The sequence below is a fragment of the Pantoea rwandensis genome (genome assembly GCF_000759475.1).
Taxonomy (GTDB): Bacteria; Pseudomonadota; Gammaproteobacteria; order Enterobacterales; family Enterobacteriaceae; genus Pantoea; species Pantoea rwandensis_B.
In genome coordinates, this window is sequence record NZ_CP009454.1 from 805,826 (window position 1) to 863,496 (window position 57,671).

Here is a 57,671-nt window from a genome sequence, read left to right on the forward strand (position 1 = left end):
CGAATGCCCGCCAGAATGATCACCAGCATCGCCATCTTGACCAGCATGTTCTGGCCAATTTTTTCCTGGGGCAGGTTGTTCATTTACTCTCCTGAGTCATCAATGGCTCAGGAGAGTGTAGTTGAACGAGATTAAGTGATTGTTTATTTAGGAATAAGCGAAACGCGTGAGTGCGTTTTTCGGCAAAGACGCGGTGTAACGCGCAATAAATTGCGCCGCTACTGGCATGTGCAGCTGAGTTGTAGCGGCGCGGTTCATCGCGCTATTTATTCCCCTGGCGCTGCATCAGCATGGTGGCGCCCAGCATCAGGGTGAGGCTGGCAAGCAGTGTCACGGTGGCCATCGCCATCCCTTGTCCCACGGAACCTTGCTCGAACTGACGCCAGATAAAAATCGCCACGGTTTGCGTCCCGGCGGGTGCCAGCAGTAGCGATGTCACCAGTTCGCGCGATGCCACGGCAAACACCATCATCATCGCAGCCAGCAGACTTGGAGCGACCAGCGGCAGGACGATCAGGCGCAGCGCCTGTAAGCGTGATGCGCCGTGCACGCGTGCCGCCGGTTCCAGCGTGGGGGCCAGCTGACGCAGCGCACTGCTGACATAGCGTACCGGCCACGGCAGCAGCAGGCAGCTGTAGGAAAGCAGCAGAATAAACATCGTGTTGTAAGGTGAAACCGGCCAGAAGCCGCGGTTCCACAGCAGAATCAACCCAACACCGACCACCACACCCGGCATGGCGGCAGGCAGCAGCGCCAGGCCATCCATCATCGCCAGCAGGCGCGTTTTCCCTTCTGACACGCGCCAGGCAATCAGGAAACCGAGCAGCCCAGTGAGCAGTGCCGCGCCCAGCGCCAGCCCAATGCTGGTGGAGAAGGCCGCTAATGCATCCCCTTGCTGACTGAACAGCGCGCCGAAATGACGCAGCGTCAGGTTATTCACATGCAGGCCGCCGGAAAGGGTATTCAGTAATCCACTCAGCGTCATTGCGCCCAGCGGCAGTACCACGGCGAGTAAAACGGTGAGGATAAACGGCAGCAACATCAGCGGCAGCCAGCGCCCGCCCTCGGCCAGTTCCTGCACCACCGGTTTGCCGTTAACTGCCGTGACATCGCTGCTGCCGGTCAATTTACGTTGCAGGAACCAGGCGGTGAGCGCCACCAGACTCAGCATCAACGAGAGAGATGCCGCGCCCGGTAAGTCGATTGGCCAGTCCGCCAGTTTGATTTCAATACCGACCGTCATCAACGTCAGATGCGCCTGAGTGCCGAGCGCCGCAGGCACGCCGTACTCTTCGATCGCCAGCGTGAATGCCAGCAGCACGCCACCGGCTAACGCAGGAAGCGTCAGCGGCAATGTGATCTGGGCAAAAGCGCGCCAGGCTGATGCGCCGTGCACGCGAGCCACCCATGCGAGGCGCTGACCGCTCGCCATCAGCGAACGCGACACCGCAAAATAGACCACCGGGAAAATATTCAGCGTCATCACCAGCGTCATGCCGGTACTGCTGAACAGCAGGCTATCAAAGTTGATGCCGATGAGTTGCTCAAAATAGCCGTTGCGTTGCAGCGCCAGCGTCCATGACAGCGCCACGATATAGGGCGGCGTGAGGAAGGGGATCAGGAATAACAAATCCCACATTGCCGCACCCGGCAGGCGGAATAGGCCGCGCAGCGCGCCGAGCGGTAAGCCCAGCAGCAAACTGCACAGCGCCACGCCGCCGCCGATCTTCAGCGTGCCCAGCCACATCGGAACCAGTTGGGGATCTTCAAACAGCGCCGGTAACGCGCTGAAAGCCCCACTCCAGTTCCCCTCGCCAGGCTGTGAAAACAGTGCCTGTAGCACGATAAACAGCAGCGGCAGTGCCACCAGCAGCGTCAGCGCCAGTAGAATCAATCCATTCAGGGCACGCGACATCATTTACTGCCCGAACAGGGCGCCAAAGCGCTTCAGCACCGCCGAACGCTCGCTGCTGCCATCGCTATTAGCGGGCAGTAATTTGATCTCGGTGAACAGCGGACGCTGTGCTTTGATATCGGTACGTGCAGGCATCAACCAGGCCTTCGCGACCTGCTCCTGGCCTTCATCCGACAGCACATAATCGACGAACTTCTTCGCATCATCGGCATGTTGGCTGCTTTTCAGAATCATCATCGGACGCGGTGCTACCACGGTGCCGTTCTCCGGGAAGATCACTTTGACGCTTTCACCCTGCGCGATGTTGTTATAGGTGACGTAATCCACCGCACCAAACACCGCCGCTTTCGCCCCTTGCAGCACGGGTGTGACGGCCTGGGCATTCGGGCCGCTCATCACCATGCCATTGGCTTTTAACTGATCAAACAACTGCCAGGCTTTCTCGCCTTCGCTGTTTTGCAGGCCAATCAACAGATCGAGTGAAGCGCCGGACAGAGCGGGATCCGGCGTGGTGACTTTATCTTTAAACGCGGGCGCCGTCAGATCCTGCCAGGTTTTTGGCTCTGGCGTGCCGCTTTTGGTGTTCCACACAATGCCGAGTGCAGAAATACCCTGCGCGACATAGTTTGCCGTTTTGAACTGCTCTGGTACTTTCGCCGCATTGGCGCTTTCATACGGCAGCAGCCAGCCACGATGTTGCAGATCTTCGGCGGTATCCCATGAGGCAGAGATCAGCACATCGGCTTGCGGATTAGCCTGTTCAGCTTCCAGGCGCGCCATGACTTTGCCGGTCGTGGCCTGGAAGATATTCACTTTAATACCGGTTTGCTTTTCGAATCCGGTGGCAAGACTTTTTGATAGCGAACCCGGACCGGCGGTATAAACCGTCAGCGCCTGGGCATCGTTGATCATCATAGCGGAAGTCAAAATCATCGCGCTGATGGCTCCTGTTTTAACTGACTTGAGAGATGGCATTGCGGTCCCCTGAGAGGTGAGTAACGGAAACAATCTGGCCCTGTGCCAGGTGAATAATGCGGTCGGCGAGTGTGTTGGCTTCCTCGCGGTCATGCGTGACATAAACAGCGGTAATGCCCGCACTGCGCAGCAGATCGGCCATGGTATGCACCAGGGTTTCGCGCAGATCGCGGTCAAGATTGGAGAGCGGTTCGTCGAACAACAAAATCGCGGGTTTGGCAACCAAAGCACGGGCGAGGGCGACACGCTGCTGCTGCCCGCCAGAGAGCAACGCCGGTTTGCGATCGCCAAAATCAGCCAGGCCAACCTGCGCCAGCGCTGCATCGGCTTGTTCACGCGCCGTCGCTTTTTTCACACCGCGCATGCGCAACGGGAAAGCGACGTTTTGCGCCACCGTCATGTGCGGCCACAAGGCGTAATCCTGGAAAACCATGCCGAGGTTGCGCATTTCCGGCGCATCACAATGACGTGCAGAGGCAGCGCAGCGATCGCCAATCCATAGCTCACCCGCCGTGGGTTGCAGCAAACCCGCCAGCAGTTTTAGCAGCGTGCTTTTGCCACAGCCGCTCGGGCCGAGCAGCGCAAGGATTTCGCCTGCGGGAATCGTCAGGGAGAGATCGTGCAGAATCGTCAGATTGTTCACCGACCATCTGAGATTTTTCAGTTCGATAGGCACGGCATGCGTCACTGGCTACCTCCCGTGAAGGAGTAGCACTGCGGCACGCGCGCCTGACAGCAAATCAGGAGCAGCATCAGATTGTTTATCCTCTTTGGGATTTGTTGGGCGCGAGTGTAAGTGGGCGATATGACGAAATGATGACCATAAATTAGGGCGATCACCGGATGCAGTCGGCAGGAAAAGGCGTATAGTTAGCCTTCTATACAAATATTTAGTCACCCACGAGCGCAATCACTCATGCCTGACCAGCCTGCCGCAGCCCCTGAACACGGCCGACTTCGCCTGAATCTTCTGATCCTCTCCATTGTGAAGTTCAATTTCGCCAGCTATCTCACGATTGGCCTGCCGTTGGCGGTGCTGCCGGGCTTTGTCCATGACGGATTGGGCTACAGCGCCTTTTGGGCGGGATTGGTGATCAGCCTGCAGTACATCGCCACGCTGCTGAGCCGTCCACATGCCGGGCGCTATGCTGATATGTGGGGGCCGAAGAAGGTCGTGGTGCTGGGGCTGGTGGGTTGTCTGATTAGCGGCATCTGTATCCTGCTTTCAGCACTGACGGAAGGGCAGGGCGTCGTCAGCCTGATTTTGCTGTGTCTGGGGCGCGTAATATTGGGCGTGGGGCAAAGCTTCTCTGGCACCGGCACTTCACTGTGGGGCGTGGCGCGCGTTGGGTCGCTGCATATTGGTCGGGTGATTTCCTGGAACGGTATCGTCACCTACGGCGCGATGGCGATTGGTGCACCGCTGGGTGTGGTGATTTTCCGCAGCGGCGGTTTACTGCTGCTTTCCAGCATCATCATAGCCATCTGCGTGCTGGCGATTGCGCTGGCACTGCCGCGTGCGCCGGTGAAAGGCAGCAAAGCCAAACCGCTGCCGTTTCGTGATGTGCTGGGCAAAATCTACGGTTTTGGCCTGATCCTGGCGATGGGGTCAGCAGGGTTTGGCGTCATCGCCACCTTTATCACCCTGTTCTATCAGGATAAAGGCTGGGATGGTGCCGCCTTTGCCCTAACGATGTTCAGTGCCGCCTTTGTCGGCACGCGCCTGCTGTTCCCCAACGCTATCAATAAACTCGGTGGCCTGCGCGTCGCCAGCATCTGTTTTGCCGTCGAAGCGGTTGGACTGTTTCTGGTGGCGGGTTCATTCGATCCCTGGATGGCCAAAATGGGGGCGTTTCTAACCGGTGCAGGTTTCTCGCTGGTGTTCCCGGCTATTGGCGTGGTGGCGGTGAAGGTGGTACCGCAGCAGAATCAGGGCAGCGCGCTAGCGACCTACACGGCGTTTATGGATCTGTCATTGGGCATCACTGGCCCGATTGCGGGGTTTATCATGAGTTACGCCGGAGTCTCGCTGGTGTATCTGCTGACTGCGCTGCTGGTATGTCTGGCGCTGTTCTGCACGTTACGCATGATGAAGCGCATGCCCGCAGAGGCGAACGTAGAAATCAAAGAAAATGCCTGACTCTCAATTAATACGGCATCCTCAAATTATTCATGTCAATCACTCAGGCGCCCTCGAAACAGGATGTTAAATCGCTCAGGCATCTTTTAAATCGTTAATGTCAGAGCAAGGCGGCAAGTTTGTAAGTCCCCAGGAGCTTACGTCCGTCAGTAATTAGGGTGAGAGCAAACGTTGTTAAATCGCTCAGGCATCCTCTAAATAGTTTACGTCAGAGCAAGGCGGCAAGTTTGTAAGTCCTCAGGAGCTTACGTCCGTAAGTGACTGGGGCGCACAAACGCGGCCAACGCAGCTATGACGTAAAATATGACGAGGATGGAAAAAAGGGCCTCCGACCGAGGCCTAACACTAACAAAGTGTGTCTTGTTATGGACACAGATAAGGGTAGGGGAAACGGCGACCACACACCCTCGGCCGCCGTTATAAATCAGGCTTGCAGTAACTCAATACTCTGGCGAATTTCGCGTTCAATCTCTTTCGCGCCCCACTTCTCCAGCTCCGGGGAGAATGGCTCAAATGCGTAAATGCCCTTATAACCAAGCATCTCCAGACGCTTCACCTGCGCCACGCTGTTCAGCACATCGCGGTCGCTCAGCATAATGCGCTCTTCATCCGTCAGTGCCACCGTTGGGCGGGTATCTTCCACGCCTGAGAGATGCACTAAACCAATCTGGTTCACCTCAATCTCCTGCGGGAACTCCTGCTCGGCGTTCTCGTACAGGTGATGATGGAAGGTATCCAGCAACAATTTAAACGGCACGCCCGCCTGCTTAATCAGCTTTTGCGTCTGCACCGCAGAGCGCAGTGAACTCACCGGGAAGCCCAGCGGCTCAACCAGCCCCTGAATACCGTATTCAGCGAAGCGCGGTGCCAGGATCTGCAACGCCTCCAGCGTTTTCTCTGGTGCGATGGCAATACCCTCGTTCAATGGGCACATCACCAGCGCTTTGGCTCCAATGGCTTTTGCTTCTTGCAACATCGCTTCGGCTTTGCTCAACAGCGCGTCATCAGGGCGGTTAAACGGATAGAGCGCGTTAATGGTCTCGATCTCGATGTGATACTTATCCGCCAGCGATCGCAGCTGCGACGCGCTCAGACCATCGGTGACCTTGCCGCCCGGCATATCGTTACGCAGTTCCACTTTGCTCAAACCCAGTCGCTGAACTAACTGGAAAAAAGCTTCTAGTGAGAGCGCAGGCGCAATTTTACGGTTGATACAGAAACGGGTTGGATCGATGGCCATGTGTGGCTCCTGTAATAGGATACGGATCAGATGCTGCAAAGAAAACATTTATTTCATTGTTAGTGAATTATGAAATATCAGATATTGGATCTTCCTCGCAAAAATTTCATATTTCGTTTCGCGTAACAGCATAGCGACGTGACTTAAGTAGAAAATGTTTGCTCACAGTGGGTTAGGATTGCGCCGGGGCAACAGGGTAAGAACGCCCGTAGTGAGGGCTTTGCGCCTGCCTGACAGACAGAGCGGGAAAAATGCGATCCATGCCGCTAAAAGGAAATTTTCCAAAAAGAAGTATTTGAAAAATTTATTTCATTGTAATAGCTTCATAGCACGCTTTTCGTATTGCCTGGTCAGGTGGTGTAGCAGTGATAACCGACTGCCTGCAGGGAACTTCACATCAAAGAGGCAACGACATGACTATCGTAGGAAACTTTATCGGCGGCAAAATTACCCACAGCGCCAGCAATGAAACCATCCCGGTATACGATCCAGCCACCGGCAAAGTCGCGCGTGAACTGACGCAGAGCACCGCTGCTGAAGTGGAAAAAGCGATCGAAATCGCCCATGCCGCGTTCCCTGAATGGTCGAAAACTGCGCCGCTGCGTCGTGCCCGTGTGATGTTCAACTTCAAAGCACTGATGGAAAAACACCGTGACGAGCTGGCTGCGCTGATTGTGTCTGAGCACGGCAAAGTGTGGTCGGATGCGTTAGGTGAGCTGACGCGCGGTATCGAAGTGATCGAGTTTGCCTGCGGAATCCCGCATCTGATCAAAGGTGAAAACTCACCAAGCGTCGGCACCGGCGTGGACAGCTACTCGCTGATGCAGCCGGTTGGCGTGGTCGCGGGTATTACGCCTTTCAACTTCCCGGCGATGGTGCCACTGTGGATGTTCCCTATCGCACTGGCGTGCGGTAACACCTTTATCCTGAAGCCACCGGCGCTGGATCCATCAGCCTCTGTGCGTATGGCTGAACTGCTGAAAGAAGCGGGACTGCCGGATGGCGTGTTCAACGTGGTGCACTCGTCTAACGAAGATGCTGAGCAGCTGTACAAAGATCCGCGTATTGCGGCAGTGAGCTTCGTCGGCTCTTCCGGCGTGGCCGAGCATATCTACAAAACCGCCAGCGCCCACGGTAAACGTGTGCAGGCGTTTGGTGCGGCGAAAAACCACGCTATCGTGATGCCAGATGCCGATCTGGATGCCACTGTGAATGCTATCATGGGCGGCGCCTTTGGTTCTGCCGGTGAGCGTTGCATGGCGCTGCCTGTGGTTGTCGCAGTGGGCAATGATACTGCTGACAAACTGATTGCGCGTCTGACTCCACTGATCAAAGCGCTGCGCATCGGCCCCGGTATCCAGAAAGGTGCTGAAGAGAACGAAATGGGCCCGGTGGTTTCTGCCGCGCATCAGAAGAAAGTACTGGGCTACATCGACAAAGGTGAAGCCGAGGGCGCAAAACTGGTGGTAGATGGTCGTGGCGTGAAAGTCGCAGGCCATGAAGAGGGTTATTACGTGGGCGGCACCCTGTTTGATAACGTTACCCCGGACATGGTGATCTGGCGCGAAGAGATCTTCGGACCGGTATTAAGCATCATGCGTTCTACCGATTTCGACAGCGCGCTGAAGCTGGTAAACAGCCATGAATTCGGCAACGGCAGCGCCATCTTCACCAGCAACGGCCACACCGCGCGTGAGTTCGTGCAGAACGTGGAAGCGGGCATGGTAGGCGTTAACGTTCCCGTGCCGGTGCCAATGGCGTTCCACAGCTTCGGCGGCTGGAAGCGCTCAGTGTTCGGTGCCCTGAACGTGCACGGTCCAGACGGCGTGCGTTTCTACACCCGCATGAAAACCGCCACCGTGCGTTGGCCGAGCGGTCAGCAGACTGTTTCAGAGTTCAGCATGCCGACGCTGGGCTAATCTCGCTCTAACAAGGAGATCGATGATGTCTTTGATTTCGAAAGCACAGCAGCCAGACAGCAACGGCCGTATTCAGCACGTCACGCCGGAAAGTGCGGGCTGGGAGTATGTCGGTTTTGATGCTTATCTGTTGAAGAAGGGCCAAAGCCTAAAACTCAGCAGCGGCGATAAAGAGCTGTGCCTGGTGCTGGTGGCGGGTTTTGCCTCAGTGAAAACCCGCAACGCGGAGTTTCCCAATCTCGGCAAACGCCTGTCACCGTTCGAGCGTATTCCACCGTACTCGGTGTATGTGCCGCACGATGATGAAGTAGAAGTCTACGCCGACAGCGATCTGGAACTGGCGGTGTGTAATGCGCCGAGCAAAGGCAACCTGCCTGCGCGCCTGATTGCCCCGGAAGATGTGGGTGTGGAGCAGCGTGGTAAAGGGCGCAATCAGCGTCTGGTGCACAACATTTTGCCGGACAACAAAGAGGCCGACAGCCTGCTGGTGGTTGAAGTGTATACCGACGAGGGCGCGACCAGTTCGTACCCGAGCCATAAACATGACCAGAAAACCAGCCCGGATGAGACCTATCTGGAAGAGACCTATTATCACCGTTTCGATCCAGAGCCTGGTTTCGCGATGCAGCGCGTGTATACCGACGACCGTTCACTCGACGAGTGCATGGCGCCGTATAACCGCGATGTGGTGACCGTCCCGCGTGGCTACCATCCGGTGGCCACCATTGCGGGTTACGATAACTACTATCTGAACGTGATGGCCGGTCCGGTGCGTTTGTGGAAGTTTACCTGGGAAAAAGATCACGCCTGGGTGAACAGCGATAAGTACCCGCGCAGCAAATAAAGTCGCAGGTCGCCCTAATGGCGACCCTACCGACTCGCGATACGCTTGTCGTTGGGTGTGCAGTGATGCGCACCTGCCAGAACATCGCAAGATATGAATGACACATGTAAAAAGGGCAGCCAAATGGCTGCCCTTTTTGATGTGCAACGCCCGGCGAAGTTATTCGCCGGTGCCGGTATTATTTAACGCTAATGAAACCGCCAGCGTCTGAGCCAGACAGAGTGAGGCGACCTGCGAACGGAAGCCATCAACCTGCGCTTCGCGCACCACAAAACATACATCGCTGAAGGCGGCCAGCGGACTCACCTGGCTGTCGGTGATGGCAATCAGATGTGCGCCGCGTTTGGCACCCAACTCAACCAGCTCAACCGCTTCACGCGCATATGGCGAGTAGCTGATGGCAATCACCACATCTTTGGGATTCACCATGCTCAACTGCTCGGTAAACATGCCGCCGAGACCGTCGATCAGAAACGCACGACGCTCCAGATGGCGCAGTGCATACACCAGATAGGACGCAACGCTGAATGAGCGACGCAGGCCAATGATGTAGATATTCTCGGCTTCATCCAGCATTTTCACCGCTTTGTTCAGCTGGTCCGGATTGACCTGCATGGCTAGCTGCTGCAATGCCTGGCTGTTCACCATGGTGAATACGTTGAGAATCTCAACCGGGCTCTCAGGAGAACTGGCGCTGTCATCCGTTGCGGTCTGGCGGAACAGACGGGCGCGCTCGGTGTAGTTCACCGTTTCTTCCATCAGATGTTGACGGAAAACCTGTTTCATTTCGTTGAAACCGCTGAAGCCAAATGCGTTGGCAAAGCGAATCAGCGTGGAGGGCGGCACATCGGCCTGTTGCGCGATGGAAGCGACGGTATCGAAAGCAATGCTGTTGCTGTTATCAAGAATATAACGAGCCACCTGCTTCAGGCGTTTACTCAGCGTCTCATAGCGGCGACGGATATCGTCCTGTAACAAGGTTAATTGGGTTGGATTATTGGTCATGACTTCGGCCCGTCAAAAAAGAAAATATGGCTGGATAATGAGCGCTATAGTACCAGATGGATGGAAAATTTCATTTGTTTGACGCTATCGTGACGCTTATTTCATCGGTTTATGAAATGCCTCACAAAAAGAAGTGATTAGTGAGAAGGCAAAAGCCAATAAAAAAAGCGGCTCTTGCGAGCCGCTTTTAACTGTGATTAAACCCTGTCAGCCACGCGCCGCGCGCCAGTAGCCAATCAGTCGCAGATAGTTGCCTTTCACCGTTTCGATCAGCGCTTTATCATCCAGTTCACCGTTGAGCCATTGGCGTGACGGTTGGCCGAAGATGGTGCGTCCGACGGCAAAGCCTTTCACCCACGGCGCTTGCGCCGCCGCAGCGAAACCGGCTTTCAGCGTCTCTTCCGGCGCATCGAGGCCGAGCAGCAGAATGCCGCGGCAGTGGGGATCGTTCTGTTCGATCAACCCGCTGATGGCCTGCCAGCTCTCCGCCGACAGCGGTGGCAGTTTCCACCAGTCCGGCTGAATGCCCAGGCTGTAGAAGTGGCTCAGCATGTCGTAATAGTACGCTTCATTACGGTCCGGATTGCTCTCCGGCAGAATCAGTTCCAGCAGCAGCTCATGCCCGCTCTTGTTACAACCGTTCCACACATCGAGTACCAGTTCATCCTGCTCTTTACGCAGCTCGGCGCTGTCATGCGGATGGTAGAACACCAGGCATTTCACCACGTGCTCTGCCGGCCAGTCGACCAGCTGCGAACCGATGTTTCCGTGCTCCAGACGCAGGGGACGCGAGCTTGGCAGTTCGATAGGTCGGCCAATCCACCAGTTTTTGCCGGTAATGGCGTTCAGCGCTTTCTGGCCGTAGGTGGTATCCGCCAGAATCCCACTCTTCTCATTTAAGCCTGCTTCGTTGGCCGCTTCCTGTGCCGCCTGCAGCAGCAGCAGTTTCAACTGCGGGATCTTATCTTCACTGACGCCCGCTTCACGTGCCATATCGGCCAACTGCTTACGGTGGTCAAAGGCGAACACGTTGAGTTCTGGCCACTGCTGTTTACGCGTGGTGACGCGGTGCAGATGGTTGAGGCGCGCATCCAGATCCGGACGTTTCACATCTTTATCGCGACCAAGGAAATCGTCCAGCTCTTCTTTGGTTGGCATCGCTGGCGCGCAACCGTGGCGTGAGACCACCAGCGCACCACAGGCGTTGGCGTAGCGGCAAGCCTGTTCCCAGCTTTCATCGTTGAGCCAGCCGCGTAGCAGGCCAGACATAAAGGCATCGCCTGCACCCAGCACGTTCAGGACTTCAACGCGTACACCGGTCTGCAATTTGGTCTGTTCCCAGCTGTCCGGGATATCACCTTCAAACACCACGCAACCCAACGGCCCACGTTTACACACCAGTGTGGCTTTGCTTGCCTGGCGCACATTTTTCAGTGCTGTCAGCGTATCCGTGCTGCCGCCGGCAATATGGAACTCTTCTTCCGTTCCTACCACCAAATCGAAATAGTGCAGCACTTCCTGCAGTTGTTTCGTAACTTCACCGGATTCAACGAAACGCGTTTCGCCATCGCCCAGTGACGTCAGGCCCCACAGCACCGGACGATAATCGATATCCAGTGCGGTGCGCAGACCATTTCGCCTGGCGATATCCAACGCTTTCAGTACCGCAGCGCGGGTTTGCGGATGTGAAAGATGCGTACCGGTGACCGCGACAGCGCGAGAAGAGGTGATGAATTCCTCCTTAATGTCATCCGGCACCAGGCCCATATCGGCACAGTTGTCGCGGTAGAAGATCAGCGGGAAGGTATCTTCATCTTTAATACCGAGGATCACCAGGCCGGTCAGGCGGTTTTTATCGGTGATCAGCCCATCGGTGTTACAACCTACGCGCTGCAATTCTTCTCGCAGAAAGCGACCGTTATGTTCATCCCCTACGCGTGCCAGCATGGCTGATTTTAAGCCCTGAATGGCTGTTCCATAAGCCACGTTACCGGAAGAACCGCCCAGATATTTATTAAAGCTGGTCATATCTTCCAGACGTGATCCGATTTGCTGACCGTAGAGGTCGACGGCGATGCGTCCGATACAAATCACATCAAGCCGCTTCTGTTGTGTACTCATACCTGTGGTTTCCTTCTGTGATAAGCAGACACTGGGGCGAAAACGCCCAACATCAAGCGCTATGCTTCCGGGTTCTCAAGGTGCCTGATTGGCTATGGTCGCAGTATGAGGAATAAAAATTCCAAATACAATATGAAATGAAACATCCATCGCGATTTTGTGACCGAGGTAAAACTCTGCACAATGCGCTATCACGGCACGCTGTTTAGCATCAGTTTCACTGATGCTCTGGCTTGTGAGCCAGGTCGCAGGAAAATGGCTGTGAATAAAGGAAGCTACTGAAGTGAAATGAAATTTCGCTATCTTGTTAAAATGCTATTTTGTCATTCCACTTTTACCCCTGCAACGGCCTCCGCTGGCAACGTTTCATCGCTGAATTTGATCTCCATCGCAAAATGAAATGTTTCTTCTGTAATTACGTTTAATGAAAAAAATATTTGTTTATAATCGCCACACGTTTCACTTATCCGCGGGTGCCGTAACGGCAGCGAAAACCCGAACCGCGTTGTACCTCACGTCAGGTACCAGCATGTAAAGGAAGAAGCATATGGGCACAATCAGACTTACCACGGCACAGGCGCTGGTGAAATTTCTTGATAACCAGTATCTGAACGTTGACGGCGTTGAAACCAAATTTGTGAAAGGCATTTTTGCCATTTTCGGCCACGGTAACGTGCTGGGACTGGGGCAAGCGCTGGAGCAGGACAGCGGCGATCTGGTGGTGCATCAGGGTCGTAATGAACAGGGCATGGCGCATGCGGCGATTGGTTTCGCCAAGCAGTCACTGCGTCGTCAGATTATTGCCTGTACCTCTTCAGTGGGACCGGGCGCGGCGAACATGATCACCGCCGCTGCCACGGCGACCGCGAACCGCATTCCTTTATTGCTGCTGCCGGGTGATGTGTTCGCCACGCGTCAGCCCGATCCCGTTTTGCAGCAGATCGAGCAGAGCCACGATCTCAGCATCAGTACCAACGACGCCTTCCGCGCGGTGAGCAAATACTGGGACCGCGTTAGCCGTCCTGAACAGCTGATGACTGCCTGTATTAATGCCTTGCGTGTGCTGACCGATCCGGCGGAGACCGGTGCCGTGACCATCGCGCTGCCGCAAGACGTGCAGGGTGAGGCCTGGGACTTCCCGGAATATTTCTTCCAGAAACGTGTGCACCGTCTGGATCGCCGTCTGCCGACCGCTGCCCAGTTGGAAGATGCTCTGTCGCTGATTGCGCGTAAACACAAGCCGCTGATTATCGTGGGTGGCGGTCTGAAATATTCTGATGCCGGTGCCGCGCTGCTGAAATTCGCGGAGCGCTTTAACATCCCGTTTGCGGAAACACAGGCCGGTAAAGGCACCATTGTTTCTGATCATCCACTGAATGTGGGTGGCGTCGGCGAAACCGGTTGTCTGGCGGCTAACCTGTTGGCGAAAGAAGCCGATCTGGTAATCGGGATCGGCACGCGCTACACCGATTTCACCACCGCTTCGAAATGGATTTTCCAGAATCCTGAAGTGAGCTACCTCAACATCAACGTCAGCAATTTCGACAGCTACAAGCTCGATGCAGTGCAGCTGTTAGCGGATGCGCGTGAAGGGTTGACTGCATTGGAAAGCGGACTGAAAGGCTTTGAGAACCACTGGGGCGGTCAGGTTGAGCAGGCACAAAGCAAGCTGCTGAAAGAGACGCAGCGTGTGTATGCCGCCACTTATAACACTGACGATTTTATTCCCGAAATCGCCGATCACATTGACCGTGAAGCGCTGTTTACTGAGTTTGAGCGCCTGACGCAGTCAGTGCTGACGCAGAGCAGTGTGCTGGGCACCTTAAACGAGCAGCTCCCAAAGGATGCAGTGATTGTCGCGGCAGCGGGCAGTCTGCCGGGCGACCTGCAACGCATGTGGCGCACCAAAGATTACAACTCGTACCACGTTGAATATGGCTATTCCTGCATGGGCTACGAAGTCAACGCCGCGTTGGGCGTGAAGCTGGCGCAGCCGCAGCGTGAAGTCTACGTGATGGTTGGCGATGGCTCGTTCATGATGCTGCACTCCGAGCTGGTCACCTCGATTCAGGAAGGCGCGAAAATCAACGTGGTGCTGCTGGATAACATGACCAACGGCTGTATTAACAACCTGCAGATGGAACATGGCATGGACAGCTTCACCACCGAGTTCCGTTTCCGCAACCCGGAAGGCGGCAAGCTGGATGGCGGCTTTATTCCGGTCGATTTCGCGGCGATTGCGGGCGGTTACGGCTGTAAAACTTATCGCATCACCACGCTGGAACAGTTGGAAGCTGCACTGATTGACGCGCAGAAACAGACCGTTTCAGTGCTGTTCGACATCAAAGTGCTGCCAAAAACCATGATTCACAAATATTTTAGCTGGTGGCACGTTGGTGTGGCTCAGACTTCAACGTCTGAACGCACGCAGGAAGTCGCTGACAAGCTTAACGTGCATATCGAACAAGCACGTAAGTACTAACACCCTTTTTAGGCCGGCGTTCGCCGGCCTTGTTTAACCCTATGTACCCCAAATAATTCGAGAGTCAGGAAGGCGGCCAACGAGAGCAGCCAACGCACCTGCATCTTGAAATATGAAGGGCATACTTATCCGACTCTACAGGTGTAATTATGACGCTCAAACTCGGTGTAATTGGTACCGGTGCAATTGGTCAGGATCACATTCGTCGCTGCAACAATGTGTTGCAGGGCGCGAAAGTGGTGGCGGTTTCAGATATCAACGTGGAAGGGGCCCGTGCGGCGCTGCAGCGTCTGAATATCGAAGCTGAGGTGTATCAGGATGGTCATCAGGTGATTAACTCGCCGGAGGTGGATGCCATTCTGGTGACATCATGGGATCCGACCCACGAAGAATTCACCCTCGCCGCCATTGCTGCTGGCAAGCCGGTGTTCTGCGAGAAGCCGCTGGCGATGAGCGCCGAAGGCTGCCGCCGCATCGTTGATGCCGAAATTAAACACGGTAAACGCCTGGTGCAGGTGGGCTTTATGCGTCCGTACGATTCAGGCTATCGCGCGTTGAAGAAAGTGATCACTGACGGTGAAATCGGCGAGCCGCTGATGCTGCACTGTGCGCACCGCAACCAGAGCGTGGGCGAAAATTACACCACCGATATGGCGATCACCAACACCCTGATTCACGAGCTGGACGTGCTGCGCTGGTTGACCGAAGACGATTATAAATCGGTGCAGGTGGTGTTCCCGCGTTCCACCTCGAAGAGCCACGCCAAATTGAAAGATCCGCAAATCGTGCTGTTCGAAACCCAGAAGGGCATTCGTATTGATGTCGAGATCTTCGTGAACTGCGCATACGGCTACGACATTCAGTGTGAAGTGGTGGGCGAAGAGGGCATTGCCAAACTGCCTGAGCCTTCCTCTATTCAGATGCGTAAAAACGCGCGTCTCGGCAATGCGCTGCTTACTGACTGGAAAGACCGTTTCATTGAAGCCTATGACGTTGAACTGCAGGCCTTCATCAATGACGCCACGGCGGGCAAGTTGACCGGTCCTTCCGCCTGGGATGGGTTTGCCGCTTCCGTTGCGGCGGATGCGTGCCATAAAGCCCAGAACAGCGGCGCTATTGAGCCGGTGACCATGCCAGCGCGTCCAGACTTTTACGCCAAATAACTGAATCCGTGCGCTAACACTTCTCTCTCAGAATCAGGGAATTGAAATGAACAAAGACAATGTAAAACTGGCGATTGCGCCAATCGGCTGGACCAACGATGACATGCCAGAGCTGGGCAGCGAAAATACCTTCCAGCAGACCGTCAGTGAAATGGCGTTGGCAGGTTTCACCGGCAGTGAAGTCGGCAGTAAATACCCGAAAGATCCCGCAGTGTTGAAACCGATGTTGGATATTCGTGGTATCCAAATCTGCAATGCCTGGTTCAGCACTTTCTTCGCCAACGGTGACAAGGCGAAAACCATTGACGAGTTCACCCATCACATGAACTTCCTGCACGCCATGGGCGCGCGCGTGATTGGCTGCTCTGAACAAAGCAAAAGTATTCAGGGCACCACGCTAGCAGTGCTGGAGCAGAAGCCGATCTTCAGTGATGAAGAGTGGCGTCTGACGGCTGAAGGCTACAACGAGTTGGCTGAAATCGCGGCGAAGAAGGGCATGCGCGTGACGCTGCACCATCACATGGGGACCGGCATTCAGACGCCAGCGGAAATCGATCGCTTTATGGAATCGACCAATCAGAATGTCGGCCTGCTGTATGACACTGGCCACATCTACTATTCCGAAGGTTCGCAGCAGGCGATGCTGGATGTGCTGACCCAATACCTGCCGCGCATTTTCCATGTGCATCTCAAAGATGTGCGTGACAGCGTGGTGGCCGAAGTGCGCGAGAAATCCCTGTCGTTCCTCGATGGCGTGAAGAAAGGCACCTTCACCGTACCGGGCGATGGCGTGATTGATTTCAAACCGGTGTTCAAAATCCTCGACGATTACGGCTACAAAGGCTGGATGGTGGTAGAAGCGGAGCAGGATCCGGCACTGGCCAACCCGTTCGAATATGCGGTGAAAGCGCGCAAATATATTCGCGAGAATACCGGGTTATAAGTTCAATGATACGCAATGAATTGCGCCGCTGCGGATTGTGCACTTCCGTTGTAGCGATTTGATTCATCGGTATGTGCACTTCATTGTAGCGGCGCGATTTATCGCGCTCTTTTGACCGTCAGATACAATAAAAAAGGCCGTTATCCCTTTCAGGATAACGGCCTTTTATTTGGCCAGGATTAAGATGCCAGCGACAGCGCCGGTTTCTGACCGTGTTCTGCCAGCCACTCACTAATGCGCGCCTGCTCAGCTTCTGTCAGCCACATACCTTGTTTGGTACGACGCCAGATCGCATCATCCAGTTCGCGCACCCACTCATTTTTCACCAGGTAGCGCAATTCAGCTTCATAAAACTCGTGGCCGAAGTTCTCGCCCAGATCCGCCAGACTGCTTGCGCCAGCCAGCAGTTCTTCGGTGCGGCTGCCGTAGGTACGGGCAAAGTGGCGCGCCATGCCTTCGCTGATAAACGGATAGCGACGACGTAAGCCCGCGGCGTAATCTTCACGGGTGCCAGAGAAATCACCGCCTGGCAGTACTGCTGATTTAGTCCAGGCTGGGCCGGCGTTGGGATAGTACTTCGCCAGTTTCTCCATTGCGTGCTCTGCCAGCTTACGATAGGTGGTCAGCTTACCGCCAAACACCGACAGCAGCGGCGCCTGGCCGTTGTCATCGTGCACATCCAGCGTGTAATCACGGGTGATGGCCTGCGGAGAATCCGATTCGTCATCACACAGCGGACGCACACCAGAATAGGTCCAGACGATGTCATCTTTGCTCAGCTGCTGTTTGAAGTGTCCGTTAAACACTTTCAGCAAATAGCTAATTTCGTTGTCATCGATCTTCACGTCTTTCGGATCGCCTTTGTACTCCACATCCGTCGTACCGATGATAGAGAACTCGTCCATCCACGGAATCACAAACACGATACGGTTATCTTCGTTCTGCAGGATATAAGCCTGCTTTTCACAGTGTACGCGCGGCACCACAATATGGCTGCCTTTGATCAGGCGAATGCCATAAGGTGATTTTAGTTTCAGACCATCGTCGAACAGTTGCTTCACCCATGGGCCAGCGGCGTTGACCAGGCCTTTAGCGCGCCAGGTGAAAATTTTGCCGGTATCGATATCTTCCGCTTCCACCATCCAGAGACCGCCTTCGCGCCATGCACGGTTAACGCGGGTGCGGGTGCGCACTTCGCCACCCTGTTTCACAACTTCCTGCGCGTTAAGTACTACCATGCGAGCATCGTCCACCCAGCAGTCGGAATATTCGAATCCGCGCGTGATCTCAGGCTTAAGGGCCGATTCCGCGCCAAAACGCAGGCCTTTACTGCCCGGTAAGGTGGTGCGTTTACCCAGGCGGTCGTACATAAACAGGCCAAGGCGAATCATCCACGCCGGACGCAGATGCGGGCGATGTGGCAAGCGGAAGCGCATTGGGAAGGCAATGTGCGGTGCCATTTTCAGCAGCACTTCACGTTCGGCCAGCGCTTCGCCCACCAGGCGGAATTCGTAATGTTCCAGGTAGCGCAGGCCACCGTGGATTAATTTAGAGCTGTTGGAGGAGGTTGCACAGGCCAAATCCCGCGCCTCCAGCATCAGCACTGACAGTCCGCGTCCTGCAGCGTCCACTGCAATGCCGGCTCCGTTAATGCCGCCGCCGATCACGATCAGGTCTTTGGTTTCCACGTCATCTCCTCCGATGTTCGGAATAGTTCTAAAATGTTCGTTTTCGAGCGTAATAATAATCGGAAACCAACATTGATGCCAGCGCTTAACTCAATAAAAACATTTTTGCGTGATATAGCTAACATTCCTGCAGGAAAAAAAATCCATAGCCATAACTTTTGTCAGGTTATCGCGACGGATTCTCAGGTTAAACTAGGCGCTAATTGTGACGACCTTATGAGAGACACCATGGAAAACTTCGAATGTATTTCGGTTCAGCAGGCTAACGAGCACCTGGCACAAGGCGCACAGCTGGTGGACATTCGCGACCCACAAAGCTTTGCCATGGGCCATGCGACAGGCTCGTTGCATCTGTCGAATGACAATCTGGCGGACTTTATCGCGCAGGCGAATCATGCGTTGCCGGTGCTGGTGATGTGCTATCACGGCAACAGCAGCAAAGGGGCGGCGCAGTTTTTGTTAGGGCAGGGATTCAGTGCAGCGTATAGCATCGATGGCGGTTTTGACGCCTGGCGTGCCGTGTTCCCCGAGCAGGTGGCCACTGGCGGCGTCTGAGACGATCACATAAAGGAAGGAGAACCCGCACGATGCGCATTACTCAGTTCAACAACCCGCGTATGGCGCAGGCGTTTGTGGATTACATGGCAACGCGCGGCGTCACGCTGCGTATTGAGCGCGAAAGCCACTATGTCATTATGCTGGATGATGAAGCCAGGCTGGAGATGGTTGAAAACGAACTTGCCCAGTTCGTACGCGACCCTAATCATCCACGCTATCAGGCCGCCAGCTGGCATACAGGCAGTACCGAAAGTGGCTTGCGCTATGAACGCAGCAACATCTGGGCGAATATTCGTGAACGCGCAGGCCCGCTCACCATGACGATCATGATTGCCTGCGTGGCGGTGTTCATCATGATGCAGATTGTCGGTGATGATGTGGCGCTGGATTGGCTGGCGTGGCCTGCTGACTCCTCGCAGTATTTCCAGGTGTGGCGCTGGTTTAGCCATGCGTTGTTGCACTTCTCACTGCTGCACATCCTGTTCAATCTGATGTGGTGGTGGTATCTCGGTGGCGCAGTGGAGAAACGTATTGGCAGCGGCAAGCTGTTTGTGATTATGCTCATTTCCGCGCTGTTGAGCGGCTGGATGCAGGCTAAATTCAGCGGTGTGCTGTTCGGCGGACTATCGGGCGTGGTGTATGCGCTGATGGGGTATTGCTGGCTGCGTGGCGAGCGCGATCCCGAAAGTGGCATTTATCTGGAGCGCGGTCTGATGGGCTTCGCTATTGTATGGCTGATTATTGGCTGGTACGGCGCTTTTGGGCTGTCGATTGCTAACGCTGCACATGTCACCGGCTTGCTGGTCGGCCTGGCAATGGCGTTTGTCGATACGCGCAATGTGGCACGTCGGTAGCAGGTATAAAAAGAAAACGGCTCTGAGCCGAGGAGAGAGATGTGAAGCAGACGCAACGTCATGATGCCATTATCGATTTGGTGCGACGCCAGGGATATGTCAGTACGGAAGAGCTGGTGGATCACTTTGAGGTGAGCCCGCAAACCATTCGGCGTGACCTGAACGATCTGGCCGATCAGAATAAAATCCAGCGTCATCACGGTGGCGCGGCGCTGCCTTCCAGCTCTGAAAACACCGCATGGCAGGATCGTAAAATGATGTGGTCGGCGGAGAAAGCGCGCATTGCCGAGCGTGTGGCGAGCCAGATCCCCGATGGTGCCACGCTGTTTATCGATATCGGCACCACGCCTGAAGCGGTGGCGCATGCGTTGCTTAACCATAACAATCTGCGCGTGGTGACCAACAACCTCAACGTGGCCATTTTGCTGATGGCGAAACCGGACTTCCGCGTGATCATCGCCGGCGGTGAAGTGCGTACACGGGATGGTGGCATCATGGGCGAAGCGACGCTGGATTTCATCTCCCAGTTCCGCCTCGACTACGGCATTCTCGGCATCAGCGGTATTGATATGGATGGCTCACTGCTGGAGTTCGATTACCACGAAGTACGCACCAAACGCGCGATAATCGAAAACTCACGCTGCGTGATGTTGGTGGTGGACCATTCTAAGTTTGGCCGTAATGCGATGGTGAACCTGGGGAATATGAGCCTGATTGACTACATGTATACCGATCAGACGCCGCCCGCCAGCGTGCTGAAGGTGATTGAGCAACACGAAGTCCATCTCGAACTCTGCTAATCCATCCTGCCGGGGCGGTCACAGTGCCGCCCGCAGGGTCGCATCAGGTTGAGCGCCACGCTTAAATACACTTTTTTTCCCTTCATCCGCATTTCTCTGTCGCTTTTTTCTTCGCCCCCGGCTTTACTTATCCTTTCTGGTTATGCGCTCGCCCATCTTTACCGTTAACGGACTCGAAGGGATTGATATGTCGCAGCAAAAATTTAATAAGACACGTTTCGACGCCGCACTTACCCGCCAATGGCAGCACCTTGGACTCACCTCCGCCCAGCAAATGACACCGCATCAGTGGTGGCAGGCATTAAGCCGTGTGCTAACGGAGATGCTCGCCACACAGCCGCCCGCCACACCGCGCGCAGGCCAACGCCATGTGAACTATCTGTCGATGGAGTTTCTCATCGGCCGCCTGACCGGCAACAACTTGCTGAATCTGGGTTGGTACGACGAGGTGAAGGAAGCGCTGGCGGCGCATCAGGTAGAACTCAGTGAATTGCTGGAGGAAGAGGTGGATCCGGCGCTTGGCAACGGTGGATTGGGGCGCCTGGCCGCGTGCTACATGGACTCCATGGCCACTGTCGGGCAGGCCGCGATGGGACATGGCCTTAATTATCAGTACGGTTTGTTCCGCCAGACCTTTGACGATGGCCAGCAAAAAGAGGCGCCGGACGACTGGCAGCGCAACAGTTATCCGTGGTTTCGCCATAACGCCGCGCAGGATGTGCAGGTTGGCATCGGCGGCAAAGTGAAGAAAAACAGCGATGGCTCGCTGCAGTGGCGACCTAAATTTCATCTTAAAGGTGAAGCCTGGGATTTGCCGGTGGTCGGCTACCGCAATGGCGTGACGCTGCCGTTACGTTTGTGGCAAGCCACCAGCGTGCATCCGTTCGATCTCACCCTGTTCAATGATGGCAAGTTTCTGCAGGCCGAACAGCCCGGCATTGATGCTGACAAACTCACCAAGGTGCTGTATCCCAACGATAATCACGCTGAAGGCAAGCGCCTGCGCCTGATGCAGCAATATTTCCAGTGTGCCTGCGCGGTGGGCGATATTTTGCGTCGTCATCATCTCGCTGGGCGCTCGATTCACAGCTTGCCCGATTTTGAAGTCATCCAGCTCAACGATACCCATCCCACCATCGCCATCCCGGAAATGCTGCGTATTCTGCTGGATGAGCATCAATTGAGCTGGGATGAAGCCTGGCACATCACCAGTCGTGTATTCGCCTACACCAATCACACGCTGATGCCAGAAGCACTGGAGCGTTGGGATGAACAGCTGGTGCGCGATCTGCTGCCGCGCCATATGCTGATCATCCGCGAAATTAACCAGCAGCTGAAAAAAATCGTCAAAAAGCAGTGGCCTGGCGACAGCGCGACCTGGCAGAAGCTGGCGGTGGTGGCCGACGGGCAGGTGCGTATGGCGAACCTGTGTGTGGTGAGCTGTTTCGCCGTGAATGGCGTGGCTGCGCTGCACTCTGAGCTGGTGGTGAAGGATCTGTTTCCGGAGTATCACCAACTGTGGCCGACCAAATTCCATAATGTCACCAACGGCATCACGCCGCGCCGCTGGTTGAAGCAGTGCAATCCGCTGCTGTCGAACCTGATTGATGAGACGTTGCAGGTGGAGTGGGCCAACGATCTGGATGCGCTGGAGTGGCTGGCGCCCTATGCGCGTAAGAAAGCTTTCCGTCAGCAGTTCCGTATCATCAAGCAGCAGAACAAGCTGCGGCTGACCGTGTATATCAAACGCGTGACCGGCATTGATGTGAACCCTGATGCGCTGTTCGATGTGCAGATTAAGCGGCTACACGAGTACAAACGTCAGCACCTCAGCCTGCTGCATATGCTGCACTGCTATCGTCAGCTGCGGGACAATCCTGATAACCCCGACTTTGTGCCACGTGTGTTTCTGTTTGGTGCGAAAGCCGCGCCAGGCTACTACCTGGCCAAGAACATCATCTACGCCATCAACAAAGTGGCTGAAGTGATTAACAACGATCCCAAAGTTGGCGATCGGTTGAAGGTGGTATTTATTCCGGACTATCGCATTACCGCCGCAGAGCTGATGATTCCGGCAGCCGATCTCTCGGAGCAAATCTCGACCGCCGGTTATGAAGCGTCCGGCACCGGGAATATGAAGCTGGCGCTGAACGGCGCGCTGACCATTGGCACGCTGGATGGCGCAAACGTTGAGATCGCCGAAGCGGTGGGCGAGAAGAACATCTTTATCTTCGGCAATACGGTGGATGAGGTGAAGGCGCTCAAAGCCAACGGTTACAGCCCGAAAAAACTGCGCAAGCAGAATAAGTATCTGGATGGTTTGCTGAAAGATCTGGAGAAGGGCAAGTTCAGTGCAGGTGATAAGCAGGCATTTGATATGTTGCTCACCAGCCTGACCAAAGGCGGCGATCCCTGGCTGGTACTGGCCGATTTCGAGGCTTATCTCGAGGCGCAGCAGCAGGTTGAAGCCTTGTGGAAAAATCCGGAGGCGTGGACCAAAGCGGCGATTCTTAACACCGCGCGCACCGGACGTTTCAGCTCCGATCGTTCGATTCGCGATTACCAGCAGCGTATCTGGCAGGCCGCGCGCTGATTTACAGCTCGCCAACAATGGCAACCCGATGTTGTTCGGTACGGTTTTCGTCGGGTGCGCATGGATGCGCACCGCACCCAAGGAGATGCGATGACACTCAGTAAACTGGATAAGGCCGCGCAGGACGCGGGTATTGCGGTAGATTTTACCAACGCGAACGGTGAGCGGGTGCGCATTAGCGACGACACCAAACGTGCACTGCTGGCGGTGATGAATACGCCGGAAGGTAAAGCGCCACCACTGCCGCCGGTGCTGGTTTTTACCCCGCGCCGTCCGCGTCAGTGTTGCCCGCAGGGCAAAGGCGAGTTTAGCTGGCAGTTTGAAACCGAACGCGGCAAAACTTACAGCGGCACGCTACAGGCGGGGGAAGCCTTCGCGTTGCCGCCGCGTCTGGCGCAGGGTTATCACCGTTTGACCTTGCGGCAGGGACGTCAGCAGTGGCACTCGCGCATTATTATCGCGCCACGTCGCTGCTATTTATCCGAACCGCTAGCGCAAGGCGACAAACGCTGGGGAGCGCTGGTGCAGCTTTACACGCTGCGATCCGATCGCAATTGGGGGATCGGTGATTTTGGCGATCTTGCGCAAATGCTGGAGCAGGTTGCCGCTCACGGTGGCGATTTTGTTGGCCTCAACCCGTTACACGCGCTTTATCCTGCGCAGCCTGAACACGCCAGCCCTTATAGCCCCACCTCGCGTCGCTGGCTGAATATGTTGTATATCGACATCAATCAGGTCGCGGCATTTGCACAAAGTGATGAGGCACAGCGTTGGTGGAAACGCGCTAAAACGCGCAAGGATGTGCAAGCCGCGCGCGCAACTGACGATGTCGACTATCGTGCGGTGGCGGAGTTGAAAATCACGGCGCTACGTCTGGCCTGGCAGCAATATCAGCCTGAGCAGGCGTTCCTGCAATTTGTCGCTGAGGGCGGCGATCATCTGCGCTATCAGGCGGCGTTTGACGGCATTCTGGCAGAACGCAGCGCTCAGCAGGAGAAGGCGTGGGGATGGGCGTCATGGCCGGAAACCTGGCGCAATGCGCACCAGCCCGAGGTGCAAGAGTGGTGCTCGCAGCATGAGGACGAGATTCAGTTCTGGTGCTGGTTGCAGTGGCTGGCGCAACAGCAATTTGCCGCCTGCTGGCAGCGCAGCCAGCAACTCGGCATGACGGTGGGGCTTTACCGTGATCTCGCCGTGGGTGTGGCGCAGCACAGTGCAGAAACCTGGCAGGATGCGCAGCTGTATAAGCTGGGCGCTTCTGTGGGTGCGCCGCCGGATCGCCTGGGGCCATTGGGGCAAAACTGGGCGTTGCCGCCGCTTGATCCGCACGAGATGCGCGCGCGCGGCTATCAGCCTTTTATTGATTTGTTGCGCGCCAATATGCGTGATTGCGGCGCGCTGCGTATCGATCACGTGATGGCGTTATTGCGGCTGTGGTGGATTCCGTATGGTGAGACAGCGGATAAAGGCGCCTATGTGTCGTATCCGGTGGACGATTTAATGGCGATTCTGGCGCTGGAAAGTCAGCGCCATCGCTGCATGGTGATCGGCGAGGATCTGGGCATTGTGCCGCCGATCATCGTGCGCATGATGCGCAGCCACGGTATTTTCTCGTGGAAAGTGTTGTTCTTCGAACAGGAGCGCGATGGCCGCTACCGCCAGCCTTCGGCTTATCCTCGCCAGTCGATTGCCAGTGCCAGTACCCATGATTTGCCCACGTTGAGCGGATTCTGGCAGGCGGAAGATTTGGCATTGGGTGAAAAGCTTGGCATGTATCGTGATAGCGTGCTGCGCTCCCTGCAACAACAACGCACGGCACAAAAGCAGGCTTTGCTGGATGCCTTACAGCAGGCGGGGGCCATGCCTGCTCGCAGTCGTCAACCTGCGTTGAAACAACCGCTTACGCCGGCGCTGAATGTGGCGATGCACCGTTACCTGGCCCGCACGGAAAGCGCACTACTGGGATTGCAGCCGGAAGATTGGCTCGGCATGACAATGCCGGTAAACGTGCCTGGCACCGTGGATGAGTATCCGAACTGGCGGCGCAAGTTATGTGTCTCGCTGGAAGAGATGTTTGCCGACAAATCCGTGAAGCAAGTTCTGAAAGCGGTGAATGACGGGCGCAAAGCGAGGTAGAAATCTGCGGCAGCTCGGGTGCGCTGCCGCAACAAATCAGTAGTAAGAGTGCTCGCCGCGCTGGTGTTCAGTGAGGTCACGCACACCTTTCAGCTCAGGGAACGCTGCCAGCAGCTCTTTCTCGATGCCATCTTTCAGCGTGACGTCGATCATTGAACAGCCGTTACAGCCGCCGCCAAACTGCAGAATCGCGTAACCGTCATCGGTGATTTCCATCAGGGATACACGACCACCGTGACCAGCCAGCTGTGGGTTGATCTGCGCTTGCAGCAAATACTCCACACGCTCAACCATTGGCGCATCATCAGACACTTTACGCATCTTGGCGTTTGGCGCTTTCAGCGTCAGCTGGGAACCGAGGTTATCAGTGACAAAATCGATCTCAGCATCTTCCAGATAAGGCGCGCTCAGCTCATCAACATAGGCTGACAGCTTTTCGAACTTCATTTCAGTATCAGTGGCTTCAACTGCATCGGGTGGGCAGTAAGAAACACCGCATTCAGCGGTTGGCGTACCCGGATTAATGACGAATACGCGAATTTGTGTGCCATCTTCTTGTTTTGATAGCAATTTTGAGAAGTGATCTTGCGCAGCATCAGTAATAACGATCATGGCGATTGCTCAATAGTTGACTAAATTACTTGGTTATAATACGCCCAACGCCGACGCTCTACAAGGTACGGCACAGGCAGCCAATATGCACGCTGGCCGCGCCTTGCGCCAGCAAAATGCGGCTGATTTCTGCCACCGTGCTTCCGGTGGTCACCACATCGTCGATGAGCAGGATATGGCGTCCGCGCACCGGCATTTCAAGGGAAAAGGCCCCGCGCAGATTCTTTTTCCGCGCCGAAGCGCGCAACACATGCTGGACCAACCCTCGCCGTCTGCGGCGTACCCCGGCACGATATTCACAACCTAGCCAGCGTGCCAGCGGTTTTGCCAGCAGCTCAGCCTGATTATAGCCACGCTGCCAGGCACGACGCCGATGTAACGGCACACTCAACACCAAATCGATGCGCGGCGTCAGGTTATCGCGGCGACTATTTAACAATTTTAACAAAAGTAGCCGCGCCAGCATCACTCTGAGTGCGGTTGCCCGAGAAAATTTCAGCTGGATGACCCAATCACTCAGCGGCGGCAAGTAATCGCTAACGCAGGTCAGGCTGTGCCACGGCGGTGGACGACGCAGACAGCGGCCGCACAATCGGGTGCCGCTGGCCGGTAGTGCACAGCAGGGGCAGATCGCGGGCAGCGCTGGGATTTGTTGCAAACAGCGGCTACATAGCCCATGTCTGGCAATCTGTAATGGCAGGCGGCATAGCCAACACAGGGCAGGGATTGATAGCATAGCGGCCTCTTTTCACTTTTCGGGAGTGTAACCGATGAGTTCGCTTTACTGGCACACCACAGGCACGGGCGATCGCGATCTTGTGCTGCTGCACGGCTGGGGATTGAATGCCGAAGTGTGGCAGAACATTGTTCCACGACTCAGCCCGCATTTTCGTCTGCACCTGGTGGATCTGCCCGGCTTTGGCCGTAGCCAGGGATTTGGTGCACTGACCTTAGCCGACATGGCTCAACAGCTGGTTCCACAACTGCCTGAGCGTGCAGTGTTGCTCGGTTGGTCGCTGGGGGGACTGGTTGCCAGCCAGCTTGCACTGACGCAGCCTGAACGTGTCACCGCGCTGATTAGCGTGGCATCGTCACCCTGTTTTACCGCGCACGAGGATTGGCCGGGCATCAAGCCTGAGACGCTGGAGAGCTTCCAGCAGCAGTTGAGCAATGATTTCCAGCGCACCGTAGAACGTTTCCTGGCCTTGCAAACCATGGGTACGGAAAACGCTCGCCAGGATGCACGTCAGCTCAAAGACGTGGTGCTATCGCAGCCAATGCCTTCGGTCGCGGTGCTGGAAGGTGGGTTAGAGATCTTGCGACAGGATGATCTGCGTACGGCGCTGGATAATCTTGCGCTGCCGTTTATGCGTATCTATGGATCACTCGACGGACTGGTGCCGCGTCGTATTGCGGCGGAGCTGGATTCGCGCTGGCCCGCGTCGCCATCGGTTGTGATGGAGAAGGCCGCCCACGCTCCCTTTATCTCTCATCCTGATGCGTTTTGTCAGCAGGTGCAGCAGTTTATCCACGCAGCCACATAAATTGCCACGCAGCCAGTGTCAGCGGCTGGCTGCCGTCGATCTTCTCGCCGCTGATCACATCCTGAAAATGTCGTGTCTGCGGCAGATGCGTGGTGACTTCCCGGCTGCTGAGATTAAATACGCACAAGAGCCCGTCATCACTGCCTGGCGCATGCCGTCGCAACATCAGCACGGTATTTTCACTCTCCAGTAGCGTCATCGCATTATCCGGGTGGAACGCACTCTGGCGGCTGCGCAGCTGGATCAATGCGCTGAGTCGTTCATACACCTGCTGACGCAACGGGTCATCGCCGCTGATCCACTGTTCCATTTCACGCAAACTGTATTTCTGGCGATTGATGGCGCGGTTGTGTCCTGCCGCGCGCACGCCTTCATTGTCGTTGCGCGATCCCAGAATACTTTGGATATAGATCGCCGGCACGCCCGGAAAGGCGAGCAGAATGGCATGTGCCAGCAGGAAGCGACGCAGACGCGTGTCATCGTCATCATTTTGTTGGTTGAGAGCATCGAAATAGGTGACGTTAATTTCGTAAGGGCTGGTGGTGCCATCGGGATTATTTTTATAAGACACCAGCGCCCCTTCCAGCGCCAAATCTCGCACCAGTGCTACGATCTCCACTTCAGACAAAATACCGCGCGCAGGATTGAGGCCAATGCCATCGTGCGAGGCAAGGAAGTTGAAGAAGGTGGTGCTGCCGTTACTGGTGCTCAGCGTGCTGGCCCATTGGCGCAGCGCGCGTGCGGAACCCGAATGAATGGCGTGCAGTACCAGTGGCGGCAGTGAAAACTGATACACCATCTGCGCTTCGTCGTGCCCGTTACCAAAATAACTAATGTTGTCTTTGTGCGGCACGTTAGTTTCCGTGACTATCACTGTACCCGGTGCCACTTCGTTAGCGATGGCGCGAAACAGCTTCACCAGCTGGTGGGTTTTCGGCAGGTGAATGCAATTTGTACCCGGCGTCTTCCACATATATCCCACCGCATCAAGACGAACGTAATCGGCGCCCTTGTTCAGATAATCCAGCAATACGTCCACCATACGGATCAGCACTTCAGGATTGGCAAAATTAAGATCGATTTGATCGGCGCTGAAAGTGGTCCAGATAAAGCGAGTTTCACCATCGGCCATCTCGAACGGGGTGAGCAACGGCGAGGTGCGGGGACGCGTCACGGCGCTGAGATCGGTGGCCGGCGGCATGCTGATAAAAAAGTCATCCCAACCGGGATCCTGCGCCAGATAGTGGCGGAACCATTGGCTGTGCGCCGACATATGATTACAGACAAAATCGAACATCAGCCGGGTTTCACTGTGCAGCGCCGCAATATGCTGCCACTCGCCACAAAGAGGATTCACCTGGTGATAATCAATCACGGAGAAGCCATCGTCGGAAGAGTAGGGAAAAAACGGCAGCAGATGGACCAGGCTGAAAGTGGATTGCAGATGCTGCTGATAGAAGTGCGAGAAGCTGGCAAGTGTGGGCTTATCGGGTTCACGGAACTGATCGGCGTAGCTGATCAATACCACATCCTTCTCATCCCAGTGGGCTTTGCGCGGTAGCTTAGCGGTATCTCGCGCTGCACGAATATGGGAAAGCAGACGCTCACGTGCGGCGACGGGGAAGCGGCCTGCGTAAATCTCATCAAGTAGGGCGTTGATTATGTCCATCAGATCGTCGGGCCACGCGGAAGGTCATTTTTTCACACGGATTTTTTCAGCGTAGACGGATGAGGGGATTTATCAAATGTGTACGCGCGGAGCGAAGCCGCCTCCGCGCGTTATTCAGGGCTGGGCGTTAGCGTTTTTTGCCAAATGCTGCTGCCAGCGCATCACCCATCGCGCTGTTGCCTGCAGGTGCATTGGCAGGTTTACCGCGTCCTTTGCTGTTAGCGGCGGGACGTGCATTTTCTTTGCCGCTGCTGCGGTTATTGCCGCCGCGCGCATTGCTCTCGCCGGGCTGCTCGTCAAGACGCATGGTGAGGGCGATGCGTTTACGCTGCATATCCACTTCCATCACCTTCACTTTGACGATATCGCCCGCTTTCACCACCTGATGGGGATCTTCGACGAACTTGTCTGACAGTGAAGAGATGTGCACCAGACCATCCTGATGCACGCCGATATCCACGAAAGCACCAAAGTTGGTGACGTTGGTGACCGCGCCTTCCAGAATCATGCCCGGCAGCAGATCGTTCAGCGTTTCCACGCCTTCGGCAAACTGCGCGGTTTTGAACTCCGGACGGGGATCGCGCCCCGGTTTCTCCAGCTCTTTCATGATGTCGGTGACGGTTGGCAGACCAAAACGCTCGTCGGTGAAGTCGCGCGCGTTGAGATCGCGCAACCCACCCGGGTTGCCCATCAGTTCGCTCAGAGCCTGTTCAGTCGCGGCCAGAATACGTTCGACCAGCGGGTAAGCTTCCGGGTGCACGGTGGAGGCATCCAGCGGGTTATCGCCGTGATTGATGCGCAGGAAGCCGGCGCACTGCTCGTAAGCTTTTGGCCCAAGACGGCTGACTTTCAGCAGCTGCTGGCGATTCTGGAAGCGGCCGTTCTCATCGCGCCAGGTGACAATGTTCTGCGCCATCATGCGGGTTAAGCCTGCCACGCGCGTCAGCAAGGCGACTGAAGCGGTATTCAGATCCACGCCGACGGCGTTTACACAGTCTTCCACCACCGCGTCCAGCTTCTTCGCTAGCTGGCTTTGGCTCACATCATGCTGATACTGGCCAACGCCGATGGATTTCGGATCGATTTTCACCAGCTCGGCCAGCGGATCCTGCAAGCGACGCGCAATGGAGACGGCGCCGCGAATGGAAACATCCAGGTCCGGAAACTCCAGCGCGGCCAGTTCCGATGCGGAATAGACCGATGCGCCAGCCTCGCTGACAATCACTTTCTGCGCGTTGATCTGCGGGAACTGCTTCTGCACGTCGAGGAAGAAACGCTCGGTTTCACGTGAAGCGGTACCGTTACCAATCGCCACCAACTCTACCTGGTGTTTGATGCACAGTGCTGCCACAGCTGATGCGGCTTTCGCCACCTGTCCGGTGTGCGGATAGATGGTGTCATGTGCCACCAGTTTGCCGGTGGCATCCACCACGGCGACTTTCACGCCGGTACGCAGGCCCGGATCGAGCCCCATGGTGGCGCGCATGCCTGCCGGAGCCGCCATCAGCAAATCGTGCAGGTTGCGGGCGAATACGTTAATCGCTTCATCTTCTGCGCGTTCGCGAATGGTGCCCATCAGTTCGGTTTCGAGATGCAGCAGCACTTTGATGCGCCAGGTCCAGCTCACCACCGCTTTACGCCAGCTGTCTGCCGGTGCATTGTTCAGACGCAGTTGCAGATGGTCGGCGATCAGCGTTTCACCGTGGCTTTCGCGCGGCGCTTCTTCGAATTGTGGATCGGCGTTCAGAGAGAGTTGCAGCACGCCTTCATTGCGACCACGGAACATCGCTAGCGCACGGTGAGAAGGAACGGTGCTGAGAGGTTCGTGGTGATCGAAGTAGTCGCGGAATTTCGCGCCCTCTTCCTCTTTACCTTCCACCACACGAGCCACCAGATGCGCGTTTTTCCACAGATAATCACGCACTTTTGCCAGCAGCGTGGCGTCTTCGGCAAAACGTTCCATCAGGATATAACGTGCGCCATCCAGCGCTGCGCGCACATCGGCGACGCCTTTATCCGCATCCACATAGCTTGCAGCCAATGACTCGGGTTCCTGAGAAGGATCGCTCCATAGCGTTTCAGCCAGTGGCTCCAGGCCCGCTTCGATGGCGATCTGCCCACGCGTGCGGCGTTTCTGCTTATACGGCAGATACAGATCTTCCAGTTCAGTTTTGTTCAGCGTGCCATTGATGGCCGTGGCGAGTTCTGGGGTGAGTTTGCCCTGCTCATCGATGGATTTCAGAATTGACTGGCGGCGATCTTCCAGCTCACGCAGATAGCCAAGGCGGCTCTCCAGCTGACGCAACTGGGTATCATCCAGCCCACCGGTCACTTCCTTACGATAACGTGCGATAAATGGCACGGTGTTCCCTTCATCCAGCAAGCGTACAGCGGCGTCAACCTGGTCGGCGCGTGCCTTCAGCTCACTTGCGATAATCTGGCTCAGTGAATCTTTCATCATCATTAACAATGCTTACACAGGGTTGGAAAATAGGGGACAGTTATACGGATTGGGGCGGCAAATTGCCAGCCGGGGACAGGCGAATCCGTCTTTTTCTGAATGCAGCACGCACATCACTGCGCACACCTTGCTGATAGCAATGCAGTCGCTTATTGTTGGCCTCTTTGCTGTAAAGACCCATTGTTGCCACGAGTAGATGTTATGAAAACCCAACTGATTACCCGCGAAGGCTATAACAAATTACGTGCCGAGCACGAGCATTTGTGGAACGAAAAGCGTCCGGAAATCACCAAAATTGTCTCCTGGGCGGCCAGCCTTGGCGATCGTTCGGAAAACGCCGATTACACCTATAACAAACGCCTGTTGCGGCAGATTGACCGCCGTGTGCGCTATCTGCGCAAGTGCCTCGCCGATTTGAAAATTGTCGATTATGCGCCGCAACAGGAAGGGAAGGTGTTCTTTGGTGCCTGGGTTGAGGTGGAAAATGAACAGGGTGATGCAAAGCGGTTTCGCATTGTGGGGCCGGATGAAATCTATGGCGATGCGGTTAAGGATTACATCTCCATTGATTCACCGATGGCCCGTGCGCTGATCAAGAAAGAGGTGGATGACGAAGTCGTGGTGAATACGCCGGAAGGGCAGAAAGTGTGGTTTGTTAACTGCATCGAGTATGTGAAGAACCCAGAGTAAAAAAGAGGCGGAGAATAATGGCTTGGGTAAAAAAGCCTTGGGTGCAACTTATTCTCCGGTGGCGAAATGGGCTGGCAGTAAAAGGGGGCAGCGCCGCAGCCTTGCCGCGCCTGAAACGTTCGGATTATTTGCCTGGTGTGGTCGCGGTGGTGGTCGATGTGCTGCTGGTGCCTTTGTCACCGCCGCCCATGGTTGCCAGCGCCACTCCCAACAGCGCACCCACGGCACCCACGCCAATCGCGTCTGAGTTGCCTTTGGCAGTGGTGGAAGCCTGGGCTCCCGCCGCTTCGCCCGCGCTAGTGGCAGCATGAGCCTGAGAAAGGCTGACCAGCACCAGTGCACTCAGCAAGACCGCAGTTTTTTTCATTTTTCTCTCTCCAAAGATGCGCAATTTCAGCAGGAACCCTTGCAGTTTCTGAGATCGTTATGCGGGAAGAAAGTGCTGATTAGTAACTGATTAATCAGACTTTATTTAACGCTGGCCTTATCAGGCGCGAGATGCGTATTGTTCCGAGAGCAGATGAGCACTGAAAACGAAAAGAGCCAGATATTATGCTGCGAATGATCGCCAACCGAACGATTCTGGCCTGTCGACTTAAGTCAAATGGTCCCAAATGCTGTGATAACGAGCGGTCTGCGGCCCGGCGATCCATTTTCGAAAAGAAAACCACGGAAATTTTCGGATTAGCGCTAAGCGGCTGGAAAGCCCCGATAAAAAGCGGGAGACAACGCGCATTTCAGGGCTTAAATTAAATATAAGCTGCTGTTTAATATGCTTTGTAACAATTTCGGCTAGAATATAAACCATTAATAACTGTCACATGCAGGCATCTTTTTTACACAATATTGACTCAGGCAATGGCGCCTTTGGGAGTTGAACAATGCAAGAGAACTACAAAATTCTGGTCGTCGATGATGATATGCGTTTGCGCGCACTGCTCGAACGCTATCTCACCGAGCAGGGCTTTCAGGTGCGCAGTGTCGCCAACGCCGAGCAGATGGATCGTCTGCTGACCCGTGAATCATTCCATTTAATGGTGCTGGATCTGATGTTGCCAGGCGAAGATGGCTTGTCCATTTGCCGCCGTTTGCGCAGCCAGAGCAACCCGATGCCGATCATTATGGTGACGGCAAAAGGCGAAGAAGTGGATCGTATTGTCGGACTGGAAATCGGTGCTGATGACTACATTCCTAAGCCGTTCAACCCACGTGAACTGCTGGCCCGTATTCGTGCCGTGCTGCGCCGTCAGGCCAATGAATTGCCAGGTGCGCCTTCACAGGAAGAAGCGGTTATCGCCTTTGGTAAGTTCAAACTGAACCTCGGCACGCGTGAAATGTTCCGTGAAGATGAGCCAATGCCGTTGACCAGTGGTGAGTTTGCGGTGTTGAAAGCGCTGGTGAGCCATCCGCGTGAACCGTTATCACGCGATAAGCTGATGAACCTGGCGCGTGGCCGTGAATACAGTGCGATGGAACGTTCTATCGACGTGCAGATTTCCCGTCTGCGCCGCATGGTAGAAGAAGATCCGGCGCATCCGCGCTACATCCAGACCGTTTGGGGTCTTGGCTACGTCTTCGTTCCGGACGGCAGTAAAGCATGAGGCGATTGCGCTTCTCTCCTCGCAGTTCGTTTGCCCGCACCCTGTTATTGATCGTTACCTTGCTGTTCGTCAGCCTGGTAACGACCTATCTGGTGGTGTTGAATTTCGCCATTCTTCCCAGTTTGCAGCAGTTCAATAAAGTCCTCGCCTACGAAGTGCGTATGTTGATGACCGATCGACTGCAGCTGGAAGATGGCACGCAACTGGAAGTGCCACCCGCCTTCCGGCGTGAAATTTATCGTGAACTGGGTATTTCGTTGTACACCAACGCAGCGGCAGAAGAGAGTGGCCTGCGCTGGGCACAGCATTACGAATTCCTTAGCGAGCAGATGGCGCAACAGCTGGGTGGCCCGACCGATGTCCGTGTCGAGGTTAACAAGAATTCCCCCGTGGTCTGGCTGAAAACCTGGTTGTCGCCAGACATTTGGGTGCGTGTACCGCTGACTGAAATCCATCAGGGCGATTTCTCGCCACTGTTCCGCTACACCCTGGCGATTATGTTGCTGGCGATCGGCGGGGCCTGGCTGTTTATCCGCATTCAGAACCGACCCCTGGTCGACCTGGAGCACGCAGCGCTTCAGGTCGGTAAAGGCATCATTCCTCCTCCTCTGCGTGAGTATGGTGCATCGGAAGTTCGTTCCGTCACCCGAGCCTTTAACCAGATGGCGGCGGGCGTCAAACAGCTCGCCGATGACCGTACGCTGCTGATGGCGGGGGTGAGCCATGATTTGCGCACCCCCTTAACACGCATTCGTCTCGCCACCGAGATGATGAGTGAACAGGATGGCTATCTGGCCGAGTCGATCAATAAAGATATCGAAGAGTGCAACGCCATCATCGAGCAGTTCATCGACTATCTGCGTACAGGGCAGGAGATGCAGACCGAACGCGCCGATCTCAACAGCGTGTTAGGTGAAGTGGTGGCGGCGGAAAGCGGCTATGAGCGTGAGATTGAGAATGCGGTGATGCCGGAAGAGTTGATGCTGGATATCAACCCGCTGTCGATTAAGCGTGCCGTGGCGAATCTGGTGGTGAATGCCGCGCGTTATGGTAACGGCTGGATCAAAGTCAGCAGCGGTCAGGAACTGAATCGCGCCTGGTTCCAGGTGGAAGACGATGGTCCGGGTATTAAGCCCGATCAGCTTCAGCATCTGTTCCAGCCCTTTGTACGTGGCGATAGCGCACGCAGCACCAGCGGCACCGGCTTAGGGTTGGCGATTGTGCAGCGTATTATCGATGCGCATGAAGGCTCGCTGGAGATAGGTGAGAGCGAGCATGGCGGATTGCGCATTCGCGCGTGGTTGCCGATTCCGGAAAATAACAGTACAGCGTTAGTCAGTACGCATCACAGTTAACGCCTCGCTCAGATCGATGCAACGCGTTGGACTTCGTATCAATGAGCCGCCATTTGGCGGCTCATTCACATCACAACTGCGGTCCAGCCTGAACCAGCTCCTTGCCTGCATCGTTATCGGTATACTTCTCAAAGTTGGTGACAAAACGCTGCGCCAGCCCCTGCGCGGCCTCATGCCACGCGGCTTCATCCGGCCAGCTGCGACGTGGATCCAGAATCGCGTCATCGACTTGCGCCAGGGTTGCTGGCATCTGCAGGTTAAATACCGGTAGCGTTACCGTCGCTACGTCGTCCAGCTCACCCGCCAGAATCGCATTGATGATGGCGCGGGTATCTTTCAGTGAAATACGTTTACCGCTGCCATTCCAACCGGTATTCACCAGATACGCTTTTGCACCCGCTGCTTCCATGCGCTTCACCAGCACATCGGAATATTGCGTTGGATGCAACGTCAGGAAGGCCGCGCCAAAACAGGCTGAGAACGTCGGCGTTGGCTGGGTGACACCGCGCTCGGTGCCGGCCAGTTTGGCGGTAAAACCCGACAGGAAGTGATACTGGGTTTGTTCCGGTGTCAGGCGTGAAACCGGCGGCAGCACACCAAAGGCATCAGCGGTCAGGAAAATAACGCGTTGCGCATGGCCCGCTTTGGAGACCGGCTGCACGATGTTTTCAATATGCTCAATGGGGTAGGAAACACGGGTGTTTTCAGTTTTGCTGGCATCAGCATAATCAACGCTGCCATCTGCCCGCACCACGACGTTCTCCAGCAGGGCATCACGGCGGATAGCGCGATAGATCTCCGGCTCAGCTTTCTCCGACAGATTGATGGTTTTGGCGTAGCAGCCACCTTCGAAGTTGAAGACACCATCATCGTCCCAACCGTGTTCGTCATCGCCAATCAGCTGGCGGTCGGGATCGGTGGACAGCGTGGTTTTACCGGTGCCAGACAGGCCGAAGAATACCGCAACGTCACCCGCTTTACCCACGTTCGCCGAGCAGTGCATTGACGCGATGCCTTTCAGCGGCAACAGGTAGTTCATGATGGCGAACAAACCTTTTTTCATCTCGCCGCCGTACCAGGTGCCGCCAATCAGCTGCATGCGTTCGGTGAGGTTAAAGGCGACAAAGTTCTCTGAGTGTAAACCCTGAGCCTGCCAGTCCGGGTTGGTACACTGCGCGGCGTTCATCACCACAAAATCCGGTTTAAAGGAGGCCAGCTCGGCTTCATCAGGGCGGATAAACATGTTTTTGACGAAATGCGCCTGCCAGGCCACTTCCATCACAAAGCGCACGCTCAGGCGGGTATCCGGATTCGCGCCGCAGAAGGCGTCGATAACAAACAGACGTTTGCCAGAGAGTTGCGCCGTGCAGCGATCTTTCAGCGCCTGCCAGGTTTCCTGCGACAGCGGCTGGTTGTCATTTTTGCCGTTTCCAACGTCATTCCACCATAAGGTGTCACGCGTGGTGTCATCGCGCACGATGTACTTATCTTTTGGCGAACGCCCGGTAAAGATGCCGGTATCCACGGCAATGGCGCCGCTTTGCGTCAGGGTGCCTCGCGCATAACCTTCCAGTTCCGGGCGGGTTTCTTCCTGAAACAGCGTATCAAAGTCAGGGTTGTACACCACTTCTGTGGTGTTGCTGATGCCCAAAGCGGCAAGGGCTTGCGATGTCAGGCCGTGAACGCGCATGTGGCTGCTCCTTAAATCAGTGCTTCATAGCATTTTTATGAGAGATTCTGCGTTCTGCCGCGCATAGCCGGACAGGGCAGATCGCGCGCAGTGTACACGTCTGAGCAGGGCGTAAAAGTGAGGAGAGTTAAAAATGCGAGCTGGAACGTGACAAGTAGAGAAATCCGCCACTTAAGAAACTAAAGTCAGTGTAAGGTAGTTAATTTTCGCGAAAAAGTGATGAGTTCATTCCTGACAGGAATGCGGGCGGCGATGCCGCCCGTAGGGGGATTAGTGCAATTGATCGCTGTTAGGCGTTGGTGCGTTACGAATGGCAGCAATGTCTACGGCATCATAAACATAGTGCGAGCCACAATAATCGCAGTGCATATCGATCTTGCCATCCTCTTCGAGAATTTCGTCCACTTCTTCAACCGGCAGCGTGTTTAATACTTCGCCACAGCGTTCACGTGAACAGGTGCATTTGAAGCTGACCGGCGTCGGATCAAACACCGTGGCTTCTTCCTGGTGATACAAGCGCCACAGCACATCCGTCGCGGGCAGCTCAATCAGCTCTTCGCTCTTCACGGTTTCGGTCAGAGTGGCCAGATGGTTAAAATCATCCTGGCTCGGCTCTTGTGCAGGCAGAACCTGCAACAGAATACCGGCGGCGCCTTTATCGCTGGTACGAATAAACAGGCGAGTTGGCAACTGCTCAGAACGCATGAAGTAATCTTCCAGGCAACCAGCCAGCGTATCGGCTTCCAGACCGACGACGCCCTGATAACGCTCGCCTTTTTCCGGAGAAATGGTGATGACCAGATAGCCGTTGCCCACCATCTCTTTCAGGCTGCTGCCCGGCGCAATTTCGCTATCTTCCTTCACGCGTGCAACGCCACGTAATTCCTGTTTGTTGTTGCCGTTGATCACCGCCAATGTCAGTGGACCATCGCCCTGTAACTGAACGGTGATGTCGCCATCGAATTTCAGCGTTGCGGTCAACAAACTGGTCGCGACCAGCAATTCACCCAGCAGGTTTTTCACCGGTTCGGCGTAGTCGTGGTTTTTGACAATCTCACGCCAGGTTTCGGATACGTTGACCAGCTCGCCGCGCACGGCGACATTTTCGAACAGGTAACGGTGCAGTTGATCTTGAACAGACATAGTGTTTCTCTCGTTGGGGCGACGGTTATTCATCGCCCGACAATTTAAATTTCATCAGATCGCGGCGCTCTTTTTTATCCGGGCGGCGATCGGGGTGCGGCATGGTCAGGGCATTCATTTTGCGCGCCAGTGCCGTTTTTTCACGCTTCTCAATGCTGGCGGCGGTCTCCGCATACATCGCTTGCGCTTCAGTGGCTGGGCGGCGTTGATCGCCTATGGCGGTAATCACCACCGTTCGCTCATCGTTGCCCTGGCGCAGTGTTAGTTCGGCCTGCAATTCCACGATTTTACTCGGTTTGCTGCGCTGGCCGTTGTAATGCACTTTACCGCCATCGATCATTTCGCGAGCCAGCGCGCGCGTTTTATAAAAACGCGCAGCCCACAGCCATTTATCGAGGCGGACACCTTCGCTGGTTTTTTCTTTCATTGCGGCTCCTGCTTTAACGCAGCGTTTCACACAACTGGCGATAGTCTCGCACTGCAGCATGACGCTGGAAAGATTGATCGGGCCGACCGGAATCCGGATTGCTGACGCCTAAACACCAGCGAATGCCCCAGCGTGCCGCTGCATCAAGGATCGCTTCGCTATCATCAATGAACAGCGTGCGTTCGCTATCGAATGCCGTTTGCTGCTGCACGGCCTGCCAGAGACGTGGATCCTCTTTCGGATACCCAAAGGTATGGGTAGAAAGTAATAAATCAAGGTGGGGAGCCAAACCGGTTTGCTCCAGCTTTACCTCGAGGTTGTACGGATGCGCATTGGTCAGCAAGATGGTGCGTTTACCCGCAGCACGCAGTGCCTGGAGTAGCGGTAGCGTATCCTCGCGCATGGCCGCACGGTGACGCTTTTCCCATGTCATGGCGCGGATATCCAAGGCCAGTTCTTGCGACCAGTAATCAAGACAATACCAGTTTAGCGTATGCACCACGGCTTGATACTTCTGCTGAATCAGCTGGTGTGCTTCGGCCAGCGTGATATCACGCTCGCGGCTCAGGGTTTCCGGAACGTGCTCCAGCCAGAAATGGCGGTCAAAGGCGAGATCGAGCAGCGTGCCATCCATATCCAGCAGCACGGTATCAATCCCGGACCAGTTTAGCGTCATCGTCATACTCTCTCGCCCTAAAAAATAGGGCGACAGGGTAGCACAGAAGGGAAGGGCTCAGAACAGTGAGCGCACGCTCTGCATAGTGCTCAGATTGTGATTGAAGCACTTGTCGTAATACTGCTGAATTTCCACCATGCGCAGGCGATTACGATGCACACGTCGCAGGGCCAACAGCCCATTGGTGACGCCGCAGAGGATCAGCACCAGCATCAATAATGCGGTACCGAGGTATCGCCATTGCGCCATCGCATCCGGTTCATTGTGCAACGCAATATGGCGTGTGCCGTTAGCGTCAGTGGTGATGCTGGTAATAATGCCGTTGGCAGCAAACGGCGTGTGCAACAGCATACCGGACATGCGTTGCAATTCGCGCCACTGAGACGCTGCATCGAGATCAAACAGTGACACGGAAGGCTGTGGCTGGTTCACCATCTGACGGCCCTCATCACTCATTATCAGGAAGCCGCCCGGTGGTGGGCTATTCAGATTTTCTGCTGCACGACGGGTTTCACGCGAGAAGAAGGTCGAGGTCGCGGTATTCACCAGGTTCTCCAGCGCTTCCGCACTGACCGGGCGTAACAGCACGTTCATGCCGTTAAGCTTGCCGGAATCAGCGCGGTGGATCAGTGAATCCCAATCCTTAGCATTGCCCAGATTCACCAGGGCATTTTTCAGCCGGACGCAATCTTGCTGCTGGCTGCACAGATCCTGTGTTTTCAGCACTAAATCAGAGAAATCATCCAGCAGAATCATGCCCGATTTCTGAATCGCGGAGGCAAGCTGTGGATTGAGTTTCGGATCGGTGTTGGTTTCCGGATGCAGCTGACGTGTGGTGGTATCAAGCAGAGCGGCAGCTTTATCGATGATATCTGACTGCGGCTGCGGCAGAGGTGCTGCGTTATTCCAGTAAATGGCTGAGCAGTCGAACGGCATATACGCATAGCTGCGATTGCTTTGATAGTTGCCCGGTACGGAACACATGCCGGTTCCACTCACCTTCAGGTTGTCACCGATGTGCAGCGGCAGGGCGTTGAGTTTATCCACGCTATTTACTTCAATGCTTTCGGTGCCTTTTACCCATGCGAGGCTGAGCTTGATCGGCATACTGAGCGGAATCCAGGTAAACAGCATCACCAGGACCACCAGCGAACCACAAGCCAGCACCAGATTTTTGCGCCAGCGCTGAACCGGGAAATTGCGAACCTCATCGTGCAGGGAGAGGAAACGCCCCTGGCGCACCACTTGCCGATTCAGATAGATGTCGACATCCGTCACCTGGCCCAAATCGTGCGCGACATAGGGTTGCCAGTGGGCGGGATAAATTAAATCGATAATGCCCAGCGAGATATTGCTCTGCTCCTGATTGGATTCACCAAACAGGCCCCAGCGTTTCGGTGCTCCGCGCAAACAGTGCACATCGCGTAGCCCTTTTTCACCCGGGAAGCGGTAAAGGAACCACAAGCTAACCGCGATCATTGCGCAGGCTGGCAGGGCAATCCACACCATCAGGCTTCCGGGCAGCACCAGGCTGAGGAAGAACAGCAGGAAGGCAAAGCAGATAACAATGGCCTCGCGCGTGCCATCTGGCCGCGATAGGCGGTACTCTTCCGGCGATTCTTTACGCACCTGCAGCAACTCGACATTTTCGCTCTCCTCTTTACGAATAGAGGCGTTGGTCGACATTGAACGCACCAGCGGCGGCAAGGCGGGTTGTTCTACGGCATAATTCACTAACGAGTGACCGTTGAGTGAGATCACCAGTGGCAGCGTTTGAGTGCGGATCAGCTCAACATAATTCTCTTCCGCAATGTACTGCTCCCACAGCGGTGGCAGATGCACTTCCACTTCATCGAGGTAGTAGCGCCATTGATGCGCATCATCCGTTGAGAGGCCATAGCGAGTGATGGAACGCGTGACGGGATAAACATTGTTGCTCTGCGCCGTGAGCGTCAGGGATTCGGTCTCACGCGACTTCTTTGAGGAGCGGGCAGTACTCTGTTTTTGCTGTTTCGCCAGGGACGCAATGTACGCTTCAACGGCGAGACGTTCTTCATCAGTGAGTTTGCGGCAGGGGGGACTAATAAACGGCAGCGGTTTCGCCAACGGCGGACGATGCCGCATAGCGTACCAATAACCTATTCCTGCTATAAGAGAGCAGGCCAGCATGACAGCCAGAATGATGATAAAAGTGCTCATGCTTTGCTCAATCCAGCCAAAAAACTGCCTTCACGTTTACGATGTGCTCCCGGTGGAACCATTATTACCAGTCAATTTTGGCGAGCAGAAGTCATTCTTACAAGAAAAAACTCAGATAAAATAACGCACAAAATCATTGAATTATAATTTATTAGATTATTCCTTAATGGGATGTTAACCACAGGACACTCAATTAAATATCGGTATTTTCTGAATTTAACAAAACCCCATTGACTTATTGTGAAAATTTAAGTGTATAGATAACAATAAGTTGTTAGCAGGCGTAAGCAAATGTGTGTCACGATGCTTTCCCTGCGCTGCGTGTCGCACATTGCTGCGGGCTTCGGTATGCTGGCGTCATCGCGATTCACAAGGCTGTGCTAAGTTTGAGGCTGATATGAAAACTCCAATGAAAAAACCTGACATCCTCAACGTGGAAGCGGTGGCCCGCTCCCGCTTGTTTACTATTGAAGCGGTTGATCTCGCTTTCAGTAACGGTGCACGCCGTGTCTATGAGCGTATGAAACCTTCCAACCGGGAAGCGGTGATGATTGTGCCGATTCTGGGTGATGATGTGATCCTGATTCAGGAATATGCCGTAGGGCTGGAAAGCTATGAGTTGGGTTTTCCTAAGGGGTTAATCGACCCAGGCGAAAGCGTGTTTGAAGCCGCAGACCGTGAGTTAAAAGAAGAAGCCGGCTTTGGTGCCCGAAAACTCGAAGCGCTGGGTAAACTCACTATGGCACCCTCTTACTTCTCCAGCAAAATGAACATTGTGGTGGCAGAAGGGCTGTATGAAGAGAAGCTGGAAGGGGATGAACCTGAACCGCTGATTGTTCACCGCTGGCCGCTCAATAACCTGCTGGCGTTGCTGGAAGAGCCAGATTTCCGTGAAGCCCGGAATGTCAGTGCGCTGTTCCTGGTGCGTGAGTGGCTGGTGAAGCAGGGTCGATTGACCTACTGAAGACGACAAATACGCAATAAAAAAGCCGGCGAATACGCCGGCTTTTTTTATCAGAACAGTTCGTGGCTTTGGCCGTTGTCCATGAGTGTGGTGCCCACATCATGCACTGAATACTCCGTTGGCTGAGTGCCATTGATGAAGTACTCCTGACGGGTATTGCCGCCACCGTTGGCCAGCTTGCCCGTACCGCGATCGATCGTCACAGTGACAACGCCATCTGGCGGTGTCAGCGGCTGTACCGGCACGCCATCCAGCGCAGATTTCATGTAATCATCCCAGGCTGGCTGAGCACTCTTCGCGCCGCCTTCATAGCCAGAAATCTGGTCAGGAATCGCACCTGACATGGTCGAGCGGCCCAGCGCGCGTGAATCATCGAAACCAATCCACACTGAGGTCACGACACCAGGGCCGTAACCAGAGAACCACGCATCCTTCGAGCTGTTAGTGGTACCGGTTTTTCCGCCGATATCGTTACGCTTCAGGTCACGACCCGCGCGCCAGCCTGTTCCCATCCAGCCGGGCTCACCGAACACGTTGGAGTTCAGTGCGCTTTTGATCAGGAACGACAGCGGCGTATTGATCACATGCGGAGCATATTGCTGATCACCCGCGGGTTGCGGTTGAGCGGGCACTTGCTCCAGCTCGGGCTGTGGTACCGCTTGGTTCTGCGATTGATCGGAGGTTGCGACGTTTTCCACGCTCTCTTCATTCAACGCCAGCGATTTTTTGGTGTCGCCGTAGATCACCGGCAGATTGCACTGCGGGCAGGCAATCTTCGGTTTCTCTTCAAACACCACGCCGCCTTGCTCATTTTCAATTTTGGTAATGAAGTAAGGATCGACAAGGAAGCCGCCGTTAGCCATCACGGCATAACCGCGCACCACCTGCATTGGGGTAAACGAAGCCGCACCCAGTGCCAGCGATTCGGTATGGATGATGTTCTGTGCAGGGAAACCGAAGCGCTGCAGATACTCTGCGGCGTAATCCACACCCATCGCACGCATTGCACGAACCATCACCACGTTTTTCGACTCACCCAGGCCCTGACGCAAGCGGATAGGTCCCGCATAGGTCGGCGGGGAGTTTTTGGGGCGCCAGTCCGCTCCGGCACCCGCATCCCAACGTGAAATGGGCACATCGTTCAGTATGGAAGCCAGCGTCAGTCCACGGTCCATCGCGGCGGTATACAAGAACGGTTTGATGTTTGAACCGACCTGACGCAGTGCCTGTGTCGCGCGGTTAAACATACTCTGGTTGAAGTCAAAACCACCGACCAGCGCGCGTACCGCACCGTCTTCTGGATTGAGCGAGACGAGGGCCGAGTTGACCAGCGGCACCTGACCTAACCACCAGTCGTTATCGACTTTACGCACCCAAATCTGCTGGCCAGCCTGCAGTACCTGCGTCACGCTGCGGGGCGTAGGGCCTTGTAGCGTGTCGGATTTGTAAGGACGCGCCCAGCGAACGCCCGCCATACTCAGAGAGACGCTGCTGCCGTCTTTCATCATCGCGGTGGCTTCATCGGCCGTGGCCGTGGTCACCACGGCGGCATTCAGTGGGCCGTAGGTGGGCAGGTCTTTCAGCGCGTTTTGAATGCGGCTCTTATCCCAGCTTGCTTCGCCCACTTTCCACAACACGTTGGTCGGGCCGCGATAACCATGACGCATGTCATACGCCATCACGTTATTGCGAACAGCTTGTTGTGCGGCCTCCTGCAGATGACGCGTGACGGTGGTATACACCTTGTAGCCATCATCGTAAGCGGCGTCACCATAGCGTTTCACCATCTCCTGACGCACCATTTCGCTCAGATAAGGTGCGGAGAAGGCAATTTCGGGACCATGATAGGTTGCGACCAGCGGCGTGTTGCGCGCGTCATCATACTGCTGCTGCGTGATGTAATTCTGGTCGAGCATACGCGCCAGTACCACATTACGACGCGCCAGCGCGCGCGCATGAGAGTAAAGCGGGTTAAAGGTTGACGGTGCTTTCGGCAGACCGGCAATCATCGCCATCTCACTCAGTGAGAGCTGATCAACCGGCTTACCGAAGTAGACCTGTGCTGCCGCTCCGACACCATAGGCACGGTAACCGAGATAGATTTTGTTGAGGTAGAGCTCGAGGATTTCATCCTTGCTCAGCAGCTGTTCAATGCGAATCGCCAGGAACGCTTCCTTGATCTTACGCATCAGCGTGCGTTCGGGGCTAAGGAAGAAGTTACGCGCCAGCTGTTGCGTGATGGTACTGGCACCCTGCGAAGCATGGCCGGACACCAGCGCGACGCTGGCGGCACGGAAAATGCCCACCGGATCGACGCCGTGGTGCTCATAGAAGCGGCTGTCTTCCGTTGCAATGAACGCTTTGATCAGCTCAGGCGGCATCTGTTGCAGGGTGAGCGGCACGCGGCGCTTCTCACCATACTGGGCGATCAGTTCGCCATCCGCGCTGTAAACCTGCATCGGGGTTTGCAAACGCACGTCTTTCAGCGTGTTCACATCGGGCAGCTGCGGCTCTATGTATTTGTACAAACCATAAACCGTGCCTGCTCCCAGCAGAATGCAACACACTGTAAGAATCAATAAATACTTTACGAACTTCACCTGAGAATTCCCATCTGTTGTCGTTTGGGCAGTTTATAAACAATCGCGCGGTAGTATAAAGGCAAGCCTGACGCTTTGATATACCCGTCATACTTCGAGCTGCAGCTGTGTCGGCTGCGCGAGCTTACCTTAGATGCTGACTTCAGTAAGCGCCTGAGCCATCGCTCGTTTTCCGCCTTGCCGCGACTCGAAAGATTTAGGGTATCTCTTTTTTTACCTTAAAAGATAAGGAGATCGCGCATATGGCTTTTCAGCGCTGGCAAATCGGATTGGACATCCAAAACGGGCAACTCTGCGCCCTGGGCATTGAACGCCGACGTCATGGCTGGCAGTTACGCCATTGGTGGCAACAACCGCTGCCGCACGATACGTTACGCAACGGCGTGTTGCAAACTACCCCACTGTTACAGGAGATGTTGACGCGCTGGCAGCGTCATCTGCCGAAACGCTATTCACTGCGAGTTGGCTTGCCGCCGCAACTGGTGTTGCAGCGAACATTGCCGCTGCCAGAAACCTCGCTCAGTGAACCGGCAATGAGCCGTTATGTGGCATCCTCGGCACCACGCCTGTTTCCGGTTGAACCCGCCACGCTGTCGATTGACTACCGCTCGGCACGTAATGCAACGCAACTGTGCATTACGGCGGCACGGCGTGAAGTGATTGCGCAGTGGCTGGCGCCGCTAAAGGAGGCTGGCCTGCGACCCGATGTCTTTGAACTGAGCAGCCTGGCGTTGGCCCAAATCGCCATGCGCATGCCGCTGCATCGTGACCAACTTTTAATCCATCCGCTTAGCGATCACTGGCTATGGACGTTAGCCGGTGAGCCGGGCACTTCAGGCGCGGCCACAGAACCTCTAACGCTGGCGAAACTGCGTGAAACCTTCCCTCAGGCATCGTCCATCTTTTGTACCTCGGCCTTCAGCCTGGCTGAACCTAACGTGACGCACTGCCGACCGCTTTCATTACTGCACTATCGACAACCGCCACTGCCCGCGCAAGAAGGTGAGTTTGCTATTGCGCTCGGTCTGGCGCTGCGCCCGGAGGATGCATGATGCTGGCCGTCAATTTATTACCCTGGCGCGTGCGGTTGCAGCAGCGCCGCCGCCAGCAAAGTTTTTCCCTGTTGGGATGCGTCCTGCTGGCGACGGTAATGATGGTGCTGTCGTTATGGTGGCGCGGAAGCCAGGCACAGGGCCAGATGCACAGGACGTTGGCGGAGATCAGCCAACAGCATGAAGCGTTGCAACGCCAGTTGACGCAACAGCAACTGCTGCTGCAGCAACGCGATGAGCTATTAGAGGCGCAGCTGATACGGCAGCGTAAAAAGGATGAGCATCAGCGCTGGCAACAGTTCTGGCAGCGCTTGCCGATGTTGATGCTGGACACGCTTTGGCTCAAACGGGTGGAGCGGCGCCAGGGCATCTTGCTGTTCGAAGGGCAGGCGCAGAGCATGATGGCGATCCAGGATTTTCGTCATCAATTGATGAGGCAGCCGCTGTTTGCCACGGTAAAACCGGCCAGCGTGCAGCGCCAAACTGCTGGGCACTATCGATTTGTCTTGCGCGCGCGGATGCAGGAGAACATCGGTGAATGATGCATTGCAGCGCTGGCTCGCTTTAGCCCTGATGTGGCGCATTGCCTGCCTGTTGGGCATGTCTCTGCTGCTGATGCTTTTGGCGTGGTGGGTTTTACTACGCCCGCAGCAACAGGTCCATGCTGCCCAATTACGCCAGCAGGCGGTGATGTCACAGCAGGTGATGCAGCGTCAGCAGCTATTGGCTGCACGACCTGCCATCAACCTGCTGGAACAGGAAATCGCACGGTTACAGCAACCCATTAGTGGCGTCACTGAGCAAGTTACGCTCGAAGCTTTGATCACCGAGCGTGGCGAGCAACTGGAAAGCTGGCTGCCGGATAATCAGCCACAGCAGTTACAGCTGCGGCTCGGCTGGACGCAATTTGTCCCGCTGTTTTCAGAGTTGTCATTGACTCGCCTGCCTGTACCGCAGCGCTTTGAACTCAAAGAAGAGCAGGGATCGCTGAACACACAGCTGTGGCTGGAGGATGGAGATGCGCCATAGTGCATGGCTGTTAGTACTGTGGAGCGGCTTTACGCTGGCACGCGATCCCTTTCAGCCGCAGGCCGAGGTGCAATGTCGGATGCAGGTGGCTGAACCTGATGGCTGGCGGTTGCAGGGCATTATCGGTACTCCCACGCGCTATGTTGCCTGGCTACGCTCACCAGAAGGAAAAAACCATCGGCTTGGCCCTTCGGCTCGGTTACCGCGCTCAAGCTGGCAGGTGGCAGCGTTAACCGCGAATAGCATGACCTTGCATGTCGCGCAAAGCTGCCCACCGCAGCAAATCACCTGGTCTATAAAAGGAGGATATTATGAAATGGATGACACTACTGCTGTGCCTGAGTTTGAGCCTGCCCCTGCAGGCAAATGAGGAACGCTTAAGCCTGGTGTTTGATGATGCCCCCGTTGAACGTATTTTGCAGGCGCTGGCAGATTATCAACAAACCAACCTGCTGATTGCACCAGGCGTTGAAGGGCGCTTATCACTGCGCCTGGAAAATGTAGGATGGGAGCGCGCACTGGCGCTGGTGACCCGGTTGGCAAAACTCACCGTGGTGCAGGAAGAGGGCGTGCTGCTGGTTTATCCCGAAAGCTGGCAACAGATGCAGACACAACAGGCGAAAACAGAACATGAGGAGCGGCAACAGCAACTTCCTCTCGAACAGCAGTCCGTCACGCTGCATTACGCCAATGCCAGCGATGTCTATCGTAGTCTTCAAGCGGAGCGTTCACTCCTCACTCCACGCGGCAGTGTCACGGTCGATAGCCGCACCAACAGCTTGTTATTGCGTGACACCGCCGCCGCGCTGCGTGATGCCTCGCGCTGGTTGCGCGCGCTGGATATGCCACTCGAACAGGTCGAGTTGTCTGCCCACATCATCACTATCAATGAAGAACATCTGCGTGAGCTGGGGGTGAACTGGCACACCGCGCCTGCGCAAAGTGTGACGACGGCATTGCATCATCCACAACTGGCGATCCCATTGGCCGTGAATAGTCCTGCGTTGCGCGCGGGCGTCACGCTGGGGCAGGTTAGTGGGGAATTGTTGAATCTGGAACTCAGCGCGCTCGAGCAGGAGAACCAAATCGAAATCATCGCCAGCCCGCGGCTTTTTACCTCTCACCAGCAAACCGCTTCCATTAAACAGGGAACCGAAATTCCTTACGAGGTGAAGTCGGGCAGCAGTGGTGCAACGGCGATTGAATTTAAAGAGGCAGTGTTAGGGATGGAAGTGACGCCCATGGTGCTGGGGAATGGACGGATTCAGTTAAAACTGCGCTTAAGCCAGAACATGCCAGGGCGCAGCCTGAACGTGGGTGAAAGCAACGTGCTGAGTATTGATAAGCAGGAAATTGAAACGCAGGTGACGCTGCGTGATGGCGAAACGTTGGCGCTGGGCGGGATTTTCCAGCAACAGCGCATGCAGACCGAACAGCGTGTACCGTGGTTGGGTGAACTGCCCTTGCTGGGAACGCTGTTTCGTCAGCAAACCAAAGAACATAAAAAGAAGGAGTTGGTGATCTTCATTACCCCCAGACTGGTCAGGGAAGCAGCGCTTACTACCGGATAAAGCGGAAAATTCACTCTGATTTGCCATCTGCGTTGACGCAGGGCAGGAATTAGCTTACAAGGTTTAGCGATTTTTAAAATGGTGTAGCGGAACGCGGCAGGATAACCTTCCGATGGGCGTCAGTCACAAGCGATACTGGCGTCAGAATATATTTTCCCTAAATAATTCGAGTTAAAGCACGGCGGTGAAAGCGTTAATTCCTAAGCTTATATCTGTAAGTTTAAGGGACGCGAAGACACGGCCAGCGCGCATGGTGCTTGAAGTGTGAGGGAAAACAGGAGGGGCGTTACCGTCTCGCGAACCACAGACCGGTCCTGTTACAAGGTCGCCGGGGGCAATTTATTCGGTTGCCAAACGGCCATGAGTGTTGAGATAATTTTCCGTCTGACTCTTGTTAATGCTCATGAGGTCTCAGTTCCTGTCCCGCCAGCACTATGCTGAACGCGGGGTATCATCAACGAATTCTTAGTAATACCGATAAAATGGCAGAGAAACGCAATATCTTTCTGGTTGGGCCGATGGGTGCCGGCAAAAGCACTATTGGTCGTCAGTTAGCTCAGCAACTCAATATGGAATTTTTCGATTCCGATCAGGAAATTGAGCGACGTACCGGAGCGGATGTAGGCTGGGTATTTGATGTGGAAGGCGAAGACGGTTTCCGCGATCGCGAAGAGAAGATCATTAATGAACTCACCGAGAAACAAGGCATTGTCCTGGCGACCGGTGGTGGTTCTGTCAAATCCCGTGAAACCCGCAATCGTCTCTCCGCCCGCGGCGTGGTCGTTTATCTTGAAACGACTATCGAAAAGCAACTTGCTCGTACACAGCGTGATAAAAAACGTCCGTTGTTGCAGGTTGAAGAGCCACCGCGCGAAGTACTGGAAGCTTTAGCTGGCGAACGTAATCCACTTTATGAAGAGATCGCTGACGTCACTATTCGCACTGACGATCAAAGTGCAAAAGTTGTCGCCAATCAGATCATCAACATGCTGGAAAAAAATTAATCCAGCGCCCTGACGGCTCAGCAATAGGTATCGGTCATCATGGAGAAGATCACTGTCTCACTCGGGGATCGTAGTTACCCCATCACCATCGCTGCCGGACTGTTTAACGATCCGGCTTCTTTTTGGCCGCTAAAAGCAGGCGATAACGCCATGCTGGTGACCAATGAGACGCTTGCCCCGATCTACCTCGACAAGCTGTCAGCACTGCTTTCGCAGGCGGGCGTGAAGGTGGATCAGGTGATTTTACCTGATGGTGAAAAGTACAAGACGCTCGCTGTGATGGACGATGTCTTCACCGCGCTGCTGCAGAAACCGCATGGACGTGATACCACGTTAATTGCGCTCGGCGGCGGTGTGATTGGTGATCTCACTGGGTTTGCCGCTGCGAGCTATCAACGCGGTGTGCGCTTTATCCAGGTACCGACAACGCTGCTGTCTCAGGTCGACTCTTCGGTCGGCGGTAAAACAGCCGTCAACCATCCGCTGGGCAAAAACATGATTGGTGCCTTCTACCAGCCCGCCTCAGTGGTGGTCGATACCGATTGCCTGGCTACGCTGCCGGCGCGCGAATTGGCGTCTGGTCTAGCGGAAGTGATCAAATACGGCATTATCCTCGACGGGGAATTCTTCCAGTGGCTGGAGCAGAATCTTGATGCTCTGCTGGCACTGGATCAGCAAGCCCTGGCCTACTGTATCCGTCGCTGCTGTGAACTCAAAGCTGAAGTGGTTGCCGCCGATGAACGTGAAAACGGTCAACGCGCACTGCTCAATCTGGGCCATACTTTTGGTCATGCGATTGAAGCGCACATGGGCTATGGCAACTGGTTACACGGTGAAGCGATTGCGGCGGGAATGGTCATGGCTGCCCGTACCGCCGAACGGCTGGGTCAGTTCACTTCGACGGATACCGATCGCATTATTGCGCTATTTTTGCGAGCGGGTTTACCGGTGCACGGCCCGGCAAGCATGCAAGCAGAAGCGTATCTTCCGCACATGATGCGCGATAAAAAAGTGCTGGCGGGTGAAATGCGTTTGGTGCTGCCTCTCGCAATTGGTCGCTCTGAAGTGCGCGCAGGTGTGGCACATGATATGGTGCTGGCTGCGATTAACGATTGTATAAAATACTGAAGATATCCGGAATAAGTTGAGCTGCAGCAAGGTGGCCATCGCATGCGTTCCAGGCGCTGACATCAGTGAGATGTCTGGATGCATAGGATGCAGCCAACGTCGTTTCAGCTCGAAGTATCACGGATAAAGCAGTGAGTGGTGATGCGGTGCGTGGGAAGCGTGCTGTTTTACGGAGGAGGCTAGATGGATGAGTTCAAACCGGAAGACGAGTTAAAACCTGATGCCAGTGACCGCCGTCCAACGCGGCCACGCAAAACGTCTTCTGCGCCGAAAGCGAAGGTACCTGTTTCTCGTCAGCATATGATGATGGGGATCGGCATCCTTGTTCTGCTGTTGGTGGTGCTGGGTATTGGTTCGGCATTGACCGGTCCGGATGATAAGAAACCTGCAAACACGGCCAGCAATGGCAATGCGGCGCCAACGGCAACCGGTGGTGAAAAGAACATCGACCTTTCCGGCTCGACGTCCATGAGTGGCCAGCAAAGCGCCACACCTTCAGTGGACACACCGCAGACGCCAGCGACATCCTCCTCTTCAGCAGGCGGCGATTCCAACTCGATTTCTATGCCAGCAGTGTCTTCAACGCCGACGCAAGCTGCACCTGTCGATACGCCAGCCAATCAGCAACGTGTAACGCTGCCGGGCGATCTCAACAGTGCGCTGAGCAATCAGCAAGGCCAGGTTGATAACGCGGCACAGGGTGCACAAGGCAACAGTTCATTGCCGACCGCCCCTGCTACCGTAAGCGGTAACGGTAAAGCGATGACGCCTCCGGCGATGCGTTCTGAGACACCTGCGCGTACCAACAGCAATGGTTCACGTGAAACGCACAGCAACACCGCGCATAAAGCGCCGACCACGTCGAAACCGGCAGCCGGAGCAAAAGAGAATAAAACGCATACCACTGCCGCGCACAATGCGCCGGTGAGCGCCAGCAGCGGTGCCAGTAAGTCACTGCCAACGGGCGGTAGTTACACGCTGCAGTTGAGCGGTGCGTCGAAAGAAGAGAGCCTGAATGCCTGGGCGAAGAAACAAAATCTGAGCGGTTATCACGTGTATAAAACCACGCGTAACGGTCAGCCCTGGTATGTGTTGGTCAGCGGTGCTTACGCTACGCCAGCCGATGCCAAGCGTGCAGTGGCATCACTGCCGGCTGAAGTCCGTGCGGCAAATCCGTGGGTAAAACCGTTGAGTCAGGTGAAGAAAGAAAGTCAGTAATTGATGTGGGGCTGCGATCGCGCGGCCCCGTTTAAAGCGCAAAGCTGCTGTCGGTTCCACCACAGCCTATAATTAAGATGTAATAACCACGACAGCATGAAGAAAAATCGCGCTTTCCTTAAATGGGCCGGAGGGAAATACCCGCTGCTTGACGATATCCGTCGTCATTTGCCACAAGGTGACTGTTTAGTCGAACCTTTTGTGGGTGCCGGTTCCGTGTTCCTCAACACCGATTATGATCGCTATCACCTGGCGGACATCAACGGTGACCTAATCAATCTCTATAACATCGTTAAAAACCGCACGGCTGAGTTCATTGAAGACGCGCGGCAACTGTTCACGCCTGAAGGTAATATCGCAGAGACCTATTACGCGCAACGTCTGGCATTTAACGCCAGCAAAGATGAATATCAGCGTGCATTACTGTTTCTCTATCTCAATCGGCATGGTTACAACGGTTTGTGCCGTTACAATCTGCGCGGTGAGTTCAATGTGCCTTTTGGTCGTTATCGCAAACCTTACTTCCCGGAAGCGGAGCTGTTGTGGTTTGCCGAACGGGCGCAAAAAGCGACCTTTGTCTGTGAATCGTACGATGTTACTCTGAACAACGCCCCTGCTGGCTCAGTGGTTTATTGCGATCCGCCGTATGCGCCCTTGTCGGCGACGGCGAACTTTACCGCGTACCACACCAATAGCTTTAGCCTGCGCGAGCAGCAGCATCTGGCCGAGCTGGCAAATAAGCTGGCACATGAAAACAGCATACCGGTGCTGATTTCCAACCACGACACGCTGCTTACGCGTGAGTGGTATCAGAATGCGGTTTTACACGTAGTCAAAGCCCGGCGTTCCATCAGCCGAAGCATAAGTGGTCGCACTCAGGTTGACGAACTGCTGGCGCTTTTCCGCTAGCCTGTTTCGTCCGCGACCAACGCATTACGCCAGCTCTGGCTGGCGCACAAAATTGGGAGAATCGGATGAAACAATTTTTGCTGGCCCCTTCAATTCTTGCTGCTGACTTTGCTCGCCTGGGCGAAGATACCGCCAAAGCGCTGGCAGCAGGCGGGGATGTGGTGCATTTCGACGTGATGGATAACCACTATGTGCCTAATCTGACCATGGGGCCAATGGTGCTGAAAGCGCTGCGCGACTATGGCATTACGGCACCGATTGATGTGCATCTGATGGTGAAACCGGTGGATGCGCTGATTCCAGAGTTCGCTAAAGCGGGCGCGACTTACATTACCTTCCATCCTGAAGCCAGTGAGCACGTTGACCGCACGCTGCAACTGATCAAAGAGCACGGCTGTAAAGCGGGTCTGGTGTTCAATCCGGCGACGCCGCTCGATTACCTCGACTACGTGATGGATAAACTCGACATCATTCTGCTGATGTCAGTGAACCCTGGCTTCGGCGGTCAATCTTTCATTCCTGGCACGCTGGACAAATTGCGTCAGGCGCGTCGTCTGATTGATCAAAGCGGTTACGATATCCGTCTGGAAGTGGACGGTGGCGTGAAGATCGATAACATCGGTCAGATCGCGGCGGCAGGTGCGGATATGTTTGTGGCTGGTTCAGCTATCTTTGGCCACCCCGATTACAAGAAAGTGATCGACGAAATGCGCGGCGAACTGGAGAAAGTTAATGGCTCATTTCACTGATATCCGCGCGCTGGCGTTTGATCTCGATGGCACGCTGGTCGATAGCGCACCGGGTCTGTCCCAGGCCATCGATCATGCTTTAGGTGATTTGCAGCTGCCGCCGCCCGGCGTTGCGCTGGCCTCCACCTGGATTGGCAATGGCGCAGATGTGATGATGACACGCGCGCTGACCTGGGCATTAGGCCGCGAACCGCACGCCGAGGAGCAGCGCGACGCGCGCTCGTTGTTCGATAAGTACTACGCCGAAACAGTGGAAGCGGGCAGCACGCTGTTTCCGCAGGTGAAAGAGACGCTGGCGGCGCTGCACGCCAAAGGCTTGCCGATGGCCATCGTCACCAATAAGCCGACGCCGTTTGTCGCGCCTTTGCTGCAATCGCTGGGCATTGCCGATTTCTTCACGCTGATTATTGGCGGTGATGATGTGGTGGTGAAAAAGCCCCATCCGGCAGCGATCTTCCTTGTTTTGGGTCACTTTGGCGTACTGCAAAAAGAATTACTGTTTGTCGGTGATTCTCGTAATGATATTCACGCAGCTCAGGCTGCGGGTGTACCCAATGTCGGTATGACTTTTGGCTACAACTATGGCGAGCCGATTGCCGCCAGCCAACCCGATTTAACTCTCGATACTTTTAGCGAACTTTTGCCCGCTCTCGGGCTGTAATTATCAGGATATAACATGAGCAAACCCATCGTTTTCAGCGGCGCCCAGCCTTCCGGTGAACTGACCATTGGCAACTATATGGGTGCGCTGCGTCAGTGGGTGCAGATGCAGGATGATTTCCACTGCATTTACTGCATCGTCGATCTGCACGCCATCACCGTTCGTCAGGACCCTGCTGCGCTGCGCAAAGCCACGCTGGATACGTTAGCGTTGTACCTTGCCTGCGGTATCGACCCGGCAAAAAGCACCATCTTTGTACAGTCGCATGTGCCTGAGCACGCGCAGCTGAGCTGGGTGCTGAACTGCTATGCCTACTTTGGCGAGCTGAGCCGTATGACGCAGTTTAAGGATAAGTCCGCGCGTTATTCTGAAAACATCACCGCGGGTTTGTTCGATTACCCGGTGCTGATGGCGGCCGATATTCTGCTGTATCAGACCAACCAGGTGCCCGTGGGCGAAGATCAGAAGCAGCATCTGGAACTGAGCCGCGATATCGCCGGTCGTTTCAACGCACTGTATGGCGATGTGTTCAAAATTCCTGAGCCGTTTATTCCGAAATCAGGCGCACGTGTGATGTCGCTGCTGGAACCGACCAAGAAAATGTCGAAGTCGGATGACAACCGCAACAACGTGATCGGCCTGCTGGAAGACACCAAAGCGGTAGTGAAGAAGATCAAACGCGCGGTAACTGACTCCGCTGAGCCGCCAGTCGTACGCTACGACGTCAAAGAAAAAGCCGGTGTCTCTAACCTGCTGGATATCTTGTCGGGTGTCACCGGCAAGTCGATTCCACAGCTGGAGCAGGAATTCGAAGGCAAGATGTATGGCCACCTGAAAGGCGAAGTGGCGGAAGCGGTTTCCGGCATGCTGACTGAGCTGCAGGAGCGTTATCATCGTTTCCGTAATGATGAAGCTTTCCTGAATCAGGTCATGCGCGATGGTGCCACCAAGGCCCGTGCGCAGGCGCAAGAGACACTGAAGAAAGTCTACGAAGCAGTGGGTTTTGTGGCTCAGCCTTAAGCGACGAGCGGTATGATCTAACAACGGCGAGTTGTCATGACTCGCCGTTTTTTTATGAATTTGCGCGTAAGACCTCGCCCAATCGTACGGGTGCAGCCAAGTTTAAAACCAGCGTAACTGGCGGCGCAGGCTGACCACGCGCCCGACGATAATCAGCGCTGGGCTGGCAAACTGCTGCGCCAGCGTGTTGAGTTCAGCCAGCGTTGCGGTCTCTACCCGTTGCTCTGATGTCGTGCCGTTCTGCACGATGGCGACCGGCATTGTTGCATCCATACCATGCTGCAACAGCTGGCGCTGAATCTCGGGTGCCTGATTCAGGCCCATGTAGAACACCAACGTTTGCTGTTCTGCTGCCAGCTTACTCCACTCAATTTCGCCCTGCTGTTGCAGATGGCCGGTAACAAAGCGCACACTCTGGGCGTGATCGCGATGTGTCAGTGGAATGCCGCTGTAGGCGGCACAGCCCGATGCGGCGGTAATACCCGGTACCACGCTGAACGGAATGTGGTGCTGTGCCAGCACCTCCAGCTCCTCGCCGCCACGACCAAAAATAAAGGGATCGCCGCCTTTCAGTCGCACCACACGTTTGCCGCTCTGGGCCTGCTCCAGCAGAAGCTGGTTGATTTGTGACTGTGGGACGCAGTGATGTCCCGCCTGTTTACCGACAAAGATGCGCTCTGCATCGCGGCGCACCAGGTTGAGAATCGGTTCGGATACCAGGCGGTCATACACCACCACATCGGCCTGCTGGATACACTGCAACCCTTTTAGTGTCAGCAATCCGGCATCGCCCGGACCCGCGCCCACCAGCACCACTTCACCTTGTTGTGACAGCGGCGCATTGAACAGCGTATCAACGATATGATCGGCGCGTGGCTGGTCGCGATTAGCCAGCGTTTGTGCCAAACGATCGCTGGCAAAGAAGCGTTCCCAAAAAGCCCGGCGCTGTCCCATGCTGGCGAAAGTGTTCTTCACCCGACTGCGCAGTGTGCCAGCGAGTGAAGCCAGTTGGCCTAAATGCTGTGGCAGCATCGCTTCCAGCTTCTCGCGTAGCAGGCGAGCCAGCACCGGAGCACGACCACCGGAGGACACCGCAATCATCAGCGGGGAGCGATCGATAATCGATGGCATGATAGCGCTGGCTTCCTGTGGTGCATCCACCAGATTGCAGAAGATGCGGCGTGCTTCGGCAGCATCGCCCACTTGCTGATTCACGGTGTCATCGTCGGTGGCGGCAATCACCAGCCAGCAGCCTTCTAGCCAGCACTCTTCAAAGGTGCCGGACATGAGGTGCAACTTTCCCTGCTCGGCCCACTGCTGAAATACAGGGGAGAAATCCAGTGCGCCGACGTGCAGATCGGCACCGGCATCCAGCAGCAGGCGCGCTTTGCGTTCTGCCACATCGCCACCGCCAACCAGTAAGCAGCGTTTGCCCTTCAGGCGGCAAAACAGTGGAAAATAGTCCATCGCTCATCCTCAAAAAAGCCCGCGAGCCGTGCGATGGTAATCAGTTAAGCAACTTAGTTTCGGTACGCATAATCCGTAGCGGCGCGATTTATCGCGCAGGCGCTTAAACACGCGCAATAAATTGCGCCGCTGCAAATCTGTGTGACCGTTAATGTTGATAACGTGATTCACATAACGAGGTTCGTGGGCTTAGAAACATTTAAACCGATTTGAGCGCAGCGGCTTGTGTCGCCACTTGCGGTCTTTGAGCTTGCGGGGTGGCGTACCAATAACCGAGGCCCATTAACACCATACCAGAGAACATATTACCCAGCGTCACCCACAGCAGGTTATGGCCGATGCCGCTCAAGGTGAGTTCGGCATTATGCTGACCAAACCACGACAGTGCAAAGACCGTCATATTCGCGACAGAGTGCTCATAGCCGGAGGCGATAAAGGCCAGCAGGCACCACCAGATGGCAATGAATTTTGCCGTGCCTTCGGTGCGCACTGCCATCCAGATCGCCAGACACACCAGCCAGTTGCACAGCGCCCCTTTAAAGAACAGCGCCATTGCCGGTTGCGTGGTTTTCGCCAGCGCCGCGCTGTGAATCAGTGCGCCTGCATTGGGCAGCATCGCGCCTGCCGCGTAGTAATAGAGCAGGGCGACAAATACCGAGCCGATCAGGTTGCCCAGCCAGGTTTGCGGCAGCACACACCACATCTGACCCTGGCTAATGCTACCGGCTTTAACGCCCACGGTGAGGAACATCGTATGGCCCGTAAACAGTTCTGACCCTGCAATGATCACCAGGGTCAGAGCGATACCAAAGGTAGCGCCCATGACTAACGGACGCCAGGCTGGATCGGCCAGATT

General features: G+C 55.3%; 49 protein-coding genes (2 of these 49 running past the window's edge). 28 read left to right on the forward strand and 21 right to left on the reverse strand.

Annotated elements, in window-relative coordinates; genetic code table 11:
- The 4 genes from LH22_RS03590 to LH22_RS03605 form a co-directional block, all read right to left on the reverse strand.
- On the reverse strand, positions 1-83 hold the start of the coding sequence (locus tag LH22_RS03590) for an AI-2E family transporter (RefSeq protein WP_038644245.1). It extends 964 nt beyond the left edge of the window; 83 of the gene's 1,047 nt are visible here — the first part of the coding sequence; its start codon is at positions 81-83; the stop codon falls past the left edge of the window.
- 179 nt (positions 84-262) lie between these two features.
- Complete coding sequence (locus LH22_RS03595) at positions 263-1,918, reverse strand: ABC transporter permease (protein ID WP_205624981.1); 1,656 nt, start codon at positions 1,916-1,918, stop codon at positions 263-265.
- The gene (locus LH22_RS03600) at positions 1,919-2,890 is read right to left on the reverse strand and encodes an ABC transporter substrate-binding protein (protein WP_197079561.1); all 972 of its coding nucleotides are present in this window, start codon (positions 2,888-2,890) and stop codon (positions 1,919-1,921) included.
- On the reverse strand, positions 2,868-3,578 hold the full coding sequence (locus LH22_RS03605) for an ABC transporter ATP-binding protein (RefSeq protein WP_038644247.1): 711 nt from the start codon (positions 3,576-3,578) through the stop codon (positions 2,868-2,870). The genes LH22_RS03600 and LH22_RS03605 overlap by 23 nt, the downstream gene beginning before the upstream one ends.
- Positions 3,579-3,806: 228 nt before the next feature.
- Here LH22_RS03605 and LH22_RS03610 point away from each other — a divergent pair, with 228 nt between their 5' ends.
- Positions 3,807-5,030 (forward strand): MFS transporter, encoded by a 1,224-nt coding sequence (locus LH22_RS03610; RefSeq protein ID WP_038644248.1) that lies wholly within the window; start codon positions 3,807-3,809, stop codon positions 5,028-5,030.
- Positions 5,031-5,454: 424 nt separating this feature from the next.
- Here LH22_RS03610 and LH22_RS03615 read toward each other — a convergent pair whose 3' ends face one another.
- Positions 5,455-6,270 (reverse strand): TIM barrel protein, encoded by an 816-nt coding sequence (locus tag LH22_RS03615; RefSeq protein ID WP_038644249.1) that lies wholly within the window; start codon positions 6,268-6,270, stop codon positions 5,455-5,457.
- Between the two features lie 413 nt (positions 6,271-6,683).
- On the opposite strand from LH22_RS03615, the gene LH22_RS03620 reads away from it, so the two are divergent.
- Both LH22_RS03620 and iolB read left to right on the forward strand, forming a co-directional pair.
- Positions 6,684-8,189 carry a CoA-acylating methylmalonate-semialdehyde dehydrogenase gene (locus tag LH22_RS03620; RefSeq protein ID WP_038644250.1) on the forward strand — a complete coding sequence of 502 codons (1,506 nt, stop codon included), beginning with the start codon at positions 6,684-6,686 and terminating at the stop codon, positions 8,187-8,189.
- A 25-nt stretch (positions 8,190-8,214) separates the two neighbouring features.
- Positions 8,215-9,033, forward strand: coding sequence for a 5-deoxy-glucuronate isomerase (gene iolB / locus LH22_RS03625; protein WP_038644251.1), 819 nt, complete (start codon positions 8,215-8,217; stop codon positions 9,031-9,033).
- Positions 9,034-9,192: 159 nt separating this feature from the next.
- On the opposite strand, the gene LH22_RS03630 is transcribed toward iolB, so the two are convergent.
- Together LH22_RS03630 and LH22_RS03635 are read right to left on the reverse strand one after the other, a co-directional pair.
- Entirely contained in the window at positions 9,193-10,038 is an 846-nt protein-coding gene (locus LH22_RS03630; RefSeq protein ID WP_034819711.1) for a MurR/RpiR family transcriptional regulator, read from the reverse strand.
- A 207-nt stretch (positions 10,039-10,245) separates the two neighbouring features.
- Positions 10,246-12,159: a bifunctional 5-dehydro-2-deoxygluconokinase/5-dehydro-2-deoxyphosphogluconate aldolase gene (locus tag LH22_RS03635; protein ID WP_038644252.1), complete on the reverse strand. Its 1,914-nt coding sequence runs from the start codon at positions 12,157-12,159 to the stop codon at positions 10,246-10,248.
- 547 nt (positions 12,160-12,706) lie between these two features.
- On the opposite strand from LH22_RS03635, the gene iolD reads away from it, so the two are divergent.
- The 3 genes from iolD to iolE all read left to right on the forward strand — a co-directional run bounded on the left by iolD (position 12,707) and on the right by iolE (position 16,747).
- On the forward strand, positions 12,707-14,641 hold the full coding sequence (iolD, locus tag LH22_RS03640; protein ID WP_034819705.1) for a 3D-(3,5/4)-trihydroxycyclohexane-1,2-dione acylhydrolase (decyclizing): 1,935 nt from the start codon (positions 12,707-12,709) through the stop codon (positions 14,639-14,641).
- 149 nt (positions 14,642-14,790) lie between these two features.
- Positions 14,791-15,804, forward strand: coding sequence for a Gfo/Idh/MocA family protein (locus LH22_RS03645; RefSeq protein WP_038644253.1), 1,014 nt, complete (start codon positions 14,791-14,793; stop codon positions 15,802-15,804).
- A gap of 46 nt (positions 15,805-15,850) precedes the next feature.
- Positions 15,851-16,747: a myo-inosose-2 dehydratase gene (gene iolE / locus LH22_RS03650; RefSeq protein ID WP_038644254.1), complete on the forward strand. Its 897-nt coding sequence runs from the start codon at positions 15,851-15,853 to the stop codon at positions 16,745-16,747.
- Positions 16,748-16,926: 179 nt separating this feature from the next.
- Here the strand turns inward: iolE and glpD are convergent, their stop codons facing one another.
- A complete protein-coding gene (gene glpD / locus LH22_RS03655; protein WP_038644255.1) occupies positions 16,927-18,435 on the reverse strand; it encodes a glycerol-3-phosphate dehydrogenase in 1,509 nt (502 codons plus the stop codon).
- A gap of 228 nt (positions 18,436-18,663) precedes the next feature.
- On the opposite strand from glpD, the gene glpE reads away from it, so the two are divergent.
- The 5 genes from glpE (at position 18,664) to malQ (ending at position 25,376) form a co-directional block, all read left to right on the forward strand.
- Positions 18,664-18,990 carry a thiosulfate sulfurtransferase GlpE gene (gene glpE, locus LH22_RS03660; protein WP_038644256.1) on the forward strand — a complete coding sequence of 109 codons (327 nt, stop codon included), beginning with the start codon at positions 18,664-18,666 and terminating at the stop codon, positions 18,988-18,990.
- Positions 18,991-19,022: 32 nt separating this feature from the next.
- Positions 19,023-19,847, forward strand: coding sequence for a rhomboid family intramembrane serine protease GlpG (gene glpG, locus LH22_RS03665; RefSeq protein ID WP_038644257.1), 825 nt, complete (start codon positions 19,023-19,025; stop codon positions 19,845-19,847).
- 41 nt (positions 19,848-19,888) lie between these two features.
- Positions 19,889-20,647 carry a DeoR/GlpR family transcriptional regulator gene (locus LH22_RS03670; protein ID WP_034819687.1) on the forward strand — a complete coding sequence of 253 codons (759 nt, stop codon included), beginning with the start codon at positions 19,889-19,891 and terminating at the stop codon, positions 20,645-20,647.
- 187 nt (positions 20,648-20,834) lie between these two features.
- A complete protein-coding gene (gene malP, locus LH22_RS03675) occupies positions 20,835-23,240 on the forward strand; it encodes a maltodextrin phosphorylase (protein ID WP_038644258.1) in 2,406 nt (801 codons plus the stop codon).
- 90 nt (positions 23,241-23,330) lie between these two features.
- A complete protein-coding gene (gene malQ, locus LH22_RS03680) occupies positions 23,331-25,376 on the forward strand; it encodes a 4-alpha-glucanotransferase (protein ID WP_038644259.1) in 2,046 nt (681 codons plus the stop codon).
- Positions 25,377-25,412: 36 nt separating this feature from the next.
- Here the strand turns inward: malQ and nfuA are convergent, their stop codons facing one another.
- Both nfuA and gntX read right to left on the reverse strand, forming a co-directional pair.
- The gene (gene nfuA / locus LH22_RS03685; RefSeq protein WP_038644260.1) at positions 25,413-25,988 is read right to left on the reverse strand and encodes a Fe-S biogenesis protein NfuA; all 576 of its coding nucleotides are present in this window, start codon (positions 25,986-25,988) and stop codon (positions 25,413-25,415) included.
- 58 nt (positions 25,989-26,046) lie between these two features.
- A complete protein-coding gene (gntX, locus tag LH22_RS03690) occupies positions 26,047-26,724 on the reverse strand; it encodes a DNA utilization protein GntX (protein WP_038644261.1) in 678 nt (225 codons plus the stop codon).
- A gap of 34 nt (positions 26,725-26,758) precedes the next feature.
- Here gntX and bioH point away from each other — a divergent pair, with 34 nt between their 5' ends.
- Positions 26,759-27,532, forward strand: coding sequence for a pimeloyl-ACP methyl ester esterase BioH (gene bioH, locus LH22_RS03695; RefSeq protein ID WP_038644263.1), 774 nt, complete (start codon positions 26,759-26,761; stop codon positions 27,530-27,532).
- On the opposite strand, the gene LH22_RS03700 is transcribed toward bioH, so the two are convergent.
- Positions 27,513-29,201, reverse strand: a complete 1,689-nt coding sequence (locus LH22_RS03700; RefSeq protein WP_038644264.1) for an alpha-amylase family glycosyl hydrolase — start codon at positions 29,199-29,201, stop codon at positions 27,513-27,515. The two genes, bioH and LH22_RS03700, sit on opposite strands and share 20 nt — an antisense overlap.
- Before the next feature lie 127 nt (positions 29,202-29,328).
- Positions 29,329-31,659, reverse strand: coding sequence for a Tex family protein (locus tag LH22_RS03705; protein ID WP_038649829.1), 2,331 nt, complete (start codon positions 31,657-31,659; stop codon positions 29,329-29,331).
- 204 nt (positions 31,660-31,863) lie between these two features.
- Between LH22_RS03705 and greB the strand changes: the two genes are divergently transcribed.
- Positions 31,864-32,352 (forward strand): transcription elongation factor GreB, encoded by a 489-nt coding sequence (gene greB, locus LH22_RS03710; protein ID WP_038644265.1) that lies wholly within the window; start codon positions 31,864-31,866, stop codon positions 32,350-32,352.
- 124 nt (positions 32,353-32,476) lie between these two features.
- On the opposite strand, the gene yjbE is transcribed toward greB, so the two are convergent.
- Entirely contained in the window at positions 32,477-32,719 is a 243-nt protein-coding gene (gene yjbE / locus LH22_RS03715) for an exopolysaccharide production protein YjbE (RefSeq protein WP_038644267.1), read from the reverse strand.
- Between the two features lie 514 nt (positions 32,720-33,233).
- On the opposite strand from yjbE, the gene ompR reads away from it, so the two are divergent.
- Positions 33,234-33,953, forward strand: a complete 720-nt coding sequence (gene ompR / locus LH22_RS03720) for an osmolarity response regulator transcription factor OmpR (RefSeq protein ID WP_001157751.1) — start codon at positions 33,234-33,236, stop codon at positions 33,951-33,953.
- Positions 33,950-35,308: a two-component system sensor histidine kinase EnvZ gene (envZ, locus tag LH22_RS03725; protein ID WP_034819650.1), complete on the forward strand. Its 1,359-nt coding sequence runs from the start codon at positions 33,950-33,952 to the stop codon at positions 35,306-35,308. The genes ompR and envZ overlap by 4 nt, the downstream gene beginning before the upstream one ends.
- A 70-nt stretch (positions 35,309-35,378) precedes the next feature.
- Here envZ and pckA read toward each other — a convergent pair whose 3' ends face one another.
- The 5 genes from pckA to LH22_RS03750 form a co-directional block, all read right to left on the reverse strand.
- The gene (pckA, locus tag LH22_RS03730; RefSeq protein ID WP_038644269.1) at positions 35,379-36,998 is read right to left on the reverse strand and encodes a phosphoenolpyruvate carboxykinase (ATP); all 1,620 of its coding nucleotides are present in this window, start codon (positions 36,996-36,998) and stop codon (positions 35,379-35,381) included.
- Positions 36,999-37,268: 270 nt separating this feature from the next.
- Positions 37,269-38,141 (reverse strand): Hsp33 family molecular chaperone HslO, encoded by an 873-nt coding sequence (gene hslO / locus LH22_RS03735; RefSeq protein ID WP_038644271.1) that lies wholly within the window; start codon positions 38,139-38,141, stop codon positions 37,269-37,271.
- A gap of 25 nt (positions 38,142-38,166) precedes the next feature.
- Positions 38,167-38,568: a ribosome-associated heat shock protein Hsp15 gene (hslR, locus tag LH22_RS03740; RefSeq protein ID WP_038644272.1), complete on the reverse strand. Its 402-nt coding sequence runs from the start codon at positions 38,566-38,568 to the stop codon at positions 38,167-38,169.
- 13 nt (positions 38,569-38,581) lie between these two features.
- Complete coding sequence (yrfG, locus tag LH22_RS03745) at positions 38,582-39,250, reverse strand: GMP/IMP nucleotidase (RefSeq protein ID WP_038644273.1); 669 nt, start codon at positions 39,248-39,250, stop codon at positions 38,582-38,584.
- Positions 39,251-39,301: 51 nt separating this feature from the next.
- Complete coding sequence (locus LH22_RS03750; RefSeq protein ID WP_038644274.1) at positions 39,302-41,443, reverse strand: intracellular growth attenuator family protein; 2,142 nt, start codon at positions 41,441-41,443, stop codon at positions 39,302-39,304.
- Between the two features lie 397 nt (positions 41,444-41,840).
- On the opposite strand from LH22_RS03750, the gene nudE reads away from it, so the two are divergent.
- Positions 41,841-42,407, forward strand: coding sequence for an ADP compounds hydrolase NudE (gene nudE / locus LH22_RS03755; protein WP_038644276.1), 567 nt, complete (start codon positions 41,841-41,843; stop codon positions 42,405-42,407).
- A 50-nt stretch (positions 42,408-42,457) separates the two neighbouring features.
- Here nudE and mrcA read toward each other — a convergent pair whose 3' ends face one another.
- Positions 42,458-45,007, reverse strand: a complete 2,550-nt coding sequence (gene mrcA, locus LH22_RS03760; RefSeq protein ID WP_038644278.1) for a peptidoglycan glycosyltransferase/peptidoglycan DD-transpeptidase MrcA — start codon at positions 45,005-45,007, stop codon at positions 42,458-42,460.
- A gap of 242 nt (positions 45,008-45,249) precedes the next feature.
- Here mrcA and pilM point away from each other — a divergent pair, with 242 nt between their 5' ends.
- From pilM to trpS, 12 genes are all read left to right on the forward strand, one after another.
- Complete coding sequence (gene pilM / locus LH22_RS03765) at positions 45,250-46,059, forward strand: pilus assembly protein PilM (protein WP_038644280.1); 810 nt, start codon at positions 45,250-45,252, stop codon at positions 46,057-46,059.
- A complete protein-coding gene (locus LH22_RS03770; protein WP_234465510.1) occupies positions 46,056-46,601 on the forward strand; it encodes a PilN domain-containing protein in 546 nt (181 codons plus the stop codon). The genes pilM and LH22_RS03770 overlap by 4 nt, the downstream gene beginning before the upstream one ends.
- Positions 46,594-47,088, forward strand: a complete 495-nt coding sequence (locus tag LH22_RS03775; protein ID WP_038644281.1) for a hypothetical protein — start codon at positions 46,594-46,596, stop codon at positions 47,086-47,088. Before LH22_RS03770 ends, LH22_RS03775 begins: the two co-directional genes overlap by 8 nt.
- A complete protein-coding gene (locus tag LH22_RS03780) occupies positions 47,078-47,458 on the forward strand; it encodes a HofP DNA utilization family protein (RefSeq protein ID WP_038644282.1) in 381 nt (126 codons plus the stop codon). The genes LH22_RS03775 and LH22_RS03780 overlap by 11 nt, the downstream gene beginning before the upstream one ends.
- The gene (gene hofQ, locus LH22_RS03785; RefSeq protein WP_081946708.1) at positions 47,400-48,659 is read left to right on the forward strand and encodes a DNA uptake porin HofQ; all 1,260 of its coding nucleotides are present in this window, start codon (positions 47,400-47,402) and stop codon (positions 48,657-48,659) included. The genes LH22_RS03780 and hofQ overlap by 59 nt, the downstream gene beginning before the upstream one ends.
- A gap of 482 nt (positions 48,660-49,141) precedes the next feature.
- Entirely contained in the window at positions 49,142-49,663 is a 522-nt protein-coding gene (gene aroK, locus LH22_RS03790) for a shikimate kinase AroK (protein ID WP_034820046.1), read from the forward strand.
- A gap of 39 nt (positions 49,664-49,702) precedes the next feature.
- Positions 49,703-50,791 carry a 3-dehydroquinate synthase gene (gene aroB / locus LH22_RS03795; protein ID WP_038644284.1) on the forward strand — a complete coding sequence of 363 codons (1,089 nt, stop codon included), beginning with the start codon at positions 49,703-49,705 and terminating at the stop codon, positions 50,789-50,791.
- A 183-nt stretch (positions 50,792-50,974) separates the two neighbouring features.
- On the forward strand, positions 50,975-52,009 hold the full coding sequence (locus tag LH22_RS03800) for an SPOR domain-containing protein (RefSeq protein ID WP_038644285.1): 1,035 nt from the start codon (positions 50,975-50,977) through the stop codon (positions 52,007-52,009).
- A 96-nt stretch (positions 52,010-52,105) separates the two neighbouring features.
- A complete protein-coding gene (dam, locus tag LH22_RS03805; protein WP_038644286.1) occupies positions 52,106-52,918 on the forward strand; it encodes an adenine-specific DNA-methyltransferase in 813 nt (270 codons plus the stop codon).
- Positions 52,919-52,983: 65 nt separating this feature from the next.
- Positions 52,984-53,667, forward strand: a complete 684-nt coding sequence (gene rpe / locus LH22_RS03810) for a ribulose-phosphate 3-epimerase (protein ID WP_034819612.1) — start codon at positions 52,984-52,986, stop codon at positions 53,665-53,667.
- The gene (locus tag LH22_RS03815) at positions 53,651-54,328 is read left to right on the forward strand and encodes a phosphoglycolate phosphatase (RefSeq protein WP_034819610.1); all 678 of its coding nucleotides are present in this window, start codon (positions 53,651-53,653) and stop codon (positions 54,326-54,328) included. Before rpe ends, LH22_RS03815 begins: the two co-directional genes overlap by 17 nt.
- Positions 54,329-54,343: 15 nt before the next feature.
- On the forward strand, positions 54,344-55,348 hold the full coding sequence (gene trpS, locus LH22_RS03820) for a tryptophan--tRNA ligase (protein WP_034819607.1): 1,005 nt from the start codon (positions 54,344-54,346) through the stop codon (positions 55,346-55,348).
- Between the two features lie 102 nt (positions 55,349-55,450).
- Here the strand turns inward: trpS and cysG are convergent, their stop codons facing one another.
- Positions 55,451-56,815 carry a siroheme synthase CysG gene (cysG, locus tag LH22_RS03825; protein WP_038644288.1) on the reverse strand — a complete coding sequence of 455 codons (1,365 nt, stop codon included), beginning with the start codon at positions 56,813-56,815 and terminating at the stop codon, positions 55,451-55,453.
- 199 nt (positions 56,816-57,014) lie between these two features.
- Positions 57,015-57,671: the 3' portion of a nitrite transporter NirC gene (gene nirC / locus LH22_RS03830; protein WP_038644289.1), read on the reverse strand. Its footprint extends 147 nt past the window's final position; the window shows 657 of its 804 coding nt (coding positions 148-804); the start codon falls outside the window, past its right edge; it ends in the stop codon at positions 57,015-57,017.

Bases quoted from the DNA above. Each gene is read 5' to 3' on its own strand.
- LH22_RS03595 (WP_205624981.1), bottom strand. From the start codon at position 1,918: ATGATGTCGCGTGCCCTGAATGGATTGATTCTACTGGCGCTGACGCTG.
- LH22_RS03600 (WP_197079561.1), bottom strand. From the start codon at position 2,890: ATGCCATCTCTCAAGTCAGTTAAAACAGGAGCCATCAGCGCGATGATT.
- LH22_RS03610 (WP_038644248.1), top strand. From the start codon at position 3,807: ATGCCTGACCAGCCTGCCGCAGCCCCTGAACACGGCCGACTTCGCCTG.
- LH22_RS03615 (WP_038644249.1), bottom strand. From the start codon at position 6,270: ATGGCCATCGATCCAACCCGTTTCTGTATCAACCGTAAAATTGCGCCT.
- LH22_RS03620 (WP_038644250.1), top strand. From the start codon at position 6,684: ATGACTATCGTAGGAAACTTTATCGGCGGCAAAATTACCCACAGCGCC.
- iolB (WP_038644251.1), top strand. From the start codon at position 8,215: ATGTCTTTGATTTCGAAAGCACAGCAGCCAGACAGCAACGGCCGTATT.
- LH22_RS03630 (WP_034819711.1), bottom strand. From the start codon at position 10,038: ATGACCAATAATCCAACCCAATTAACCTTGTTACAGGACGATATCCGT.
- LH22_RS03635 (WP_038644252.1), bottom strand. From the start codon at position 12,159: ATGAGTACACAACAGAAGCGGCTTGATGTGATTTGTATCGGACGCATC.
- iolD (WP_034819705.1), top strand. From the start codon at position 12,707: ATGGGCACAATCAGACTTACCACGGCACAGGCGCTGGTGAAATTTCTT.
- LH22_RS03645 (WP_038644253.1), top strand. From the start codon at position 14,791: ATGACGCTCAAACTCGGTGTAATTGGTACCGGTGCAATTGGTCAGGAT.
- iolE (WP_038644254.1), top strand. From the start codon at position 15,851: ATGAACAAAGACAATGTAAAACTGGCGATTGCGCCAATCGGCTGGACC.
- glpE (WP_038644256.1), top strand. From the start codon at position 18,664: ATGGAAAACTTCGAATGTATTTCGGTTCAGCAGGCTAACGAGCACCTG.
- glpG (WP_038644257.1), top strand. From the start codon at position 19,023: ATGCGCATTACTCAGTTCAACAACCCGCGTATGGCGCAGGCGTTTGTG.
- malP (WP_038644258.1), top strand. From the start codon at position 20,835: ATGTCGCAGCAAAAATTTAATAAGACACGTTTCGACGCCGCACTTACC.
- malQ (WP_038644259.1), top strand. From the start codon at position 23,331: ATGACACTCAGTAAACTGGATAAGGCCGCGCAGGACGCGGGTATTGCG.
- nfuA (WP_038644260.1), bottom strand. From the start codon at position 25,988: ATGATCGTTATTACTGATGCTGCGCAAGATCACTTCTCAAAATTGCTA.
- gntX (WP_038644261.1), bottom strand. From the start codon at position 26,724: ATGCTATCAATCCCTGCCCTGTGTTGGCTATGCCGCCTGCCATTACAG.
- bioH (WP_038644263.1), top strand. From the start codon at position 26,759: ATGAGTTCGCTTTACTGGCACACCACAGGCACGGGCGATCGCGATCTT.
- LH22_RS03700 (WP_038644264.1), bottom strand. From the start codon at position 29,201: ATGGACATAATCAACGCCCTACTTGATGAGATTTACGCAGGCCGCTTC.
- LH22_RS03705 (WP_038649829.1), bottom strand. From the start codon at position 31,659: ATGAAAGATTCACTGAGCCAGATTATCGCAAGTGAGCTGAAGGCACGC.
- greB (WP_038644265.1), top strand. From the start codon at position 31,864: ATGAAAACCCAACTGATTACCCGCGAAGGCTATAACAAATTACGTGCC.
- yjbE (WP_038644267.1), bottom strand. From the start codon at position 32,719: ATGAAAAAAACTGCGGTCTTGCTGAGTGCACTGGTGCTGGTCAGCCTT.
- ompR (WP_001157751.1), top strand. From the start codon at position 33,234: ATGCAAGAGAACTACAAAATTCTGGTCGTCGATGATGATATGCGTTTG.
- envZ (WP_034819650.1), top strand. From the start codon at position 33,950: ATGAGGCGATTGCGCTTCTCTCCTCGCAGTTCGTTTGCCCGCACCCTG.
- pckA (WP_038644269.1), bottom strand. From the start codon at position 36,998: ATGCGCGTTCACGGCCTGACATCGCAAGCCCTTGCCGCTTTGGGCATC.
- hslO (WP_038644271.1), bottom strand. From the start codon at position 38,141: ATGTCTGTTCAAGATCAACTGCACCGTTACCTGTTCGAAAATGTCGCC.
- hslR (WP_038644272.1), bottom strand. From the start codon at position 38,568: ATGAAAGAAAAAACCAGCGAAGGTGTCCGCCTCGATAAATGGCTGTGG.
- yrfG (WP_038644273.1), bottom strand. From the start codon at position 39,250: ATGACGATGACGCTAAACTGGTCCGGGATTGATACCGTGCTGCTGGAT.
- LH22_RS03750 (WP_038644274.1), bottom strand. From the start codon at position 41,443: ATGAGCACTTTTATCATCATTCTGGCTGTCATGCTGGCCTGCTCTCTT.
- nudE (WP_038644276.1), top strand. From the start codon at position 41,841: ATGAAAACTCCAATGAAAAAACCTGACATCCTCAACGTGGAAGCGGTG.
- pilM (WP_038644280.1), top strand. From the start codon at position 45,250: ATGGCTTTTCAGCGCTGGCAAATCGGATTGGACATCCAAAACGGGCAA.
- LH22_RS03770 (WP_234465510.1), top strand. From the start codon at position 46,056: ATGATGCTGGCCGTCAATTTATTACCCTGGCGCGTGCGGTTGCAGCAG.
- LH22_RS03780 (WP_038644282.1), top strand. From the start codon at position 47,078: ATGCGCCATAGTGCATGGCTGTTAGTACTGTGGAGCGGCTTTACGCTG.
- hofQ (WP_081946708.1), top strand. From the start codon at position 47,400: ATGAAATGGATGACACTACTGCTGTGCCTGAGTTTGAGCCTGCCCCTG.
- aroK (WP_034820046.1), top strand. From the start codon at position 49,142: ATGGCAGAGAAACGCAATATCTTTCTGGTTGGGCCGATGGGTGCCGGC.
- aroB (WP_038644284.1), top strand. From the start codon at position 49,703: ATGGAGAAGATCACTGTCTCACTCGGGGATCGTAGTTACCCCATCACC.
- LH22_RS03800 (WP_038644285.1), top strand. From the start codon at position 50,975: ATGGATGAGTTCAAACCGGAAGACGAGTTAAAACCTGATGCCAGTGAC.
- dam (WP_038644286.1), top strand. From the start codon at position 52,106: ATGAAGAAAAATCGCGCTTTCCTTAAATGGGCCGGAGGGAAATACCCG.
- rpe (WP_034819612.1), top strand. From the start codon at position 52,984: ATGAAACAATTTTTGCTGGCCCCTTCAATTCTTGCTGCTGACTTTGCT.
- LH22_RS03815 (WP_034819610.1), top strand. From the start codon at position 53,651: ATGGCTCATTTCACTGATATCCGCGCGCTGGCGTTTGATCTCGATGGC.
- trpS (WP_034819607.1), top strand. From the start codon at position 54,344: ATGAGCAAACCCATCGTTTTCAGCGGCGCCCAGCCTTCCGGTGAACTG.
- cysG (WP_038644288.1), bottom strand. From the start codon at position 56,815: ATGGACTATTTTCCACTGTTTTGCCGCCTGAAGGGCAAACGCTGCTTA.